We start from the raw sequence: 57,671 nt of genomic DNA, 5'->3' as shown, positions 1-57,671 counted from the left end.
CACGCTTATTCTTGGCAAAAGCACTACCGCTCTTTCCCAACTCTACATTCCATTCACCAGCGAGCGAAATGCTCTGTGCTTGCAAGCCCAGACTTACCAGTCCCAGACAAGCGATAAGAATAGTTTTCTTCATTAACTTATTACAGAATATCTTTTAGGGTTAAAATTGCGTATAAAGATACAATAAATTTGATGTTTACGGCTGCAAATATACAAAAATTGCGGTAAAAACACCGCAATTTACCAAAGAAATTGCTGTATTTTTACCGCAAAATATGATTTATGAAAAAAGCCACTATGCTTTACTTCTTCTTAGGTCTGCGACGAGCCCAACCTTCTTCCTCGAAGTTTGGCTCCTCACCCTTGAACTTCACGTTGTCGTTGTTCTGGAAGAACTGGCGCCAATCGCCTGTATCCTCCTGAGGGCGAGACTTTCTGCCGCCACGAGATTCGCCACGGCTTCCACGTCCTCCCTTTCCACGAGAGTCTCTTGCATCATCAGAAGAACCTCTGCGACCACGACCTTCCGAGCTACGACCTCCTCTTTCTGAAGAACGGGCGCCTCTGCCCTCAGAACTGCGACCGCCACGGGCTGCTCTGCCATGACCTTCCTCATCAGCATCGTTACATCTTACGGTTCTGCCCTTGTACTCAGTACCGTTCAATGCCTTCATCACGCGCTTAGCATCCTCCTCAGGCACCTCGATATAGGCAAACTTACTCAGCAGGTCGATGTGACCCACCTCCTGGCGACCCTTCACGTGCTTGTTCAGATACTGCATGATTTCGCCCGGATAGAAACCATCAGCCTTACCCAGGTTGATGAACAGGCGCTTGAAACCAGCCTCTGTCTCATGCTTTCTGCGACCATTGGAAACCTTGCCACGGCCTTCACCACGGCTTCCACGACCTTCGCCGCCACGGGAACCCTTGCCTGTTTCCGGCTTGATAATCTCAGGAGCATTCTTATAGTAATCGAGGAACTTACCGAAGGTGATGGTTACCATCTTCTTGATGATGTCCTCCTTGTCGATGTACTCAAACTGGCGGTTGATTTCAGCCATGTATGGTTCAATCTGATCCTCATCCACATCGGTCTTCATGATGTCGTCCATGGTCTTGAAGAGCTGCTTCTTGCAGATTTCCTCTGGGGTTGGCAAAACGCCATCCACGAAGTCCTTGCCAATCTGCTTCTCTATCTGGCGAACCTTGAACTTCTCTCTGGTATGGATGATAGAGATGGATGTTCCCTTCTTTCCGGCACGACCCGTACGACCACTTCGGTGGGTGTAACTTGCCACATCATCAGGCAAACCATAGTTGATAACGTGAGTCAGATCATCTACGTCCAAACCACGGGCAGCCACATCGGTAGCCACCAGGAACTGAACGGTATGGTTGCGGAACTTCTGCATGGTGAGGTCACGCTGCTGCTGACTCAAGTCGCCGTGCAGCGCCTCTGCATTATAACCATCCTTGATGAGCTTATCCGCAATATCCTGAGTCTCCAGCTTGGTGCGGCAGAAGATAATCGCAAAGATGCGTGGATAGAAATCCACCACGCGCTTCAGGGCGAGATACTTATCCTTGGCATTTACCAGATAGTAGATGTGGTTTACATGCTCAGCACCCTCATTGCGCGAACCCACCACGATTTCCTTGTGGTCGTGCAGATAGTTGAGGGCAATCTTCTCGATGTCCTTGCTCATGGTAGCCGAGAAGAGCAGAGTGTTTCTATCTTCCGGAACGTTCTCGAAGATGGCATTGATGCTCTCAGAGAAGCCCATGTTCAGCATCTCGTCAGCCTCATCAAGTACCACGTTGTTCACGTTCTCCAACTGAGCCACGCCACGATTAATCAAATCGAGCAGACGGCCAGGGGTAGCCACGATAATCTGCACACCATGCTTCAGGGTGCGAATCTGGCTTCCGATGTCGGTACCGCCATAAACAGCGGCAATATGCAAACCGTCGATGTACTTGGCAAAACTGTTCAAATCGTCTGCTATCTGGAGACAGAGCTCACGTGTAGGACTGAGGATGATAGCCTGTGTCTGCTTGCTGCTAGCATCAGTCTTCTGGATTACCGGAATACCGTAAGATGCAGTCTTACCCGTACCGGTCTGCGCCAACGCAATCACGTCGTTCTTATTACCAAGCAAATATGGGATTACTTCTTCCTGAACTGGCATTGGATTCTCAAATCCAAGCTCTTCGATGGCACGGCGAATCTCCTCGCTCACGCCCAATTCTTCAAATGTCTTCAAATCTTTTTAACCTTAATTCATTATAATCAAAATGGAAGGCCGAATTCACCCTCCCAGCCATGAATTAGGGTGCAAAATCCTTCCGAAACGCTTGCGGCAATCGTACGCATTTATTAAGATTGCCTAAATTCGGGTGCAAAGATACGAAAAAACTGCGAATTTCTTGCATTTTTTGCGCAGAATTCATTATCTTTGCATTATCTTTACAGATAATTCGGACAATATTGCTCCGAACTGGCTAACAAGAATCATAAACATCAACCGAGAAGAACGAATATCGCGTCACAACGACATCGCTTAACCTCGAATAACAAAGAATCGAAAAAAATGAAAAAGGTAATTTTCACCCAGGATTGGATGGCAATGCATCCATACGAGAAACCAAACGAAGTAGATCAGTACTATACAGAACTGGCTAACGAAATATACCACGCCCTCGACGAGGCGTGCTTCACCCATCAGTTTAAGAATGTGGAGGATGCCAAGCAGCTTGCACTCAGCATTGCGGGCTACTTTGAGGATGTGATTTCCGGCGCAGGAATCTGGAAGACGTTTACTGCGGAATGCAAGAAGCGCTACGGTTCCTACCTTCCTTTCTATGAGAACGAGGACGATTTCGTTCCGAATACCCTGAACGAAGATGTTCCAGCCTACGATCCGGAAGAAATCAACTTCGCCGACATCAAGTTCCTGTGCTGGCACCATTACCAGCAGAGCACCTACATTCAGGAAGCCGTTCCTTTCCTCTTCAGTACGATGACGCTGGCTGCCAAGCTTGCCTATAATCTGCTCGACAAGGAATATGAGACTGCGCCTGAGAATGAGCGTCTGATTACCTATCTGAGCGAAATGCCTGTACTGGAGAATCAGAATGAAGAAGAAGAGAAGCAGCTCGACGAAATCCACCGCCGCGACACGTTGGCTTGGTTCCACTATGGCTGCTACTTCAATGTGGGCAATCGCCAGCGCCTGCAGTTCGCTCTCCAGCAGATGGCAAATTCTCCTCAGGGACTTACAGAGCCTATGGCCTACTCCGTACAGATGGAGATGACCATTGCCAGCAGAAGCAATCTTCTGGCGCTTACTTCCTTAGAGTGGCTTGAGAAGATTACGGCAGAAATGCTACCCACAAGCTTTGGGAGGACAAGGAATTCAAGGAGAAGATTGAGAAGATGGAGGCGAGCGTAGATCGCGAGAAGGCTATCCACGATTACAACCTGCTGAAGGCAAAGGATTATGGCGACAAGTTCATCTTCCTGGAGGATGTGAAGACCCTGAAGGAGTTCCTCAATGAGATAGAATTCGAATTGCCTAAGGATATCCGATTCCCACAGAAATACGAAAAAGGCATCATCGTGAGCGCAAGTCCTTATACGGGTATCAATATCAGTTTCGGCCTCGCCCACTGCATCGCTTCGCCTGAGAATCCTTACTACAACGCTGAGCGCGCTGAGGATGACAGCTTCGGAATCATCAGCGGCAATGGCCGCCCATTCCCATACGAGATTGTGTGCAAGCTGATAGAGAATAATATGTTGCCTGACGCCAATATCTTCACCAGCCGATACATCAGGGAGGCAGGCTTGAAGATTACCCAGGCAAACCTTCAGTTCCTTGCCGATTACTATCTGATGGGCAGAAAAGACAAGGATCTGTCGCCAGCAGAATTGTGGTAAAATCATACAGAATATTCAAAAGTTTAGAGAAGAAAGAGCGGAAAAACAACTGTTAACTGTTAACTCTGTTAACCCCCAGTTGTTCTTCCGCTCTTTTTTATTTTTAGTAATTTCTCAGTTAGTTATTCCAAAATCACTAATTTAAAATTTGCTTGCACTTGATTAACCAAGCCACATAATCGGGAGTAAATGGAATGAAGATACAAGCAAAACACTTCTGCCTTACATATCCTGCATAGACAAGCCTATCAGCTGCACTTCGTTATACTTTCCGAAATTACTACGAATCGATTCAAATTTCTCCTGTAAGAGTTTAGGATTATATCGGTCGGCATTACGCTTCACTTCTGCCACCAATGCCGTCTTGTCAATATCGTTGAGTGCGATAAGGTCTATCTCGTTCATTCCTTTCCTATCCCAATAATTTCCGACCAAGGTAACACGCTCTTCCTCAGCAATCTTTTGGCGAAAATATTGTTCCAGTACTAGCCCCGTATAGTCATTGTAATCTCGCTCCACGATTTCCAAGAGCAAGTCGTTGCGCTCCGTTTCTATCAAAGTTTGATTAGGCAAGACGAAACGGAACCAGAAGCGCAGGAAGCAATCTTCAACACTCCACCTGAGATTTCTACTGCCAGGCTTGCTAAACATCGGTGTCAACTTGCTCACATAGTTATAGTCTTCCTCCAGTCGCTTCAGATAGGTACCCGTATTCTTGCCGATGATATTATCTATCTGGTTCTGAACTGTCATTCCCCCAGCCACCAGCTGCAAGATACTGAGATAATTGGCATAATCCTTGCCAAACTCCGACAACACAATTTCCTTACCCTCTGTGATAAAAGGACTTTCCGAGCTTGTTGCCCAGCGGAGCATACTCTCTTTATCGGTCGCTCCTGCATCCATCAGCAAGGCGATGTATTTAGCTACACCACCAGTCAACATATACAGGCAAAGCAAATCTTCAGAAGTATAGTTGGGGTTATAGTCATGCAAGATTTCCTTGATAATGCTTATCCTAAATGGCTTGAGCCTTATCTCGCAATCCTTCCTGCCATATAGAGGCTCGTCATCGTTATCGAAGATTTTGTGCATCATGCTATAGATGCTGCCACAAGCCACGAGATTGACCATTGTTGATTCGTGGTATCTATCCCAAATGTCCTGAATATGGCTTGGGATGGCTGGATTTACCTTCAAAAAGTTTTGGAACTCATCGAAGACGATGGTAAAATGATGTTCCTTTCCATACTTCATGATTTGCTCGAAGAACTGTGCAAAAGTCTCCATTCTACCATATACATGAAGTCCCAGCACTTCCTCTGCTGCCTTTTGGAATTTCTCCACCAACACACGTTCATTGTCCTTCGACACATATAGATACAGCATCTTCTGCTCTTGCTCAGTCTTGAGCAAGAGAAGCGTCTTTCCGATACGCCTTCTGCCTATCATTACAGTGAAAAGGGAATGCTCAGCCGATTTTTCCCAGTTCCTGCGCAGTATCTCTATCTCCTTTTTCCGATCATAAAACTTCATAATGTAACAGCCGTTAAATTAATGTGCGTTAAATAAACAGTGCAAAGATACAATATTTTGTCGTCAAAATCCCCAAATCTCGAAAAAAAACATACTTTTGGGGAAATAAAAGACAAAAAGTTAAGATATAAGACAGATTAGAAATCAAAAAGGGCACGATTACTCGTGCCCAAAAGAATTCTTTACCTACTGATCTGATAAGAGGGAGTTAGCAGGCTTCACTCCCAATGATGATTGATTTAATAATTCTTTCCTCTTCGAGTGTTCTAGAATATCCAAAGAGGGAAAAGCAAACTTTCGCTTAAAGATTGACGTTGATGTGCACGCGTACACAGCAAATCAAAATTAACAAAAACATGGTATTCCACATACTTGCTAAAAATTTTAATTAACTTACTCATCTACAAAATTACTTGAATCTATCATTATATTGCGTTCGTTAGCCGAAACTATTGAACAGCAACTTTCTTCACACTACCATCGCTATACTTCACGATGTTCAAGCCCTTGGCTGGAGCAGACAATTGCTGACCATTTACAGAATAGCGAGAGAGTTCCTTGGCATCGGTAGAGGTTGTTACCCTGTCGATTCCTGTAGGATCATATTCTACAATATTTCCAAAATCGCCCCAAACATCAGCAAGCCAATAGTCTTGTTCTGTTCCTTGTGGTACATATAATGTACACTTACTTATACCTACACCTGAAAATGCAGAGCCAGCAGAGATTGGAGTTGGCCAGCTAATATAAACAGAGGTCAAATCTCTACAATTCTGAAAGGCATATTTTCCCATCTCTGTAATAGTTGAAGGTATTACTACTGATGTTATTTTCTTATCATTCAGATAATACTCAATTCCACAATTTACGCCTATATAAGGATGACCTTTCGACAAATAAGTCTCAAATTCATCATCTATTATATAATATAGATTTGTCAAGCTACTGCAACCACTAAAAGCTGATTCACCTATCGAAGTAACACTGGAAGAGATGGTCAAGCTAGCCAAACCACTGCAATCACTAAAAGCATTCCATCCTATCGAAGTAACACTGGAAGGGATGGTTAAGTTAGTCAAACCATTGCAACCTTCAAAAGCGTACGAGCCTATCGAAGTAACACTGGAAGGGATAGTCAAGTTAGTCAAAACACAGCAACCACTAAAAGCATACATGCCTATCGAAGTAACACTGGAAGGGATGGTCAAGCTAGTCAAACCACTGCAATATCTAAAAGCATAATGCCGTATCTTAGTAACACTGGAAGGGATGGTCAAACTAGTCAAACTACGGCAATATTCAAAAGCTGATTCACCTATCGAAGTAACACTGGAAGGGATAGTCAAGCTAGTCAAACCACGGCAATATCTAAAAGCTGATTCACCTATCGAAGTAACACTGGAAGGGATAGTCAAGTTAGTCAAAACACCGCAATCATAAAAAGCATAATTGCCCAACTTATCATTAGAGGTATAATAAGAATCGCCATCAATATTAATATACGAATTTCCACCACCTACAATTTTAGCATCAGACAAATCTAATGTAGATAGCTTTCCTTTGGTACGGCCGTAATCATCCTCAGAAGCCATATCACGAATCAAACGCCAATCCGTACCATTTATTTCACCTACAATCTTCAGATTCGTAATCTTATACTTCTTACTACTTCCAATCTTGTCTGGTAATGTACCAGCCTTATCCAGTTTGATTGTAACTTGCCGAGTTATCAAATCATCAGCAGCATGGCTTGTAGCGTTGCACAAAAGAAACACTAAACACAAAAATAATCCTTTCAATTTCATTGTTTTCATAAGCCTAATCTTTATTAATTTCTACTTCTGATACTTCAGAAACATTATTACCCTGTACTATCATTCTTCCCGTAATTGATAGAACTCCTCTTTTATCATCACGAATTGTTAAGAGCCCCTCAAAAGAGAACACGTCTCCTCCAACAGAAACCACATCACTATTTGTAAAAACAAATCTATCAGAAGAAGAAATCATTCTTGCTAACCCATCAACTTTAGTACCTTGTATTTTTCTGAATAGTTTATCTTGCAACCCACTTTCTTGAAAGAATTTTTCCAAGCCAGTGTCGTTTACAGCACCATTCCAAATTAATAACTTTTCTGTTGGGGACACAATCTGAAACACGGCACCTTTCATCGCCTTGTTTCCATCAAGTTCTCCGATAAATTTAAACTTCGCTTCAGAAGCTTCGCCTAAAGCTATCACCTCACCCTGGTTTGTACCTTGATAAGGACTGATTTGCAATCTAAACATTTATATTCCTTTCCTTACCAACCCATCATCCCAAGGTTAGCGAATAAAATAAACGGAAAGCGTGGGATCTCCTCGTTACTCGTCCCACTGATTGAGGCCTTCGCATTGCCCAGGATTGTTGAACGAGCAACGTCGAAGCCCACGCCGATATGTGTACACTTTCCCCTATACGGATATAAGACTTATCACTTGTCGCAATAAGCCATACCAGTAAAGGGATGTGGCTAAAACACATCCCGAGGGCATCTACCGTTGCATTGCTCATGACAATCCTTGAAGTTTGCGAAGTTTCAATCAGTCTAGAACAAAGCGCCAAGTAAACGCTCTATATTATGTCACGACACCTCTACCCTCCCAAGTCCTCGTCTCAACCATCTCTCTATAAAAAAGGAAGAAAAGCATCAACTCGGCGTGAGCGAACGGGTATCTGCGTGCAAAGGTAATGAAAATAATCGGATAGTCGTATCATTTCCGATTATTTTTTTCAAGAAACATAAAGATTCTGTTGTGTGAGGGCACACAACAGCCACAAAAGCCCTTTATCTATTCTACTTTGAACAAATCATCCAGCACCACCTCGTTCTGAATGTTTTGCCAACCGGCATTATGCTCCACACCATACGAAGTTATCATCGTTAGATGGAGAGTCTTCTTCGTTCCTGTTGCCTGCTTGAACAACTCCCTGCGCTTGATTAACCAAGCCACATAATCGGGAGTGATGGAATAAGTACACAAGTAAACTTTTGATATTTAAGAGGAGAAGGTACAGAAAAACAGCTGTTAACTGTTAACCCCTATTTCAGATTCTTATCCAGAAACTCCAGCATTTTCTCCTGCGCCTTCAAACCGCAGGAATGAGGAATGTCCCAAAGTTCCGTATCCAGCAGATTATCAGCTCCCTGACTCTTCCAAACCTTGTGCATTTCTGCGAAAGCATCCTTTACGCCAGGTACCGGAAAGAGCTTGTCTTTTGTGCCATTGATGAAGAGCATCGGTTTCGGACAGGCGAGGGAGCGATGTGAGGTTTGTCGATAAGAAATCTATCTTCCTGTTTATAAGATTAGTTATTGTTTGCAAAATTAAGAAATTATCCGCAAAAAGAGCCCAATAATCTCGATTTTTTTGCGTACCTTTGCCTAAACATCAATAAACAACAGATAAGACATCATCAAATAGAAAATAAAGATATGAAAATAGCAGTTTTTTGTTCAGCAAATAAGAATATCGACCCCGACTTCTTCACGATGACAGAAGAGATGGGAAAGTGGATGGCTGAGAACGGGCACGACCTGGTTTTCGGCGGCTGCAACTCCGGACTGATGGATTGCATCGGCAAGGCTGTAAAGGCGAATGGCGGCAGAACCATCGGTGTGGTTCCTACGCTTGTAGAGCGAGGCGGCAGAACCTTCCCTGACCTCGACATCGAGATCCCGTGTGATAATCTCAGCGACCGCAAGGACCTGATGCTTGCCCAGAGCGACATCTTCGTAGCCCTTCCTGGCGGCATCGGCACCCTGGATGAAATCTTCACCATCGCCGCCGCCCACACCATCGGCTACCATCACAAGATGGTGATTCTCTACAACATGAAAGGCTTCTGGAACTCCACCATCGCCCTGCTGGATGACATGGCTGATAAGGGGGTAATTCGTGGCAATTGGCGGGATGTAATTGAAGTGGCGGATAACCTGGAAGAACTGGCAAAAATGTGCATTTAAGGAGAAAGAGCGGAAAAACAACTGTTAACTGTTAACTCTGTTAACCCCAGTTGTTCTTCCGCTCTTGATATTTTCTTCAAGACCATCTATCCCTTATTTTCTTTCCCCAAAAGGAAATCGGAGAGGCTCATCATCAGAATGCCTTCTTCATTATAACCCGAACGATACCTATCCCCTACGATTATCAGTTTGCGGAAGCCATCGTTTACATTCAAAAGAGAAGCCTGCTCCTGATCTACCTTCTCCTTATCAGGCAAGGCATAAGCCGACTGGATATAGAGGCGTTCATCATGACGGTTCACCACGAAATCTATCTCAAGATTCCTACGCTGCAGCTTGCCATTCTCATCCCGCTTGAAGCTTGCCACCGATCCCACATCCACAGTATAACCCTGCTTCCGCAATTCGTTATAAACCACGTTCTCCATAATATGAGTGTATTCTATCTGCCGGAAATCTACCACGGCATTTCTGATACCGATGTCCTCGAAGTAATACTTGGTACCAGTACCAATATATTTGCGTCCTTTCACATCATAGCGCAAAGCCTCGCTGATGATGAAGGAATCCTGCAGGTTCTCCAGATACCTGCCAATAGTTTTAGTACCGATTTCCACTCCTCCAACAGATTTGAACGTATTAGAAATTCTCTGCACATTCGTACAAGAACCAATCGTAGAAGCCAGAAGGCGCACCAACTCGCGCATCCCATCAGAATTCTTCAGGCGATTACGCTCCAAAACATCCTTCAGATAAACCGTCTCATAAATCTCTCGAAGATAGTTCTGTTTCGCTTCCGGAGTTTCCATCTGCGCCACAGCAGGCAATCCACCATAAAGATAATAGGTTTCCAGGGCTTGACGCTCCTCTCCTCCTACCACCTCGTAGTATTCGGCAAAACTCAGTGGATGGATTCGGATTTCCCAACCTCTACCACGAAATTCAGTTATCACATCCTTCGATAAAAATCGGGCATTGGAACCAGTAACATACACTTCGGCATTTTCCACATGGAGATAAGAGTTGAGCACATCCTCAAACTCCTTCACCATCTGAACCTCATCCAAGAGAATATAATACCTATCCTTATCTTTCATCAAAGCATCGATATGTTCCAGCAAAGCATCAGGATCACGGAGTTTCTTGTTTCTACGGTCTTCAAGATTTACTTGTATGATATGATCTTCCGCAACACCTCTTTCAAGCAAATGCTTGCGGAAGATGTTGAACAAAAGGAAGGATTTACCACAACGGCGAATGCCGGTGATAATCTTTATCATCCCATTGCCTTCTGCCGAGATGAGTTCTTTCAAGTATGCTTTACGTTCAAAATACATAGTTTTATGACGTTTTTTTGTGTCAAGACACGGTTTTCTGTCGCAAATATACGCTTTTTACACAACTTCACCAAGTTTTATCGTAATTTACACGAAATATTTAAAGGTATTTAAACAAAGAAAGAGCGGAAAAACAACTGTTAACTGTTAACTCTGTTAACCCCCAGTTGTTCTTCCGCCCTTAAACTTTTATTCCGCCAGCAGCTTCTCAGCCATCGCCTTACCCAGCGCCTCGCACTGCTCCTTCACCTCTGGAGTAATCGCCTGCTTCATATCCACCGGCTCGCCCACTGGCTCGTAGTGGAGCTTGGTTTCGTTCCACTCCTGAATCTTAGCCACAGCCTTGCTTGCCCAGCAATGAGAACCGTACCAGCCAAGAAGGTGGTTCTTGACGTCCTTATTGGCAAGCTCGGAGAGGAGAACCTCCATCTCGTGATAAAGACCGGCATTGTAGGTTGGAGCACCCACGATGAGACCCTTGTAGCGGAAGATGTCGCGCAGGATATAGCTGTGGTGAGTCTTCGAGATATTATACATCACGATGTTCTTCACGCCTGCCTTGCTTGCTGCACGGGCGATGATTTCTGCCATACGCTCGGTGTTGCCATACATGGTGCCGTAGCAGATAACGAGGCCCGGCTCCGTCTCGTACTTCGACATCTTATCATACATGCCGATAACCTTCTCAATATGCTCGTGCCAAACCGGACCATGGGTTGAGCAGATGTAATCCAGCTCCACGCCTGCCAACTTCTTCAACGCATTCTGAACAGGGATTCCATACTTACCCACAATGTTTGAATAGTAGCGAACCATCTCCAGCCAGAAAGTCTCGCAGTTGATTTCCGTATCGATGATTCCGCCATTCAGCGCTCCGAAGCAGCCGAACGCATCGCCCGAGAAGAGCACCTTGTTCTTCGCATCCAGGGTAACCATCGTCTCTGGCCAGTGAACCATAGGGATGAGAACAAAGCTCAGCTCGTGGTTGCCCAGAGAGAGGGTTTCGCCATTCTTCACCTCTACCACATCGTCGGTAACGCCATAGAAGCCTTCCAGCATTCCCAGGGTCTTCTTGTTGCCCACAATCTTGATATTAGGGTAATATTTCTTGATGAGGGCGATGGAGCCGCTGTGGTCAGGTTCCATGTGGTTGATGATGAGGTAATCGATTTCGCGGTCGCCAATCACCTCGTGAATGTTCTCGAGGAACTGGGTGAAGAAATCTACCTCTACAGTATCTACCAGCGCTACCTTCTCATCGTCAATGATATAAGAGTTGTAGCTCACTCCGTTAGGCAAAGGCCAGAGGCCCTCAAAACGATGCTTGTTGCGGTCGTTAACGCCTACGTAATAAATCTTGTTTGTAATTTCTGTCATATCCTTATATTTTTATAATTCCTTCTTCTTTTCTTCTCCAAATTCCTTGGAAACATAATTGTATATGTCCTTGCAGCATTCGGTGGAGAACTCCTGGGCGCTCTTCAGGAGGCTGTCCCATTGCGCCTCAGATAATCCACGGTCGATATCCTCGCGGGTGATTCCATCCTTGATCAGTCCGAATACGAAACCGGCATTGAAGTTATCGCCGGCTCCGATGGTGCTCACCGGCTTCATCTTCTCCGAAGGATAACTCTTGGCAAAGCCGTTCTCGGCTCTCACCTCTACAGGCTCAGCGCCCTGGGTGCAGATAAACTTCTTGCAGTAGAAACTGATTTCAGCATTATACACCTTGTCAGCCTCCGGTTTCTTATAGAGGATTCCGAAGTCTTCGTGGCTTCCACGCACGAAATCGGCAAACTCCAGGTTCTCTATCAGATTAGGCGTAATCTTCATGATTTCGTTCTGATGAGAAGCACGGAAGTTGATGTCGTAATAGAGGATGGCGCCGTGATTCTTGGCGTACTCCAGGAAACCTGCCACCTGAGGGCGAACCACAGGATTCAGGGCGAAGAACGAACCGAAGAGCACGATGTCGCCAGGATTGATTTCCGGAGTGGCAAACTCCAGCTGGTCGTGGGGATGGTCCTTGTAGAAGATGTAGTCGGCATTGTTGTTCTCGTCGAGGAACGCCAGCGAGAGCGGCGACTTTGATTCCGGGAAGATGCTCACGTTGTCGGCATTCACCCCATTATCTCTCAGAAACTGAATCACATACTCACCAATACGGTCGTTGCCCGCCTCGCTGATAAACGAAGCGTTCACGCCCGAACGTCCCAACGAGATGACTGCATTGAACGATGAGCCACCCGGTACAGCCTCTATCGGCTTGCCGTTCTTGAAGATGATATCAAGCACGGTCTCTCCTATTCCTATAACCTTACGCATTGTTTTATGTCTCTATTTATATTTTTTGGGGGCAAAGATAATTCTTTTTGGCGATAATGCAAAATAAATGCCCATTTTTTTGGATTCATTACATTTTCAATGTAACTTTGCACCTTGAAATGAAATACAATACTTATACATTAGATAATGGACTCCGCATCATCCACCTGCCTCGGATAGCAAGGTGGTGTATTGCGGCTATCAGATAAACGCCGGCACCCGCAATGAGGAGCCGGGCGAAGAAGGCTTGGCGCACTTCTGCGAGCACGTCACCTTCAAGGGCACTGAGCGCCGCAAGGCGTGGCACATTCTCAACTGTCTGGAGAGCGTGGGCGGCGACCTGAATGCCTATACCAACAAGGAGGGCACGGTGTATTACTCCGCCATCCTGAAGGAGCACATTGCAAGGGCCGTGGATCTGCTTTCCGACATAGTCTTCCACTCGGTTTATCCGCAGGCGGAAATAGATAAGGAGGTAGAGGTAATCTGCGATGAGATAGAGAGCTATAATGATTCGCCTGCCGAACTGATTTACGATGAATTAGAGAATATCCTGTTCAAGGGTTCGCCGCTGGGGCACAATATTCTGGCACTGCCGAGCAGGTTCGCCGCTTTACCACCGAGGATGCGCTGCGCTTCACGCAGAAACTTTATCGGCCGGATAATGCAATATTCTTCGCTTATGGGGATATTGATTTTAAGAAGCTGGTGAAGCTTATCGGGAGGGCGCTCGCAGATTCTGTGGGAAATAAAAAATCTGTGTCATCTGTGAAATCTGTGGGACTTGAAAATTATCCATCTGTGGGAGAAGAGATTGCCGGGCAGACGATTGTGGTGCAGAAGAATACGCATCAGGCTCATGTGATGATTGGAACCCGGGCTTACGATGTGAACGACGACCGACGAATGCCGCTCTATCTGCTCAACAATATGCTGGGCGGACCGGGCATGAACGCCAAGCTGAACCTCGCCCTCAGAGAGCACAATGGCTTGGTTTACACCGTAGAAAGCACGATGGTTTCCTATGGCGACACGGGCACCTGGAGCATCTATTTCGGCTGCGATGAGCACGATGTGAAGCGCTGCCTCCGCCTGGTTCGCAAGGAGCTGGATAAGTTTATGCAGAAGCCTTTGAGCAATGCGCAGCTCAAGGCTGCCAAGAAGCAGATAAAGGGTCAGATAGGCGTGGCTTGCGACAACCGCGAGAACTTCGCCCTCGACTTCGGCAAGAGCTTCCTGCATTATGGCTGGGAGAAGAACGTTGACCGCCTCTACGAGCAGGTGGATGAGATTACCGCCGCCCAGATTCAAGCTGTAGCTCAGGATCTGTTCGACAAAGACAGGCTCACCACCCTGATTTTCAAGTAACAATCCAAGATTCACAAGTGAGGGAATTGATTGAAGTTAAAGAAGTTATCACTCCCTACGGTCGTTCGGGAAGTGAAGAGACAATAGTCTTCTTCCGTAAACGCAGGACATTTGTCCTCTAACTACCCTAACTTCTCTTAACTTCCCCACATGCGAAAGTTCTGTAGAAATATAACTAACTTAATATAAAAATTATGATGAAAAAAATCATGTTATCAATCTGCCTCCTCTGTGCCTGCACTACCTTACAGGCGCAGGGACGCAAGCACACTACATTTTATGACCAGAGAGCTACGCTCTTTGAAGTTCTCCCAACCAGCAAGAAGGACATCATCTTCCTGGGCAACAGCATCACCAACGGAGGTGAATGGGCGGAATTAATTGGTAACCCACACGTGAAGAACCGTGGAATCAGCGGCGATAGAACCGATGGCATTCTCGACCGACTCCACGTCATCACCAAAGGCAAGCCAGCCAAAATCTTCCTCTTAATCGGCATTAACGACCTCTCCGGCGGCCGCAGCATCGAGGAAATCGCCAAGAACATTGATGAGATTGCTGAGCGAATCAAGAACGAATCTCCTTCTACCCGTCTCTATCTGCAGAGCGTTCTGCCGCTGAACCCAAAGTTCAACATGTTTGTTACCCACATGAGCCGTAAGAAGGATGTTCCTGCCCTCAATGCCCTGATCAAGGACATCGCCAACCGTCGTGGCTTGACCTACATCGACCTCTTCTCTGAATTCGTGACCCCTGGAACCCAGGAAATGAACCCGGATTACACCAACGACGGATTGCATCTGCTCGGAAAAGGCTACCAGAACTGGATTAGAATCCTGAAGCCTTATCTTGGAAAATAAAGAGAAACAAAGAGAACAAAGAAGAATAAAGAGAAATAAAGAAGAATAAAGAGAGACAAAGAAAATCGGGCTGTTAACTGTTAACCTGTTAACTGCCCGATTTCTTTTTTCCTTTAAAAACACTCAATAAGAACAAAACCTACGCTGCCATTCCAGGCGTTCCATAATGACCATACTTGCCGATGAACTTGGCCGTCTTCGAGAAGGTACCGTCCTCGTTCTTCACGATGAAGCCACGCTTCTTCCAGGTGCATAGAAGGACGGCAAGCTTCGTCTTGGTGCCATGAACCATGCAGACTTCCTGGATTTCAGCCTTATCAAAAGTATCATGAACGAAGAGCAGAAGATTGCTCACACCGGATGCATGATAGATAGAACGGGTGTCTGCATCTATCGCCTCCTGCATCTGATTGCCGAAGAAACGCATCTTGCACCACAAATCATACTTCACGCTCCATACGATGAAATCCTCTATCGCCTTCTCCCACTTCTCGCCATTCGCCAGATAAAGCACCATCGCTCTGCGGAAACCATTCGCCAGACTGCGCTTGGCAAACTCGGCGTAAGGCTTGTTATAAGCCAGCTGAGCCAATTCCATAAGCTCACTGCCCAGGCGCTCGATAAGCTGGCGCACCTTCCTGCACTCCTTGGAACCGCTGGCGGCATTCAACTGATGGATGTAAGGAGCCAGCTGCGACTTGAACTGCGCATCATAATTCCCCACAACCGGACAAGGAGCGAACTCGGGAAGGAAGATAGTGGCAAGCGACAATCGGCTCACGGCTCCATCAGCTACTTCACGAACCGAGAAGAACTTCTGCGTGACGGCGATGGTACTGGAAGCATTCCAGTTGAAACGGGTCTTTACACGGGCGGTTACGCTCTTGGTGCCCACACGCTCCTGACCATCCTCTGAATTATCCCAGCAGAGACGGATCAGCTGGCTAGGGTCGTTGAACTTCTTGAGCATGTCCACCTCGTCCATCTTGCAGTAGAGATAAGCATCGCCAGCCTTCTGCGCATCGTCCAGACGCTGGATGTAGGCAGCACGGGTAAGGTCGGGCGAAACGATGCGGATGCAGATGTCTTCCGGGCGCACCGGCTTCTTCTTGTTGTCGCCCATGGTGTTCACCTCGTCCTTCCATTCCTGCTCCTTCTGACGGTTCACCTTATCCATCTCCACCAGGTCTTCGATGATGCTGTCGATAGGTCCGTTTACTGCCGATTTACCAGACGACATCGGCGCTACGAGCAGATTCATCATCGCCGCCTCATGCACCTGATTGTCGATGTAGCGGAAGTTGACGCCCTTGAGATGAGCAGCCAGCGGAGGGAAGACCGCCATCGCCACAGGCGCCTTGAAATCGGCTGGCACCTTGCTGGTGAGCAGTTTGATGAGCTTAGGCAGCTTGGCAGGCATCTGTGGGGGAACATCGGCATAGATACCCGCCTTCTCGGTAGCTTGCTTGGCGAGATAATTCTTGCGGGCGAGTTCTATCGCCACCTTCACCTTTTCGGGCATTACGGCAGACTGAGCCACCTTGCAGGCGCTATCTACAGCAGCAAAAGCCTTCTGCTCGTCCTCGCCATAAGTCAGGATTACCTGCTTGATCCATTCGGGGTCGTTGTTGCAGATGTAACGCAGATAGAGCGCCTCTCTGTAGATGAAGTTGTTGCGGTTGCCATGAGCCGGATCAGGACCAATCTGCGCCGCCAGCTCCTTCACAATCTCCTCGTAAGGAATGCCCTCGTAGGTCTGCTCATACGCTGCGGCATTGGCAGCCTTTCTCGCCTTCTCCTCCTCGCTCTCTATAGGCTGGAAATCTACGGTTGGAGCAGAAGATGATGAGGAAGAATCTACATCCAGCTGACGGCCATCGATGTCCAGTCCTCTCTTTCTGTAAGCCTCACGATATTCTGCCACGGCTTCCTCATCCAGTCGCTTGTACCAGTCGTCGGCAGTGTAGATCTGGCTCACGGCATCGGTGATGAAGATGATGCGCTCAGGCGTAACGCAGCTAGGGTCTTCGGTGGCATGGATGAGCTTGCAGAAAGCGCTCTGAGCCTCAGCGATGGTCATTCCTACAGGGATGCGGATGTCGATGTGCGCCTTGTTGCGGGCCGAACGTTCTACGTGAAGCACTTTCCCCTTCCAAAGCTCGATGTCATCGGCAGAGAAAATCTTCTCTCTGAAAAGTTTCTCCTCTGCATCATCAAACATTCCGTTCAGCAGCAGGGCATTCTTCACCGCCGTCTCCACCTCCTCCGGGTTGTCGATGTCCACGGTGGTCTGGAAGGTGAAAGCCTCTGGGTCGATGGTCTTCTGGGCACGGTGGTCATCCAGGAAGTGGAAGTAGTGAGGAGAGCGGAACGGCAGCTGCTTCTTGAGGACGGAAATCTGCTTGTCAAGCTGCTTGAAGGTCTCGCCCGCCTTCACCTCCTCCTGCTTCTTGATGATGGCAAAGGCAAGGTCATCCTCGTTAGCATACTGAGATGCATCTACCGCATCAGTCACCTGCTGCAGCATCTGGTTCTGCTTGGCGGTGAGGTCGCGAATCTGACCTACGAGGGTGCTGAGCCAAGGCTGCTTGGTAAGCTCGGTGTAGTAATCGAGAAGATAAGTAGAAATCTTACCCATGTTCGCATTGCGGTTAGGGTTCATGGCGATGAGACGGCTGCTCATCTGCTTGCACTCATCAAAAGAAAGATTGTTTTTTACCATTTGAATAATTTTTATGTTATACAATGACTGGATTACTGAAAACCAGCCACTTCTCTTCCGAAAAGCGATGCAAAGATAAACAAAAAAATAGCCGCTTACAAGTTTTTCCTGAAATAAAAAAGCAGGGGTATAAGAGGGGTATAAAACAAGGTATAAAGAATCATCAAAGGGTATAGGAGGGGTATAAGCGAGGTATTAATATACCCCGCTAGCTACCATCTTCCGCCGTCATCTCGTCATCATTCTTGGTGTCCGAGTCTGGCACTTCCTTATCCACCTGTTTCGGCAAGATTTCCTTCAAGTTCACATTCTCCGAATAGGCTGTTTCGCCCAAAATCTTCTTGAAAGCATTCACAATATCGCAATAATGATTGAATCTTTCTATGCTTACCGAGCCCAACTTATCTGAATCAAGTTTCCACCATTCCAGAGCCGCATATTCGAATGGGTCAGATTTCACCTGCGCAAGATCCTTCCATTTGCAGAGCGGAGCACGCCCCGTATTCTCCGGAGGTATTTTTTCATACAGGTGGGCCAGATGTTTGCAGAAGGCCGTAGGAGTTCCCATATTGAATAGCCCCCACCCGTTTAAGAGGCGGAACACAGGAAACCAGTCGGATTGACTTTTCACCAGCACTTCAGAACTGCCTTTTTTCTTATAAACCGCTATCTTCGGAATTACCAAATCAACCAGTTCCATGAATTTCTCTTTCTTCACTTCGTTTGAAGGCTTGGCACCCACCGCCTTCATCGCCTTCATCGCCTCCAGCGATGCTGCATCACCGTGTTTTCCCCACTGCTTCACATCATTCACCCTGCCATTCATAATCATCAGCACGATGCCCGAAAGCAGCTGGAGCATCTTCTTGCGGGGCACACGCTTATAGAACACCTGACGGAGGAAATCTACCGGGTCCGCCTTAAAAGTCTGGTAGAGCGAGAAAGGGAAGGCCTTGAGCTGGCGTTCTATCTCGTCCAGCTGGTCGGCGTAATCGTAGGTGCCCGTCTGCTTCTGCTTGAGGGCAACAGGCGCATCTATGAAGAACGACTGGGCAGCGCGCTCACGATAACTGGAACTGGTAATGAATCCCAGTTCGGTAGTCAGGACTTCGCCCATGCGATGGATTTCCTCATCATCTATCAGATAGAGCTTGTTGAGAATCCGGTTTCTCGTCTGGGTCATTTCGCGGGAATAATCGCTCCGCTGAATCTCCAGGAAGCAGGCGAGGCGCTCCCTAGCCTCTTCCAGGTTGTCGCGCAGCTCAGCCTCCAGTTCTGCCCTGGAATCAGTCTCCAGTGAGAGTTGCTCCTGAATCAGGATAATGTCATCGATGACGCCTTCCAGCATCATGGTGCAATCGCTGAAACGGGTCAGCTTGTCGATGGGCAGGATGGGACCGGTATAGTGCCAGTCGTCATAGATACTGTCTTCATAGAGCCCCTTGCGCGCCAGCTCTATCTCCTGATCAGGGACATCTACCCGTGCCTCAACAATCAGCTGGAGCCCCGACTTCTCATCGCCTCCCTCCTTGCTGTTGCTTCCCAAGCATCGGGTTCGCAGGTTTCTGTCTTTTCTGGCGATGATGAGTGCTCTCACGTCCTCGCCCTCCAGGGCTGAGACATAGCCGATGAAAAGCTGCTTGTCGTAAGCCTTCACTGCCAGCATATCAAAGGGATTGGCGTCATCGGGCACAAGACAGATGGTTCTGCCCTCTGCCTCCTTGGCATATTCCACCTCATGACCTTTCACGTCGTTGTGGGTAAGACCTACTATATGGAATTTCAGATTCTTCATTGTCGTTTTTATGTTTGATATTGTTTGTTGTCAGCCGCAAAAGTACGGTTTTCTAATGAAACCACCAAGCATACATGTTTAAATTTCCTAAAAGAGCATCTGGGAGCAGCAGGGGTTAACAGGGTTAACAGTTAACAGCTGTTTTTTCCTACCTCCCCCTTGCGTACCTTATTATATTAAATATATATATACTTATTTTTATATATGTGTGGGAGGGGGAGTATGCATTTTTGGGGTGTTAACTGTTAACCTGTTAACTTCTGATGCGGATAATGAGGGTTGAGGGGGATGAGGACAAGGGGATGAAAATGATGAGAAAGAGGGGGATGAGAGGGCATCTATGAAGACCGAGCCTAGGCATCATTGATGACAACGGGAGGGCTTAATAGAAGACAGAAAAAGATGAAAAACAATGAGTTACGAGGCAAAAAGCTATGAGTTTTGGGGTAGAAAGCTATGACTTAGTTTTTTTAACTAAAGGCTGCGAGAAGGCAGTGAGAAGGCTGTTAAAGGCTGCAAAAAACTGCGAGGCGATACTCTACCTTATTATTTATAGGTAGAATATCGCCTCGTTGCCTTCATTGAAAAGGAGGTCCAGGATGCTCATATTCGGCTGGAAACCGTGCTTCTGTTCATAGACCTGATAATAGCGCTGGGGAGCGAATTCAGCATCAGGAAGCGGCTTCTTAGGGCGAATAGCATCGCGGAAATCAACTATACTTTGAACTTTGAGATTTGAGATTTGAACTTTATGATCAGCAATGCTATCGAATTCTTCACTCTTCACTCTTCGTTCTTCACTTAAAATATACTCGTCGGTAATCGAAATCTTCGGACGGATGTCGAGAAGTTCTATCATCTTCTCGGTAGTTTCCATGTTGAAATCGAAGAGGAATTCGTATTTCTTCTCGAAAAAGGGGCGGATGTCGTCCTGGTAATATTCAAAGAAAGGGCTCTCGCCGTAGGCGGAGAGGAGCGCATTCCAGTGGACGTGGCGCCAGTTGGCGTGGTCGGAGATGCGGATATCCTTCATCGCCAGCGATGTGTTGTGGTTCGTTGGGATGGTGAGCGAGAGGGGGCCGTTGGTGGTCGGGATGATCATACGGTTGCGATAGGTTTGCTTGATAAAGCTCTCGTGGCGCTCTATCAAGCATTCATCGTAGCGGTTCAGCTTCTGATACCACTGGATGGGACCGAAATATGTGGAAGATAATAATGCTTTCAAATTCTTATTCTTATGTATTTATTAATTCTTACTCAAGTTTCGCATGTAAGCTCCACACGCCCTGAAAGGGCAGAAGCTCTTAGCCCAGGGCATCGCCTGGGTAATTACGGACACAAACTTGTCGCCCTGTAAGGGCAAAAGCTTTGTACATTGCCCAGTATTTTAAAGCTTTTGCCCTTACAGGGCGCCTTGCTGATTGCCATTATACCCAGGCGATGCCCTGGGCTAGGAGCTTTTGGGCCTTCAGCCCGTTCTTGAACCACATGCGAAAGTTCAGTTAATAACGTGTTTATTCTCAAAACAGCTTGTAAGCCTTGCCTATCATCTGATGCTTATGCACCACCTGCTGCCCGGTAGGCATTTTCAGCAGATAGAAGCGGCAATCCTTGCAGCCGCAGCGCTTGCAGCACACCGTAGGATGATATACTGCACCGTATCGATGCGAATCGTATCGCCCGGCTGCTTCTCTACCCTACCTATGAAATAAGCCTCAGCAACTATCTTGCGGCGCTGGTTGCGGCGCTGATACGTGACGGAATCGGTGAAGACAACCACATCACCGCGATTGAAAAAATCGCAGTCAATCCTATTCACTATCACCCGGTTGCCAGCTTTCAGTTGCGGAGGAAGACCTCCCGCAGGCACCGTGAAGACAGTGAAGGCATAGGTTCGCACCGCCCACACCAGGAGCAGCGACAAACCTAAAGCTATTAGGAACTTAACTGCGATTTTCAAATCTATCTTTGCTTTCTTGATTTCAAAAGCTTCTGTTACTTGATGTTATCTACGAAGTTGAACAGGCGGTTCCAGCGGATGCCTGAGAAGCCCGGATGATCAGGACTGTGGCTCCACCAGATGAAGATAGGCTTACCCACGATGTGATCCTCTGGCACGAAGCCCCAGTAGCGGCTATCGGCCGAGTTGTGGCGGTTGTCGCCCATCATCCAGTAATAGTCGAGCTTGAAGGTGTAGCTCTTCGCCAGCTTGCCGTTGATGAAGATGTTGCCCTGGCTATCTACCTTCAGGTCGTTGCCCTCGTAAACCTTGATGCAGCGCTCGTAGATAGGAAGGTTCTTCAAGTTGAGCTGGATGCTCTTGCCCTTCTTCGGAATCCATACCGGACCGTAGTTGTCTCTTGTCCAGCCGGTATAGGCATTCAGCGGATAGAGGTCGCCATAGTTTGCATCGGTGTTGATGGAGATGCTCTCTACCAGGTTTCTGTTCGCCTTCAGCGCCAAGTAAGCCTTCTTGGTGAGAGGAATCACGCCGCTCTGATTGTACATCAGGAGGTCTTCGTTGGTGATTCCCAGCTCATCGGCAAGGTCGATAGGGAACTCGCCCTTGAGCTTCATCTTATAGGTATATTGCACATTATCAGGCTCCTTGTTCGCCTTGCCGTCGAGATAAACGATGCGGTTCTTGATCTGCAGGGTCTGTCCCGGCAAGCCCACGCAGCGCTTCACGTAGTTCTCGCGGCGGTCGGTAGGACGGCTGATGATGTCGCCATATTCGCCCGGCATGCTGGCGATGTAGTTGCGTCCGGCAGCATATACCTTTTCGAAGTAGCTGCGCTGCTGCAGAGGGTTCAATACACGAACATCCTGCTGCTGTCCGTTCTGCTCCAGTATCTGGTCGCCGATGGAGTAAACCATCTGATAGTAATCATTCGCCTGATAGCGCTCCTCGTTGCAGAGGGTGTCTCCGGCAGGATAGTTGAACACCACGATGTCGTTGAGTTTCACGTTGCCCAATCCCTTCACGCGACGGTAATCCCAGTGAGGCCACTCCACGTAGCTCTTCACGTTGACCAGCGGCATGGTGTGCTGGGTGAGCGGCATAGTGAGCGGAGTTTCAGGGATGCGAGGACCATAGCTTACCTTGCTCACGAAGAGATAGTCGCCCGTGAGGAGACTTTTTTCGAGAGAAGATGATGGAATCACATAGTTCTGGAAGAAGAAGAGGTTGATGAAATATACTGCCACGAGGGCGAATACGAGCGCATCAACCCAGCTCATGATGAAGCGCACAGGGCCTTCTTCATCCTTCCACCACTGCCAGTGAATCTTCTTGGTGATGTAAACGTCGAAGATGAACGGAACCACGATGAGTCCCAGCCAGCTCTTCACCCATATCAGGAAGAGGAGGTAGAGGGCGAGAACTACTGCGAACTTCGCCCACTGCACCTTCATATTGAGGTTTTGTTTCTGCTTGTCAATCATGTCTTTTTAGAACTTAAATAAATCTGATGTGGTAAGCAAACCGGAATGGTTGGCTGTGAACTCAGCAGCGAGAACAGCTCCGAGAGCAAATCCCTTGCGTGAGTGGGCACTATGCTCGATGGTAATCATATCAGCATCGCTGTCGTACATCACGGCGTGGATTCCAGGAACCTCACCATCGCGTACGCAGTTGATAACCAGGTCCTCATCGGTGATGTTAGCATCGCCCTCATCGTGATGACCATCCTCTGTCCAATAAGTAACGCCACGCTTCCAGTCCTTCTTTCTGTCGATGTTGTCGATGATTTCCTCGGCAAGGGTGATGGCTGTACCTGATGGCGCATCGAGCTTATGAACGTGGTGGGTTTCCTGCATGCATACGGAGTACTGTGGGAAACCGTTCATGATCTTAGCCAGATAGCGGTTTACGGCAGAGAAGATGGCTACACCGATGCTGAAGTTAGACGCCCAGAAAAGGGTCTGCTTACCGTCGGCGCAGAGTTTCTCCACGTCTTCCTTATGGTCTTTCATCCAACCGGTAGAACCTGAAACCACCTTCACGTTGTGAGAGAAAGCCTTCAGATAGTTGCCGTAAGCGGCAGTAGGGTTGGTAAACTCGATAGCCACATCGGCAGAGCAGAACTCAGGACTGTCGATATCCTCAGGGTTATTCACGTCAATCTTACATACGATTTCGTGGCCACGCTGCAGGGCGATCTCCTCGATCATGTGTCCCATCTTTCCGTAGCCGATCAAAGCAATTTTCATCTTTATCTAAATTTTATTTGTTTTACTTTTTGTTCCTGTCCGGTCGTAAGAAAGGCTTTGCCATCGCGTTTTGTGAGGTCAAACTTTCCTCTTTCGAACCAAACGTTTCGGCAAAAATACAATTTTTTCTTCGAAAAACCTTGAAAAATCCTTGTTATTATAATAATAAATAGAAAATTTTGGTTATTTTTGCAGTGATTTAAGGCTTTTAGCCTCATTTAGTAACTAAAAAAGAGAAAATGATGAGCAAATACATATTCGAGACAAAGATGGAAGTGAGGGATTACGAGTGCGATATTGAGGGCATTGTAAACAATGCCAACTATCTGCACTACATGGAACATACCCGCCATCTCTTCCTGAAGGAATGCGGTCTCAGCTTTGCCGAAATGCACAATAAGGGCGTTGATGCTGTGGTGGCGAGAATGAACCTGCAGTACAAGGTTCCGCTGCAATGCGATGACGAATTTCTCTCGCGTCTGTGGCTGGAGAAGCAGGGCGTGAGATATATCTTCCATCAGGACATCTTCCGTGCCAGCGACGAGAAGCTCTGCCTCAAGGCAACCGTAGAACTCGTCTGCCTCATCAACGGCAAGCTGGGCAACAGCGAGGATTACGACAAGGCATTCGAGAAATATTTCCCATCCCAAGGTTAACAGGTTAACAGTTAACAGCTGATTTTTCAATACCCCTTCCGCACACGAGCGAAAAAACTTGCACCATCAAAGGACAAGCATCAAGCTTGCGATTTCTGCAAAAGAACAAGCATCAGAACTTGCGATCCGAAAGAGGCAATCCTATAAACCATAAAAGCCGAAACAATATGGAGCAACTACTTCACTACGTGTGGAAGCACAAACTCTTCCCACTCTCCCCTCTTTCCACCACCGACCACAGGCAGGTGGAAGTCATCGACCCCGGATTGCACAACCGCAATGCAGGGCCCGATTTCTTCAACGCCAAAATCAAGATTGCCGGAACTCTCTGGGTGGGCAACGTGGAGATTCACGACAAGGCGAGCGACTGGTTTCTTCACGCCCACGACAAGGATGAAAGATACGACAACGTGATTCTGCACGTCTGCGGCAACATAGATACGGAAGCCCGAAACTCCAAGGGTGCCCCGTTGACGCAGATGCAGCTCGACATCCCCGAGAATGTTTTCAAGCACTATCAGGAGCTGCTCACCATCGACCAGTATCCCCCTTGCTATCAGATAATTCCATCGCTCACCAAGCTCACTGTGCATTCGTGGATGAGTGCTCTGCAAACAGAGCGTCTCTCGCAGAAGACGGAGGCGATAGAGGAGCGCGTGCGCCGCTGCAACGGCGACTGGGAGAACGCCTATTTCGTAACTCTCGCCAGAAACTACGGCTTCGGAATCAATGGAGATGCTTTTGAGCAGTGGGCGCTGAAACTGCCTCTGAGGGCGGTGGATCATCACAGAGACGACCTCTTCCAGGTGGAAGCCATCTTCATGGGGCAGGCAGGATTGCTGGAGCTGAACACCATCCCCGAAAGATATCAGAAAGACGCTCTGAACGATGGGTATTTTGCGAGATTGAGAAACGAGTATCTTTATCTCTCGCACAAGTTCTCGCTGCAGCCGATGGATTACAAGCTGTGGCGATTCCTGCGACTCCGCCCGCAGAACTTCCCGCATATCCGCATTTCGCAGCTTGCGAATCTTTACTATAACCGCCGTGCGGGATTAAGCCAGCTGCTGGAGGCTTCTACGGTGAAGGAGGCGAAGAAGGTGCTCTCTACCAGCGTTACGGAGTATTGGGAAACCCATTACACCTTCGGCAGCACGAGCATCCGTAACGAGAAGCACCTCTCCCCGTTCTCGCTCAATCTGCTTATCATTAACACCGTGGTTCCCATCCTCTTTGCCTACGGCAGGCACCGGGGTGAGGAGAAATACTGCGACCGCGCCTTCGATTTCCTGGAGGAGCTGAAGGCAGAGAATAACCACATAGTAAGGATGTGGCAGCAGTGCGGCCTGGAGGTGGAGAACGCCGGGGATAGCCAGGCGCTTATCCAGCTGAAGAAGGAATACTGCGACAGGAAGGAATGCCTGAGGTGCAGGATTGGGTATGAATACTTGAAGAGATAACTAATTATTTTTTAAGATTATGGGTGACCAACAGGAAATATTAAATACTATACTCTTAACAAGGCTGAACTATTTCAGCCTTGCAGGAATGCTGGAGCTATACCGAAAGGTGGGCTCCGCCACGCTCATCCTGGAGCATAAGAACAACCTCAGAGACATCCTCCCCGATGCCTCGGATAAACTCGTGAACGCTATCCAAAACTGCGACGAGGCCCGAAAACGCGCCGAAGAAGAACTGGAATACGACATAAGATATGGTATCGAACCGATAACGATGAACGACGAACGTTATCCGCAACGACTCAAGGATTGCGATGATGCGCCGCTCATGCTCTTCTATAAAGGCAACGCCAACCTGAACCAGCAGCGAATCATCAACATCGTGGGAACCCGTCACTGCACTCCTTACGGCGAAGACCTTATCCGCCGCTTTATCACCGACCTGAAGCAGCTCTCCCCTCGTATCTTGATAGTGAGCGGCCTGGCTTATGGTGTGGATATCGTGGCTCATCGCCAATCCCTCGCCAGCGGCTACGAAACCGTGGGCGTACTGGCTCATGGTCTCGATGACCTCTACCCCCGTCAGCACCGGGAAACGGCAGCTAAGATGATAGAGCAAGGCGGTTTGCTCACCGAATTTCTTACCCGTACGAATGCAGATAAGATCAACTTCGTGCGCCGCAACCGCATTGTGGCAGGAATGTCGGATGCCTGCATCCTGATAGAGAGCGCTGCTCACGGCGGAGGTCTCATCACCTGCGATATTTCGCAATCCTACGGCAGGGACGTCTTCACCTTCCCGGGCAGGATAGGCGATTACTACAGCGAGGGCTGCAACAACCTGATTCGCAACAACGGCGCCACGCTCATCACCAGTGCCGAGGATTTCGTGAAGGATATGCGCTGGCAGGATGACGCCACCCTGATGCGAGCCAAGCAGCAGGGCATCGAGCGCAGCCTCTTTCCGGAGTTATCACCCGAAGAGGAGCTCATCATCAATATCCTCTCGAAGACCAATGACCTGCAGATCAACATCATCAGCGTGAAATCGAACATCGACATCGGTCGCCTCACCTCCCTCCTATTTACGCTGGAAATGAAGGGAATCATCCGCACCCTGGCAGGAGGAATGTATCATCTGCTGAAATAGACGTCTATGGCAGAAACACATGCCCTGAAAGGCAGAAATGCAAAAAGAACGCCCTGAAAGGGCAGAAGCTCCTAGCCCAGGGCAATCGCCCTGGGTTATAAACAGCAGCAGCAATGCGCCCTGTAAGGGCAAAAGCTTAAAATCATCGTTTTAAAAATTGAAAATATCTGCGTTTTATTTTGTTTTGTCTCCAAATTGCATTAACTTTGCAGCCGCAAAAAAGAAAAGAGCTTTCACCTCTTGCCAAACAAAAAGAATAAGATGAAAATAGGTAATATAGAATTTGGGCCTCAGCCCCTCTTCCTCGCTCCGATGGAAGACGTAACGGATATTGGCTTTCGCATGCTCTGCAAGCGATTCGGAGCTGCCATGGTTTATACTGAGTTCGTATCGGCAGAAGCCCTGGTGCGAAGCATCAAAAGCACCGTCAGCAAGCTTACGATAAGCGATGAGGAGCGCCCTGTGGGCATTCAGATTTACGGCAGAACCACCGAGGATATGGTGGAAGCTGCCAAGATTGTGGAACAGGCGAAGCCGGATGTGATTGACATTAACTTCGGCTGTCCGGTGAAGAAGGTTGCCGGAAAGGGTGCGGGAGCCGGAATGCTCCGGAATATTCCGCTGATGCTGGATATTACAAGAGAGGTGGTGAAGGCGGTAAACGTGCCCGTAACCGTGAAGACCCGACTGGGTTGGGATTGCGAGAACCTCATCATCACCGAGCTTGCCGAGCAGTTGCAGGATTGCGGAATCCAGGCGCTCACCATCCACGGCAGAACCCGAAGCCAGATGTACACGGGTGAAGCCGACTGGAGCCTCATAGGTGAGGTGAAAAACAATCCCCGCATCCATATTCCGATTATCGGCAACGGCGACATTACCACCCCGGAGGAAGCCAAGCTTGCTTTTGAAAGATATGGCGTAGATGCGGTAATGATTGGTAGAGCCACCTTCGGAAGGCCTTGGATCTTCAAGGAAATACGTGATTATCTGGACAATACAGGTGCAGCCCCATTAACCATAGATGAGAAAATTGACCTCCTGGAGGAGCAGCTTCGCATCAACGTGGAGCGCATCGACGAGTACAGAGGCATTCTCCACACCCGTCGCCACCTGGCCGCCTCCCCTATCTTCAAGGGTATTCCCGATTTCCGCCAGACGAGAATCGCCATGCTGAGAGCCACTACCGTGGAGGAACTGAAAGAAATATTAAAAGAATGCCGGGAAAGAATCAAGGCGATAGAATAAGAAACAAAAAGGGAGAATCCAACAGACACCTGTTAGTTTCTCCCTTTTACTTTTAAAAGATTGACTTTATATAATCCATCAAATTTTCATTCTTATAGCTTGGAGTTTGAAGTGATCTACCACCCTTAAAACCATGCTTAATCAAAACACTTTCATTCAATTGGTCTCCAGAATATTCTGCAACCAACTTTAATCTAAAAGTAATATCCGCAGGAGCTTGCTCGAGCCAATATTCTGAATCCTCACGCTTACAATTATCGGCAACAACTTGAGTTTTAAATCTAACGTTTCTAGTATTTGACATAAACAAATATACTATATCTCCTACTTCAAAATTAGCTGTATTTACCCAACTAATAAATCCACTCTTTATCAAGCTCTTTGCGTGATTACATTTTTTCTCATTTGCAAAAGCAATCCACTCTTTATTCCCCATTGTTTGAAAAATATTTGATAATATCATCTATTGTTGCCTTAAACAACCTACCATAATCAGAACTTACACTATTAGGTGCCCATATCTTAAAACATTTTTGCCCTAATGTGCTACCATAAAAGAAAGTATATGTCAGTCCCATCACTTCGAAATCAAAATGTTCACCAGACTTTGCTGTTTTTAAAGTTTCAGAAAAGTCTTTTAGATTTTTTACAGCAGTTTCCTTATCTCCCAACAACAAATTCACACCATCATGAAATTTTGAATTATTACGTAACGTTAGAGAATACACATCCCCTCTCTCCGTTGTAGACTTCATCAAACTGACGGAACCATTTGTAAACCCCTTTACCCTCTCTATTGAACCAGACTTTTTTAATTGCGCATGACTCATAATTGGGCAAACACTTAAAATTAATGAGAAAAGAAGTATAACTTTAAATCTAAACATAATCAAAAATAATTATCAAATTACTATTGTCTCATCCACAACAAGTCAAAGTACATCAATCTGGTTGTCATTTTGATTTGTTGCCCCTTCTTTCCTCCTGTATACAAGAACTCCTGCTCTTCAGAGGTAAACAGAGGTTGAAAACCGTTTTTTTGATAGAAAGAGATTACTTCGGGAGCATTGATTGCATCTACTATCACAAAGCGACAGCCAGACTTGTAGTCATGAGACATAAACCAACCCTTGATGAAATCAATGACTTCACTGCCTATTCCCTTTCCACAAAAATCCTTGTTTACGCCCAAACGACCGATAAGAATACCAGGGTATCTACGCAGAGGCTTTTCATGATGCGTAAGACTTTTCATATAATCCTTACGGCTTCTTGGCAAATCATAAATACGAATGCTATCATTAGAAACCGTAAAGGCACAAACGATTTTGGTGGGGTCATCATTCTTTCGAAAACAATATGATTTCCCCATCAAATAATAAGCATAGCGTGTGGCATCATTCTTGAAAAAATCATCCAGATCTTCATTGCCACACGAGAATGGTTGACAGGTGGATAATAAGTCATCTGTCAATTCACTAAAAAAGCATTGTGAACTCAGAAACATAAATGCCTCCTTTCTTATCTCATACCTGCCTTTTCCAAAATGCTGCGAGCCATTACACAAAAGGGATGTTCTTCGATATTTTTGAATCCCTTAAAGTTACGCTCGGCCTCTTCTGCATGGCGCAAAAACTCTTTTGCTTCTTTACCATGCAATGTTGGTATTGCTTTGATTGCTGTTGCCATAATCTTATCTCCTATCATTATGTCAACTGCCAACCTGTAACAAAGTTAACAGGTTAACAGTTAACAGTTGTTTTTTCTATACTTCTACCTGAAATCGAAGAAACCTAGCTTCCTCAAATTATAGAGAAGGGCTTTACTTCTTCAATATAGAAGCACCTTCGAGCAGGGCTAGTGCTTTGTTCTCATTCTCCTCCATGATTTCTCGCTCTCCCGGGCCCTTGTCATTGATGCCACAGAGGTGCAGGATGCCGTGGATGATAACGCGGTGAAGCTCATCATCGTAGGTCTTGCCAAACTGCTCGGCATTGGTACGCACGGTATCGAGCGAAATCACGATGTCGCCGTTAATCACATCATCCTCATCATAATCGAAGGTGATGACATCGGTATAGTAATCATGACCCAGATACTCGTTGTTCACTTCGAGAATCTTCTCGTCATCTACAAACATATAGCCTATCTCTCCCACCTTGCGGCCATGAGAGGCAGCCACCTTGCGAATCCAGGCACTGGTGTCGCGCTTCTTGATCTTTGGCATTTTCACGCCATCTACATTGTATGTTATCATACGCTTCTTCCTCCTATTTTTTATTTTATTTTTGGTAAAAATTCATCTACTTCTCTTCCGAAGAATCTCAATTCCCTAACCAGCGTTGAGCTGATGCTGCAGTATCTTGGGTCGGAAAACAGCAGGATGGTTTCTACGCCGCCCAACTGCTTGTTGATGTCAGCCTGCTCTCGCTCGTACTCGAAATCCTTGGCAGAGCGGACGCCGCGAACCAGGAACCTGGCTCCCAGGCGATGCGCCAGGTCGATGGTGAGGTCATCGTAGGCAACCACCTCCAGGCGGTAGCCCTTGGATGCATCCTCCGCATCTGCCAGTTCTGCACATTCCCTCGGAAAAACCTTTCTGATATCCTCCACACGCTTCGAGATTTCCTCCTGCGCATGTTTCAGCTTGCTCATCGCCACTGCAATCACGAGCTTGTCAAACATGGGCAGAGCACGCTCGGCAATGTTCTGATGTCCTATCGTAAATGGGTCGAATGTACCCGTAAATATTCCTATCTTCATTACTTTGAACTTTATTCAAACAGGTCTCCCTGCATAATATTGCTTGTATACGGATTCCTGCCGAGATGATCATAGGCAAGCTTGGTGGCCATTCTGCCTCGTGGCGTACGCTTGATGAAGCCTTCCATGATGAGGAATGGCTCGTAAACCTCCTCTACGGTGCCGCCATCTTCGCCGATAGCCGTGGCAATGGTGCTTACGCCCACCGGACCTCCACGGAACTTGTCGATGATGGTGGTGAGAATCTTGTTGTCTATCTCGTCCAAGCCATACTGGTCGATGTTCAGTGCCTTGAGCGCCATCTGGGCAATATCGTAAGTGATGGTTCCGTTACCCTTCACCTGAGCGAAATCCCTGACTCTTCTGAGCAGCGAGTTGGCGATACGAGGGGTTCCACGAGAACGGCGGGAGATTTCCACTGCCGCCTCATCTTCTATCGGCACCTTCAGGAGCATCGCACTTCGCTTGATAATCTTCTGAAGCGTCTCCGGGTCGTAGTATTCCAGATGCAGATTGATTCCGAAACGGGCACGGAGAGGAGCCGTGAGAAGACCGCTGCGGGTGGTGGCTCCAACGAGGGTAAACGGATTCAGATCTATCTGGATGCTTCGTGCCGAAGGACCCTTGTCTATCATGATGTCGATGCGGTAATCTTCCATCGCCGAATAGAGATACTCCTCTACCACTGGCGAAAGGCGGTGGATTTCATCGATGAAGAGCACATCGTTAGGCTCCAGGGAGGTGAGGATTCCTGCCAGGTCGCCCGGCTTATCGAGCACAGGGCCTGATGTAATCTTGAAACCCACACCCAGTTCGTTGGCGATGATGTTACTCAGGGTGGTCTTACCCAGTCCCGGAGGACCGTGCAAGAGGGTATGGTCGAGCGGTTCGCCACGATACTTGGCAGCCTCAACAAAGACTTCGAGATTATCCACCACGCCATTCTGTCCGCTGAAGTCGGAGAACTTCAACGGGCGCAGTGCTTTCTCGAATTCCTTTTCGGCAGGCGAAACCGTCTGTTGTCTTATATCAAAATCTTCGTTCATTCTATGACTATTATCGATAATATGGGTGCAAAGTTACACATTTGTTGCGGAATTAAAGAAGAAAAGCCGAATTATTTTGCCTCAGATTTTGCACAATCCAAGAAGATTCGTGCAGATTCGTAAGCTCGAACCAACAAAAATGTTATAATTTGATATTTTATTATTAAATAATTTGCTTATTCGGTAGAAAAGACGTACTTTTGCACCCAATATTGAAAGCGAGGAAAGAAGGAGGAGAGAAGAGAAAGAAGAGAGATCGTCAAAGACAATCAACCAAGAAATCGTCAAAGACAATCATCCCAGAGATTGCAAATAAGAGAGAAATATCAGGATTTTAAAAAGAAATAGAATTATGCTAAAGTTTTTTCAGGGACTCAGCAAGTTGCTGGCCAATTACACCTCTATTTTCGTAATAGGTGTAGCAGTATTCACATTCTTCTTCCCACATACCTTCGACTGGGTGCGCGGAACTACTCAAACCGTCATTCTCGGCATCATCATGCTCACCATGGGCTTGACCCTGACCACCAACGACTTCAAGATTCTGGCTCAGCGCCCGCTGGATGTCTTCATCGGCGCCTGCGCCCAGTTTATCATCATGCCGGGTGTGGCTTACACCCTGGTGCATGTGTGGCATCTTGATCCAGCCCTGGCGCTCGGAATCCTGCTAGTGGGATGCTGTCCGGGCGGAGTATCAAGCAACATCATGAGTTATCTCTGCCATGGCGATGTGGCTTTTTCTGTGGGAATGACCTGTGCCTCCACCATTCTTGCACCGGTAATGACTCCGCTGCTGATGAAGATTACGGCAGGCGAGATTATCCATGTAGATGCTGTGGGAATATTCATCAACATCCTCATCGTTACGATTATCCCTGTGGCCATCGGCTGCGCCTTGAATTACATCTATGGCAAGAAAGATTGCTTCCCTACCATTCAGAGTCTGATGCCGGGCATCAGCGTAACCTGTCTGGCGATTATCGTGGGAGGTGTAATTTCTACGGTTCACGATGATTTGGTAGCTCGTGGTTTATCGCTTTTCCTCTGGACTTTTGCCGTGGTTTTCTGCCACAACACCCTGGGTTATCTGCTGGGTTGGCTTGCCGGGAAGCTGGCGGGCTTCAATACTGCCAAGAAGCGTACCATCAGCATTGAGGTGGGAATGCAGAACGCCGGTCTTGCCACGGTTCTTGCTGGCAACTTCTTCGCCGCCCAGCCCCTCGCCGTATTGCCTTGCGCCATCAGTTGTGCCTGGCACAGTATTTCGGGTACCATCCTTGCCGGAATCTATCTGAAATGGGATCACATGCATAAGAAGAAGTAAATGAATTCAGAAAGGATTCATGAATTCGGAAAAAGATAAATACACAAAAAAGGTCGTGAAGTTCTATCAAAAACCTCACGACCTTTTCTTATCTCATTACCTCACGGGTTAACAGGTTAACAGTTAACAGCCGTTTTTTCTATAGTTACTTCCCCGTAGTCAACAGCTGCACGGCCCGCTGAACTATCTCGTTGGTCTCGTTCCAAACCTGGAAGTACTGACTCATATCCCAGATATCTCTTGCTACAAGGGCTTTCAGCTGCAGGGCGAGGTATTTCTTTGTCTGAGTCAATTCAGCCTCATCCTTCGGCTCTATCTTCTCTTTCTTGCCCTCAGCGATAATCGCATCGATGAGCGAAGAAGGAACCTCGTAGGTTGCCAGGAACTTGTTGAAATCCTTATACTGGCTCTTCAATTCCTTGCGATGCGCATCGATGAACTTCAGACTCTGGTTGATGACGATACTCTTGGCTGCCAGCTGACGATGCATCTTGGTGTACTTGGTAGTATCCAGCGGAACAAAATAATCTGGCATAATGCCGCCACCACCATAAACTATACGATGCTTGCGCAAAGTATAATACTTCAAGCTGTCAGAAAGATGGATGCTGTCCTGGTTGGTAAACTCGCCATGCTTGTAGCGGTTGTCGAGATCCATCGCATAATCCAATCTGTCTCCCTTCTTATACGGCTTCTGGATGCATCTGCCGCTAGGCGTATAATAATGTGCGATGGTGAGGCGAATCTCGCTGCCATCATCGAAGGTGAGCGGACGCTGCACCAATCCCTTGCCGAGGTTCTGCGACCTACCACTACTCCACGGTCCTGATCCTGGATGGCTCCGGAAACAATCTCTGCGGCAGAAGCTGTAAACTCATTGGTAAGCACTACTACCTTGCCCTTGCGCCATCTTCCGTTAGCCTGCGCCTTGTACTCCTGACGGGGAGCTGCACGACCACTGGTATAAACGATGAGATCTCCCTTCTGCAGGAACTCGTTGGCTATCTGAGCCGCTGCCTGAAGGTAGCCGCCGCCATTATCCTCAAGGTCGAAGATCAGGTCTTTCATTCCCACTTTCTTGAGCGAATCCATCGCCGTAGTCACCTCCTTGTAGCTGGTCAGGCCGAAGCTTCCCAATCGGATGTATCCGATTCCCGGACGAATCATATACGCCGCATCCATCGTGGTTACAGGAATCTTGTCACGCTTCACCTTGAAAGTAAGCTTGTCCTTGATGCCCCGGCGCACGATGGTAAGATTCACCATCGTGCCCTTAGGACCGCGAAGGCGTTTCATGATTTCCTCCTTGCTCATCTTCACACCCGAAATAGCCGTATCATTCACCGCAACGATGCGGTCGCCGGCTATGATTCCCACCTTCTCGGAAGGACCATTCACTACGGGCTGGATGACGAGCAAGGTATCATCTACCATGTTAAACTGCACGCCGATGCCATCGAAACTGCCATTCAGCGGTTCATTCATCGCCTTGGTTTCCTTGGCTGTGGCATAAGAGGAATGAGGGTCGAGCTTTTCGAGCATGCCTCTGATGGCATCCTCCACGAGCTTGTTCTCATCCACACTATCCACATAGAGGTTGGTAATGGCGATTTCCGCCCTACCCAACTTCTCTATCGGGCTATTCTTGCCCATCTTAATGCGCAGCTGGGCACTGGCAGAAGTTACTGCCAGGAACGCCAGGAGCGCAAATAAAATTATCTTCTTCATTTTCTAAAACTTCGTTCTTCACTCTTCACTTAATCCAGCGGTGCTGAGTCTTCCTCCGGAATATCCTCCTCAATCACCAGGTTATCGATGATGAAATTCTGACGTTCCATCGTATTCTTACCCATATAATACTCCAGGAGTTTCTGCACCTGATCGGTCTTGTGGAGCGTAACCTGCTCCAATCGCATATCCGGACCGATGAAGTGGGCAAACTCCTCTGGTGAAATCTCTCCCAAACCCTTAAATCGGGTGATTTCCGGGGCAGGACCAAGGTTTCTGATGGCTTGCTGTCGCTCCTCATCGCTGTAACAGTAATGCGTGATGAAATCGCCCTTCTTCTCCTTAGGGCCCAACTTGGCATCGGCATCAGCCACCGCCTGCTTGTTCTTGATTTTGGTTCGCTTGTTGCGTACTCGGAACAATGGAGTCTGAAGCACATACACGTGGCCCTTCTTGATGAGGTCAGGGAAGAACTGCAGGAAGAAGGTGATGATGAGCAATCGGATGTGCATTCCATCCACATCGGCATCGGTAGCCACAATCACCTTATTATATCTCAATCCATCCAATCCATCCTCTATATCGAGAGCTGCCTGAAGAAGGTTGAACTCCTCGTTCTCGTAAACCACCTTCTTGGTCAGGCCATAGCAGTTTAACGGCTTGCCTCGCAGCGAGAATACCGCCTGGGTGTTCACGTCGCGGCTCTTGGTAATGCTTCCGCTGGCAGAATCACCCTCGGTGATGAAGATGGAACTTGCCTCCTTCAGCTCGTTCTTGGCATCGCTGAAGTGGATGCGGCAATCGCGCAGCTTGCGGTTGTGGAGGTTCGCCTTCTTGGCACGCTCACGCGCCAGTTTGGTAACGCCCGCCATCGCCTTGCGCTCACGCTCGCTCTCCTTGATTTTATTCTCCAGAATCTCAGCCACGTCCTTGTGGATATGCAGATAGTTATCCACCTCCTTCTTCAGGAAATCGCCCACATACTTGTTGATGGTTTCGCCGCCATTCGGAGTCATCGTGGTGCTACCCAACTTAATCTTCGTCTGACTCTCGAACACCGGTTCCTCTACGTTCAGGGCGATGGCAGCCACCAATCCGTTTCTGATGTCGCCATACTCATACTTGCCAAAGAACTCCTTGATGGTCTTGGCTATATGCTCCTTGAAGGCACTCTGATGGGTTCCGCCCTGGGTGGTGTGCTGACCATTTACGAAGGAATAGTATTCCTCGCCATACTGGTTGGTATGGGTAAAGGCTATCTCGATGTCTTCGCCCTTCATGTGGATAATCTCATAGAGGCCCTCGTTGGTCATATTATCCGTAAGGAGATCCTTCAAACCGTGACGGCTGAGGATGCGGCGGCCATTGTGCATGATGGTAAGACCGGTGTTCAGATAAGTATAGTTGCGGAGCATGGTTTCCACGATGTCGTCGTGGAAGGAATAGTTCTTGAAGAGGGTGTTATCAGGCTCAAAATAGATGAAAGTACCATTCTCATCTTCAGTATCCTCGGTAACATCGCTCTGCAGAATACCTTTCTCAAACTTCAGATGGCGCACCTTTCCCTCACGGAACGACTTCACCTCAAAATGAGAGCTGAGGGCGTTCACCGCCTTCACACCCACTCCGTTCAAGCCCACACTCTTCTTGAACGCCTTGCTATCATACTTACCTCCGGTGTTCAGCACGCTCACCGCCTCGACAAGCTTTCCCTGCGGAATGCCTCGGCCATAGTCGCGCACGCTGACACGCAGATGATCTTCGATATCGATCTCCAATCTGGCTCCAGCACCCATCTTGAACTCGTCGATAGAGTTATCTACCACCTCCTTCAAGAGCACGTAGATACCATCCTCCGGCAAGTTACCGTCACCCAGACGACCAATATACATACCCGGACGGGTACGTACATGCTCCATATCGCTCAAGTGTCGGATATTGTCGTCGGTATATTCCACCGGCTGCTGCTCCTGAGGGGCTTTCAATTCATTATTATCTTCTGACATAAAACCCTCCTATGTTTTTAGGTGAGATCCCTTAATTCCTTATTTAATAATCTTCTTGTAGCACTTTCTGCGCTTGTGCATCACTGGGGTCAAAGCTCCCCACTGGCCCTGCACGCCCGCATTGGTCTCCAGCTCCACCTGGGTTTCACCCCATTCAATGCCATATTTCTGGTACCATGGAATCAAATCGGCAAAAAGAAGCGCATTGGCACCCTTGGCACGATATTCCGGAAGAATACCGATGAGAAGGAGGTCAACGATGTTGGTCTTGTGCTGCTTGATGGCTCTCAGCACGTGGAACCAGCCGAAAGGCAGCAATCTGCCACGGCGGCACTTTCTCAGGGCATGAGCCAATGACGGCATGGTGATTCCTACACCGATGAGCTTATGCTCGCCCCCCGTCCAATCCTCGATACAGGTGATGAGGTTGAAGTCGAGGAACCCGAGATACGACTTGATAAGCTGGTCTATCTGCTTCTGTGAGAGTTCGGAATATCCATAGAGATCCTTGTAGGTATCATTGATGAGATCGAAGATCTTCTGTCCCATTCCACCTTGGAAAACATCCTTCTTGGTAAGCTTGCGCACATGCAGATTGTAACGCTTCTCGATCATCATCGCAATCTTGGCGTACTTCTCCGGTACGGTATCAGGTACCATGATCTTAAACTCTACGTACTTGTTGTCTACCTCAAATTCCTCCAGAGCCTCGATGTGCTCCGGATAGTAAGGGTAATTGTAAATGGTAGGCATAGTACCCAGCTGATCGAATCCCCAGGTAAGCATACCCTCAGGATCCATATCGGTAAATCCAAGCGGACCTACCATATCCTCCATACCTTTCTCTTTACCATACTTTTCTACAGCATCCAAGAGAGCCTTCGAAACCTCACGGTCGTCGATGAAATCAATCCATCCGAAGCGAACGGATTTCTTTCCCCACTTATTGTTTGCCTTATGGTTGATGATAGCAGCAACGCGACCTGCCAGCTTTCCATCCTTATAGGCTAGATAATACTCTGCCTCGCAGAAGTCGAACGCAGCGTTCTTATCCTTGCTCAGGGTATTCATTTCGTCGCTGAAAAGATTAGGCACATCGTATTCGTTGCCTTCGTAGAGGTCGTAGTGGAAGTCGATGAACGTCTTCATGTCCTTCTTGCTTTCGACCTTTTTAATTTCAATTAATGACATGATTTCAAACTAGTTTGCAAATTATAGGATGCAAAAATAGCAATATTTCGCCAAACGACCAAATATTGCTATCTTATTTTCATTTTTTTAGTTTTTTGATTCTGGGTGCAAAATTACTGCTTTTTTTCAATAAAAGCTAGGTTTGCATCGTCTTCTACAAGTTCTACAAGAAGCAGCTTCATCATATCGTTAATGTTTATCTATGTCTTGTTTGCAAAGATACATCTTTTTCTGAAAATATAGCAATAATCTTTTCTTATTAACAATATGATAACAATATTTAATTACTGCTAGTTACAGTTTTCTTGTTCAGATTGGAAGGATCATAAAATTGAAGCTTCTTCATCTCGACTTGTACTGTTGGTGGTAGAGACGGGGAACTGAATTGTCTATCAAGACGATGCGCTGCTTGGGACTCTTGACTAATTCTAAGACAAAGGAAATTGCTCCATAACCCGAAAATTTTCCTCCCAAAGGAGTGAGTTTCTCAGATTTAATTTGTATCTTTGCCATGTCATATCAGAGTTTTGCTTGTTTTCTTTTCGCAACACTAAGATAAGTGAAAATTCTGACATAGCAAAATCCGGAGTAACTCTTTGTTGCTCAGGCGCTTAAAATGTTTAATTAATAATAGTGGTGCGGAATTAATGGAATAACCAGAAATGAGATCGAAAAGACATCTACTGACAGCAGCCCTGGCACTCTTTTGCCTATCGGCAGCTAACGCTCAACTGCTAAGAACAACAGTGGAGCAAGGAGAAATTGAGGTGTGGAACATGAAGGATTCGCCCTATACAAGGGTATCCCATACGCAGAAGCACCAGTGGGCAACCTCAGATGGAAAGCCCCTGTGAGCAAGAAGCCTTGGAAGGGAGTATTCAAAGCAGACAAATGGGGAGACCGTCCACCACAGCCCATCGACCCTAACCAGAATGGTGGTGAGCTGGGCATGAGCGAGGACTGCCTTTACCTCAGTGTGGAAACACCTGCCAAGAACAAGGATGACAAACTCCCGGTATTTGTCATGATTCATGGAGGAGCCTTCCTCACAGGCTCTTATAGTGGAACCCAGGAAAGCTTTGTCAAGGAAGGCATCATCTATTGTAGCATAGAATACCGCTTGGGAGCCTTGGGATTCATGGCACATCCTGAACTTAGCAAGGAATCTGGCAAGAACATATCAGGCAACTATGGCATACTTGACCAGGTGATGGCTTTGAAATGGATTCACGACAATATCGCTGCCTTCGGTGGAGACCCTGACAAGATTACCATTGCAGGCGAATCAGCAGGTGGTATCTCGGTAAGTATGTTATGCGCCTCTCCACTTGCAAAGGGACTATTCCGTGGTGCCATCAGCGAAAGCGGCGGTTCTTTCTGGCCAGTGGGTGAAGCAAGAAACGGCAACACCGCCATGCTCACAACTAAAGCAGCAGAGGCAAGCGGACTGGCACTTCAAAAGAAACTTAAAGTAAAGAACATTAAGCAACTCAGAAAAGTTCCTTTCATGGACATCGTGAAGAATACCGCCATGGAATCCTTCTGGCCTAATGTGGATGGCTACAGCATCACAGATGACCAGTATAAGCTCTATGAAAAGGGAAACTACAATGATGTAAATGTCATCATAGGAACCAACAGCGACGAAGGAAGTATGTTTAGCCGCCCTGTCAGTATAAGTGACTATGAGAAAAGAATCCATGAGATATATGGAAGCTGGGCAGACCAGGTTCTCAGTCTCTATCCTGCCAAGACAGAGGAAGAAACCTACTTCGCCCAATCCGACATTTTCCGTGATGGCTCCTTTGCATGGGGAACGTATGCCTGGGCTAACCTGCAGAGCAAGACCGGCAAGGGCAAAGTGTATATGTATTACTTTGACCAAGACTCAGAGAACACCATCGTGAAAAGCCGCAAGGGAGGAGCCAGCCATGTGGCAGAGATGCCATTCATCTATGGCTATAAGTTTGGCTCTGGAAAGATGACCGAGACGGAGCAGCACATGGAACAAATCATGTCACGCTACTGGATCAACTTTACCAAGACTGGCAATCCAAATGGGGATAGCCTTCCTTTCTGGACTACCTACCAGGAAGGTAAACCAACGGTGATGATTATGAAGGAAGGACTGCATTTGGGGCCTGTTCAAAATCAAAAGCAAATGGACTTCTTCGAGAAGTTCTTCAAGGAAAAAAGAAAATAATACGTCAAGAGGGTGTGTCATAAGCCTATGGCGCACCCTCATATTTCGCAAACATTTCACGTCAGTTCCTGCATTGGTATCAATGCAACACCTAAATTAACCTCATTTTCTTATTCTTTAATTTCCTGAAATCCACAATAAGGATGTTTTGCTTCAACAGCTGTCAATGACTTGTCAATTGAAACAAGCTTTTTCCGTTATCACCAGAACATGGCTTTCGTTGCTCAATGTGGTGGCAAAAATATAAGTTTCACCACCATCTTTCAGCTTCAGGCGCTTGCGCAATTCTGCCACGGAAAGAGGGAAGTTGCGGGTGGCGATGTTCGCCTTGGTGATTCCAGACAGATGACGCTTCAACTCCTTCTTATTGAAAGAAGAGATGGCGATGATGCGGAAACTTCTGCCAGGGAATGCTTCGATAGGTGCCTGGCTCACGAAAAGATGGCTGTTCTTGGAAAGCATCCTTGCATCATAACGATCGGAAAGAACACCGAAACAGCCGGCTTTCATCAACGACGCATTCGGCTCATAAAGATACTGCATCTCTTCAAGAACTGGCGGAGCTATTCTAACAGGAGAAGACTCCATATCCAACTCGTCGCAGACGAAGGATTGTGCATCATTGACGCAATAAATGCGGAGATTCCCGGCATGTTTTACTTCTCCATCTGCCGAAGAAGCCTCCATATCGCCCATATTTCGCGCTGACAGCACTAAAAGAAGCTCCTTGCACTCATTGTTCACGGAGATGATATGAACCTCTCTTACGTGGCTTAATTCGCTTATGGCACGGTGCCAGTCGAGCATCGGAGAGAGTTTGATGATAACGTAATCTGCCTTCGAAAGCATCTCTTCCTGCAAAACGGTAACATCGGGCGTGCAATCCTTCAAGGATACCACCTTGTTGCCCGCATCGTCTCTACGGGCAGGATCTATGAAGATTATCTTAAGACCAAGGTTGGTCTTAAGTAATGACCGAGGTTGGTCATAAGTGATGCCTAAAGAATCATCAGCTGATGCTGCATCTTTTTTCTTTGGTTGAAAAGAATGAAGAACCTCAATTCCATCCCCATTCTTCACGATGGCGTTCTTCAAGCCCAAGCGCCCGAAGTTCTCCTTCGCCGCCTCGCAGAGATGAGCCTGACGCTCCACATACATCGACTTCACTCCCAATCGGGCTGCGATATAAGAGAAATCTACTCCGAAACCACCAGTCAGATCTACAAACCCGATTTCTTCTGAAAAATCAGAGAAAGAAGCTGATGAAGATACCGGTAAGCCGAGCAATCTCGCAGCCAATTCTGCCTTGTAAAGTGCAGTAGATTCAGAGGAGCATTGCTCCATAGAAATATGAGGAGGATAGATGATGCCTTCGAGACTTGCCCAACGAGGCAACTTGACACGAGCCATCTTTCGCCCGCGAATCTGATCAAGAGCGAAAGGCATATCTACTTCCGGATACTTGCTTGCGAGAAAAGCCAGCTGGCGGACATCATCGTCCTGATGCTGGCGAATAAAGTCTTGAGTCGCTTGGTTCATCATTTATGCTCTTTTATATCTTTATTGAATAATACTTTATTTATTACTATTTACTGAATCTAACTATGATAGTTACTGGATTCTGCAGCTCTCTCACGACATAAGGATTATTGCCTAACTATGGCAATAAATTGCCCTCCTAAAGGGCAAAAAGATGCCATCACTAGGCAATAATTAGAATGAGGCTTCATTCAAAACGGGATGTAACCTTACTGCCGAGCAATGCACTCCTAAATCTTCAGAATGCTTCCGCAGTAAAAAGCCTACTCTCGTTTTCACTCTTCACTCTTCACCATTTAGCCTGAAACTCCGATAAACACTGGGGATTTGAGAGGTGAAGAGTGGCGCTGACTCTTCACCACTCTTCACCACTCTTCACCTATCCCTATAAAAAGGTGAAGGGTGGGTGAAGAGTCATTTCAACTCTTCACCCACCCAACTATCTATCCTTCAACCGCTTACACCCAAAAGGTGAAGAGTGAAGAGTTTTTGAGAAAATTCTCTCGCATTCGTTCGAATGCGAAGAGAAAAATCCGGTGTCTTAAGAGATACGGTGGATTAGTCAGCCAACTTAGCCTTCAAGAACTCACGGTTCAAGCGGGCGATGTTAGCGATAGACTCGTTCTTAGGACAAACAGCCTCGCAAGCACGAGTGTTTGTACAGTTACCGAATCCGAGCTCATCCATGCGTGCAATCATCTTCTTAGCACGGGCAGCAGCCTCTACACGACCCTGTGGGAGAAGTGCCAACTGGCTAACCTTTGAGCTGACGAAGAGCATGGCAGAACCATTCTTACATGCTGCAACACAAGCACCGCAACCGATACATGTAGCGCAATCCATTGCCTCGTCTGCATTCTCCTTAGGAATCAGGATAGCGTTGGCATCCTGAGCCTGACCTGTACGGATGCTGGTGTAACCACCTGCCTGGATGATCTTGTCGAATGCTGAACGGTCAACCATACAGTCCTTGATGATAGGGAAACCAGCAGAACGCCAAGGCTCAACGGTGATTACGTCACCATCGTTGAAACGACGCATGTAGAGCTGACATGTTGTAGCACCACGCTCAGTCTTACCATGAGGTGTACCATTAATATAGAGAGAGCACATACCGCAGATACCCTCGCGGCAGTCGTGGTCGAAGACGAAAGGCTCCTGACCTGACTCGATGAGCTCCTCGTTCAAGATGTCGAGCATCTCGAGGAATGAGGTATCATCTGGGATGTTCTTCATCTCGTGTGTATCGAAGTGACCCTGTGCATTAGGGCCGTCCTGCTTCCAATACTTAACTGTGAAACTTATATTTCTTGCCATTGTCTTGTTCGCTTTTTAATTCTTGTAATTTCTTGTCTGTACCTTAATTGCCTCATACTCGAGAGGTTCCTTGTTGAGCACTGGAGCAGTTGTATCGTTGCCCTGATACTCCCAGCAACCTACGTAGAAGAAGTTCTCGTCATCACGCTTAGCCTCGCCTTCCTCTGTCTGGTACTCCTCACGGAAGTGACCACCACAGCTCTCGTTGCGGTGCAATGCGTCGTAAGCGATCAACTCGCCCATCAAGATGAAGTCACGCAAGTGGATAGCCTTATCCAACTCTACGTTCAAGCCTTCCTTCTTACCAGGGATGAAGAGGTTCTTGTTGAATTCCTCGCGGAGAGCCTTCATCTTCTTCAAGCCTTCCTCAAGACCTTCCTTGGTACGACCCATACCTACATGCTCCCAAAGGATGTGACCCAACTCCTTGTGGATAGAATCTACAGAGCGCTTGCCCTGGATACCCATCAGGCGGTCGATTTCCTTCTGAACACCTGCCTCTGCCTCTGCGAACTCTGGGAGATCGGTAGAGAGCTTTGGCCACAATGCCTGGTCGGCCAAGTAGTTCTGGATGGTGTATGGCAATACGAAGTAACCGTCAGCCAAACCCTGCATCAAAGCAGATGCACCCAAACGGTTAGCACCGTGGTCAGAGAAGTTACACTCACCAATAGCGAAGAGACCTGGGATAGTGGTCATCAACTCGTAGTCAACCCAGATACCACCCATTGTATAGTGGATAGCAGGGAAGATCATCATTGGGTTGTAGTACTTCACGCCGTTAATCTCGTTAGCCAACTCACCTGGGTTAACGTCGGTAATCTCCTCATACATATCGAAGAGGTTGCCATAACGCTGCAGGATAACGTCGATACCGAGACGGTTGATAGACTCAGAGAAGTCGAGGAATACGGCAAGACCTGTGTTGTTGACACCGAAGCCCTTGTCGCAACGCTCCTTAGCTGCACGAGAAGCCACGTCACGAGGAACCAGGTTACCGAATGCTGGGTAACGGCGCTCCAAGTAGTAGTCGCGGTCTTCCTCAGGAATATCAGAACCCTTCTTTGTACCTGCCTGCAATGCCTTGGCATCCTCAATCTTCTTAGGAACCCAGATACGACCATCGTTACGGAGTGACTCTGACATCAAAGTCAACTTACTCTGGTTTGTACCGTGAACAGGGATACATGTAGGGTGAATCTGAACGTAAGATGGGTTAGCGAAGTCAGCACCCTTGCGGTAGCACTGGATAGCTGCTGTACAGTTACAACCCATAGCGTTTGTAGAAAGGAAGTAAGCGTTACCATAACCACCGGTAGCGATAACTACGGCGTTGGCAGAGAAACGCTCCAACTTACCTGTGATCAAATTCTTGGCGATGATACCACGAGCGTGACCGTCAACGATCACAACATCCTCCATCTCATAACGGGTGAAGAGCTTTACCTTACCTGCCTCAACCATGCGGCTCAAAGAAGAGTAAGCACCGAGGAGGAGCTGCTGACCTGTCTGACCCTTGGCATAGAATGTACGAGATACCTGAGCACCACCGAAAGAACGGTTAGCCAACATACCACCGTACTCACGAGCGAAAGGAACGCCCTGAGCTACGCACTGGTCGATGATGTCGTTGCTCACCTCAGCCAAACGGTAAACGTTAGCCTCACGAGCACGGTAGTCACCACCCTTTACTGTATCGTAGAACAGACGGTAAACAGAGTCACCATCATTCTGATAATTCTTAGCTGCATTGATACCACCCTGTGCTGCGATAGAGTGAGCACGACGTGGAGAGTCCTGGATGCAGAAGTTCAAGATGTTGAAGCCCATCTCGCCGAGAGAAGCAGCTGCAGAAGCACCTGCCAAACCTGTACCTACAACGATAACGTCGAGCTTTAACTTATTCTTTGGGTTAACCAAACGCTGGTGAGCCTTATAGTTGGTCCACTTCTCAGCAACTGGTCCTTCAGGTATTCTAGAATTTAATGTTTTTGCCATAATCTTTTTTAATACTTAAATGATTATACGAATTATGCGCAGCACAAAGATGGAGCGCAACCGAAAGCGAATGCCAATACGACAACGATGAAGAGGAGAAGCAGGATGGTAGAGTAAATCATACCAATAGTCTTCCAACGGCAGAACCAAGTCTTACCGTTCCAACCGAGAGTCTGAATAGCACTCCAGAAACCGTGAGTGAGGTGGAACCAAAGAGCTACCAACCAGATGATGTAGAGAACTACGAACACTGGGTTAGCGAAGGTGTCCTGGATGAAAGCGAAGCCGTCTGCTGGGTGGTGACCGAAGCTAGTACCCAAAAGCTCAGCAAACATCATGTTGTACCAGAAGTTGAAGAGGTGAAGCAACAAACCGAGAACGATGATGATACCGAGCACCAACATGTTCTGGCTAGCCCACTCTACCTTCTCTGGCTTTGCGGTTACCTCGTAACGCTGATTACCACGAGCACGACGGTTCTGTGCTGTCAGGATGAAAGCGTAAACGATGTGACAAACTGCCAAAGCTGCCAAACCTAATGTTGCAACTACGGCGTACCAGTTAGCACCCAACAACTCGCAGATTGCGTTGTAAGCTTCTCCAGAGAAAAGCGCAACCACATTCATGCAACCGTGGAATGTCAAGAATAGAATAAGAGCGATACCAGTTACTGACATCACTACCTTTCTACCAATAGATGAATTGATTAACCACATAAATGATTGAATTTTAATTATTTAACTGTTTGAAACTAATTTATTATTTCCTTCATCTCGTACTTGCAATACCACTTTCAAGGCATTCTGCAATCCTCATTTATAGGTATATTTTCGCAAGTCTGCTGCAAAATTACTATATTTTAATGATTTATCAAAGTATTTTTGCTAAAATTTCAATTAAATTTCTTACTTTTGCCGAAAATTAGATAAAATATAGATTAGAAACAGAGATTATGAACTTCAATTATGACGTACTCGTTATCGGTGGAGGGCACGCCGGATGCGAGGCAGCAGCTGCCTCGGCAAACATGGGCGCCAACACCTGCTTGATAACGATGGACATGAACAAGATTGGTCAGATGAGTTGCAATCCTGCCATAGGCGGTATTGCCAAGGGACAGATTGTGCGAGAGATTGATGCACTGGGCGGACAGATGGGTATCGTCACCGACAAGACGGCTATCCAGTTCCGTATGCTTAATATAGGAAAGGGACCTGCCGTATGGAGTCCTCGTGCTCAATGCGACCGTGGCAAGTTCATCTGGGAATGGAGAACCATTCTCGACCATACCGACCATCTCGACATCTGGCAAGACCAGGCCGACGAGCTTCTCGTAGCAAACGGAGAGGCAATCGGCGTGCGCACCATCTGGGGTGCAGAATTCTATGCCAAGAGCATCATCATCACCGCCGGCACTTTCCTCAACGGACTGATGCACGTGGGAAGAAAGATGGTGGAAGGTGGAAGATGTGCAGAACCTGCCGTTCATCATTTCACGGAAAGCATCACCCGATGGGGAATCACATCGGCAAGAATGAAAACGGGAACTCCTGTCCGCATCGACAAGCGAAGCGTTCACTTCGAAGACATGGAGGAACAACCGGGCGACATCGATTTCCATCAGTTCTCGTACATGGGCAACCACAGAGTCCTGAAACAGCTTCCTTGCTGGACATGCTATACGAACAGCAAGGTGCACGAAATCCTGAAAAGCGGATTGGATGACTCACCTTTATATAATGGCCAAATCCAAAGCACAGGTCCCCGTTACTGTCCAAGCATCGAAACCAAGCTTGTCACCTTCCCCGACAAGGAACAGCACCCGCTCTTCCTGGAACCAGAAGGTGAAGACACCAATGAAATGTACCTGAACGGATTCTCATCCAGCATGCCGATGGATATCCAGCTGGATGCACTCCACGAAATCCCGGCATTGAGAGATGCGAAGATCTACCGACCAGGTTACGCCATCGAGTACGATTACTTCGACCCAACCCAGCTGAAGCATTCGCTGGAGTCGAAAATCATCAAGGGACTTTTCTTTGCCGGACAGGTAAACGGAACCACCGGTTACGAAGAAGCAGGAGGTCAGGGCACGGTTGCCGGAATCAACGCTGCGCTTCATTGTGTGGGCGACAAGACGTTCGAGATGAAGCGAGACGAGAGTTACATCGGCGTACTCATCGATGACCTCACCACAAAGGGTGTAGATGAACCATACCGTATGTTCACCTCAAGAGCTGAGTACCGCATCCTGCTCCGTCAGGACGACGCCGATGCCCGACTCACGGAAAAAGCATACGAGCTCGGCATCGCCAAGCGCGACCGTTACGACTGGTGGATGGAGAAGAAAGATGCCATCGAAAGAATCATCGACTTCTGCGCCAACTATCCTATCAAGAAAGACGAAATCAATCCGAAGCTCGAAGCACTCGGCACTACTCCACTCCGCGCCGGCTGCAAGCTCATCGACCTCGTGGCTCGTCCGCATCTCAACCTTCAGAACCTGTCGGAAATCATCCCCGACCTGAAGGCAGCGATGGAAGCACCAGACAACCGGAAAGAAGAGATTGCCGAGGCGGCAGAAATCAAGATGAAGTACAAAGGATACATCGAGCGCGAGCGTCTCATCGCCGACAAGATGCACCGACTGGAGAACATCAGAATCAAGGGTCGCTTCAACTACTCTGAGATTCTCGAAATCTCAACAGAAGGACGACAAAAGCTCGAGCGCATCGACCCTGACACGTTGGCTCAGGCAAGCCGAATTCCAGGAGTATCTCCAAGCGACATCAATGTACTGCTCGTCCTACTGGGAAGATAAGCAAAGATGCATTGCCCGTCTTACTAGGAAGGCAAGCAGAAGAATTGGCGGTTTCAGCAAGAAAAACCTGCAAAGCAAGGGATTCTCAGCAATGTTTCACGTGAAACTACTCTTACATAAAGCATTTGATATCAAAGAGCTTAGAGCCTTTTGCATCAAGTAAATTGTGGTTAAAGCAAAACTTCAGTGTTTCCGTGGAACACAGCCGATAAAAGCTGCCAAAACTCGAAGAAATAATAAAAAACATAGTATTAATTTATAGTATAAAAGACAATGAACAATCAGCTATTATTAGACAATCTGCGTTGCATTCCAGATTGGCCAATCAAGGGTGTAAACTTCCGCGATGTTAGTACCCTGTTTAAGAATCCAGAGTCTCTTAAAGAGATCTGCGATGAGATGTACGAGATCTACAAAGACAAAGGTATTACCAAGATTGTAGGCATCGAATCGCGTGGTTTCGTGATGTCTTCTGCCCTTGCAATCCGTCTCGGCGCAGGCGTAGTTTTATGCCGAAAGCCAGGTAAGCTTCCATGCAAAACCGTACAGGAAAGCTATGCGAAAGAATACGGTATGGACACCATCGAAATCCACGAAGATGCCATCAACGAGAACGACATAATCCTCCTTCACGATGACCTTCTCGCTACCGGCGGAACCATGAAGGCAGCCTGCAATCTGGTGAAGAAATTCCACCCAAAGAAGGTGTATGCGAACTTTATCATCGAGCTCGTAAACGAGAATTTCGAAGGCAGAAAGAACTTCGATGAGGATGTAGAAGTATCTACTTTATTGCAGTTGTAAAGCATGAAAAATGCTTGATTAATGCATATAATTCTGCAGCTATAAAGCATACGGGCGTTGCCGTTTCACGTGAAACAGCAACGCTCTTTTACCCTATTTTAACCCCATAAAGGTATGACGAAACAAGAAAATGAGGAAAGATTAGCACGGTTAAAAAGCATCGTTTTAAGCATGCCGGAGAAACCGGGAAGCTATCAATATTACGACGAGAATCACACGATTATATATGTAGGAAAGGCGAAAAATCTGAAGAGAAGAGTATCTTCCTACTTTCATAAAGAGGTAGATAGATACAAGACAAAGGTGCTTGTTTCTAAGATTTTCGACATCTCATACACCGTCGTGAACACCGAAGAAGATGCACTTTTGCTGGAAAACAGCCTTATTAAAAAGTATAATCCAAGGTATAATGTTTTGCTGAAAGACGGCAAAACCTACCCCTCTATATGCGTTACAAACGAGTATTTTCCCCGCATTTTCAAGACGCGCCATATCAATAAAAAGGTGGGAACTTTCTTCGGTCCTTACCCTCATTTGGGCAGTATGTATGCCGTCCTGGAGGTCATCAAGAAGCTATATAAACCCCGTACTTGCAGGTTTCCTATCACTAAAGAAGGCGTGGCGGAAGGCAAATATAAGCCCTGCCTAGAATACCATATTCACAACTGTGGTGCCCCTTGCATCAACAGACAGAGCTATGAGGAGTACCAGGAAAACATGCGCCAGGCGCGTGAAATTCTGAAGGGAAACACCCGGGAAGTAAGCAAATATCTCTATGATCTGATGATGAAAAATGCCGAACTTCTCCGCTTTGAAATAGCCGAAGAATACAAGAAGAAGTATCAATTACTGGATGAATTTGAGGCAAAAAGCGAGGTGGTAAGCCATACGATTACCGATGTGGATGTCTTCACCATCGTGAATGATGAAGCCAACAAGAACGCCTTCATCAACTATATTCACGTGAAAAACGGCACCATCAACCAGAGCTTTACCTACGAGTACAAGCGCAAGTTGGAGGAGAGCGACGAGGAACTTCTGATTACCGCCATACCGGAAATCAGGGAGCGTTTCCACTCCACTTCGAAGGAGATCATCGTACCTTTCGAGATGGAATGGAAACTGAAAGACGCCACCTTCTTCGTGCCGCAGAGGGGCGACAAAAAGCACCTTCTGGAGCTATCGGAAATGAACTGCAAGCAATATAAATTCGACCGCTTGAAGCAGGCAGAAAAGCTCAATCCTGAACAGAAGCAAACCCGATTGATGAAGGAATTGCAATCGAAACTGAAGCTTCCAAAGATGCCTTATCAGATAGAATGCTTCGATAATTCCAATATATCGGGCACGGATGCCGTGGCTGGATGTATCGTATATAAAGGTATGAAACCATCCCGAAAAGACTACCGTAAATACAACATCAAGACGGTGGAAGGACCAGATGACTATGCATCGATGCAGGAGGTGGTAAGACGCCGCTACATTCGCATGATAGAGGAAGAAACTCCCCTGCCAGACCTCATCATCACCGATGGTGGCAAGGGGCAGATGGAGGTGGTAAGAGAGGTGATTGAAGACGAACTGCACCTGGAAATCCCTATCGCTGGTCTTGCCAAGAACGACCGCCATCGCACCAACGAACTTCTCTACGGTTTCCCGCCACAAACCATCGCTCTACCACCAGAAAGCGAGCTTTTCAAGGTGTTGACGCAGATACAGGACGAGGTACATAGATACGCCATCACCTTCCATCGCGACAAGCGAAGCAAGCACGCTCTCCATTCCGAGTTAGACGACATCAAGGGCATCGGTCCTAAGGCAAAAGAAGCGCTCCTGAGCAAGTTTAAGAGCGTGAAAAAGATAAAAGAAGCATCAGAGGAACAGCTTTCAGAGGTATTAGGACCTCATAAAGCCGAGATTCTTGCGAAATATTTCACAGAAAAGAGCTAGAATATGAAATAAAAGTCGTATATTTGCAGTTGAAACTATAGTAATAATAATAAAGATTGAACAGAACCAAGGATTCCACAAAATGCTATTCATAAAGTTCAATGTTCAACATTCAAAGTTCAAAGTAGTAATATGAGAATAGTAATACAGCGTGTCGGCCATGCCTCTGTTACAATCGAAGGAGAAGTAAAATCAGCCATCAAACAAGGCTATCTTATCCTTCTTGGCATTGAGGAAAGCGACACATCTGAAGACGTAGATTGGTTGGTTAGAAAGGTTATCGGCCTTCGTGTTTTCGACGACGAAAATCACGTAATGAACCGCTCCATTATGGATGTAAACGGCGAGGTTCTGGTGATTAGCCAGTTCACCCTATTCGCCAGCTACAAGAAGGGAAATCGCCCTAGCTGGCTAAGAGCTGCCAAGCACGAAATCAGCGTTCCACTCTATGAAGAGTTCTGCAAGAAGCTTTCTGATGCACTCGGAAAACCTGTAGGAACCGGCGAATTTGGTGCCGACATGAAGGTAGAATTACTGAATGACGGTCCGGTTACCATCATGATGGATACCCATAATAAGGAATAAGAATATGACAATAAAAGAAGCACAGGAAGCAGTAGATAAGTGGATTAAGGAATATGGCGTTCGCTATTTCAGCGAACTTACCAATATGGCTTGTCTTACGGAAGAAGTAGGAGAATTGGCTCGTGTCATCGCCAGAACATACGGCGACCAGAGCTTCAAGAAGGGCGAAAATCCTAACCTAGGAGAGGAAATGGCAGACGTTCTCTGGGTTCTCATCTGTCTGGCTAACCAAACGGGTATCGATCTTACCGAAGAGCTCCAGAAAAGCATCGACAAGAAGACCCAAAGGGATGCTGAAAGACATAAGAATAACCCGAAATTGAGGACCATAATGATTCAAAATTGAAGGAGTAAACAACCCGAAATTGAAGGAGTAAACAACCCGAAATTGAAGGAAGAAGCACCCCAGAAATCGAAGGAGTAAAACCGAAATATAAAGAATAATATAGATAACTCAACTTTAATAATTAAAAAAGTAACATTAAGTATGAGCAGCATTAAAGAACAGGTTCTTGCACAGCAGCAGGGACAATACAGCGAGTCAGACGATAAGTATTTATCTGTCTTGAAACAGTATAACTGCGACCTCAACGACGAGGAAGTAGCAGCAGAAGTAAAGAAGATTCTTGACGAGAAGGTAGCAGAAAACGAGACTATGGAGGTGAAGAAATTCCTCTTCGGTAGCATCGAATTGACTTCTCTTCATACAGAAGATACAGAAGAAAGCATCCTGGCAATGATTGAGAAAGTAAATCAATTTGCCAAGGATTATCCTGAACTTCCTCACGTAGCAACCGTATGCACCTACCCTAACTTCGCTGGACTTATCAGTCAGAGTTTGGAGGTAGATGGCGTAGAAATCGCAGTAGTAAGCGGCAATTTCCCTTCATCTCAGACATTCATAGAGGTAAAGATTGCCGAGACTGCTATGGCTATCAAGGATGGCGCTACAGAGGTAGATATCGTTATGCCAGTTGGCAAATTCTTCAGCGAGGATTACGAAGGTCTCTGCGATGACATTCAGGAACTGAAGGCAACCTGCGGTGAGCACAAGATGAAGTGCATCCTGGAAACAGGCGATTTGAAGAACTGCAGCAATATTATGAAGGCTTCTATTCTTGCCATGTATGCAGGTTCTGATTACATCAAGACTTCTACAGGCAAGGAGAAGGTTTCAGCAACCCCTGAGGCTGCTTACGTGATGTGCCAGGCAATCAAGGCATATTATGAAAAGACTGGTATCCAGATTGGTTTCAAGCCAGCTGGCGGCATCAACACCGTTCACGACGCAGTGGTTTACTACACCATCGTGAAGGAAGTTTTGGGTGAAAAGTGGCTTACCAACGAGTGGTTGCGCCTTGGAACCTCACGTCTTACCAACCTCCTCTTGAGCGAGCTTGTAGGAAAGGAAATCAAGTACTTCTAAAAGGAGATTGCACAAGCCAAAACTTTATAAAGGTGATAGGTAAAACACGATACAAGAAGCAAGAAATACAGTAATAGATAAACAGATAAAGGGCTGATTCTCAACGAGAGAACCAACCCTTTTTTAATGTATATCAAGTTTTAATAAATCAAAGTTGCGTGATTAAATGATATTACGCCTTTCGTTCAATCACAAAATCCAAATAAGCCTTCAGCGCATTATAGATGCTCTTATCATCCACATAGGTATCAAGGAAAGTCATCGCCTCGGCATGGAAATCCCACATACACTTATCAGCGTATTCGATACCACCGTTTTCCTTGGTAAACGCAACAAGCTGAGCAATCTCCTCTCGGGATACCGTACGAGCCTTTACCTTTCGTGCAAGCTTCAGCATCTCCTCGTCGCCAGTAGATTTCAAGGCATAGATAACTGGAAGCGTAAGCTTACCCTCGGTCATATCATTTCCGGTAGGTTTACCTATCTCCTTGGAGTCGTAATAATCAAAGATGTCATCACGAATCTGGAAGATAATACCCAGGTTCTGACCGAATCGCTTCGCCTCTTCTATCTCTATGGCAGAAGCATGGGTTGACATTGCACCAATACCTGCACAAGCCTCAAAGAGAGCGGCTGTTTTCTGTTTGATTACCTGATAATATATCTCATCTGAGATTTCATCATTACTAATACTGTTGAGCTGAAGTATCTCACCATTCGACAATATACGACCCAATTCTGCCAGATAGCGAACGATATCCTCGGAGTGCGAATAGGAAACATTTAGCAAAGCGGTAGAAAGAATATAGTCACCAACAAGCACGGCTACCTTATTATTATAAGTAGCATTCACACTTGCCTGACCACGACGCTCGCCGCTTTCATCTACCACATCATCATGCACAAGAGAGGCGGTATGGAGCAATTCCAAACCGACTGCCGAATGCTGGGTAACCTCTGAAACCTTGCCGAAATTTCGTGCCATCAGCAGGATGAGCATAGGGCGCATTCGTTTACCAGCGCGCTGACGGATATGGTCGAGCACCTGGGAAAGGAGGCCATCGCTATGCATCAAAGATTTGTTGAACAAATCAACAAAATCTGCCAATTCTGCCTCAATAGGCTGCTTAATAAGTGATAAATAGTCCATTAATTCTGAAATTTGATACAAAATTACACAATTATTCTTGAAATATCGCATTTTTTTAGTAATTTTACACCATAAAAATGAATATTATGGATAAATTGTTCCTTTTAGACGCATATGCGCTCATTTATAGGTCGTATTATGCCTTTATGAAAGCCCCTCGAATCAATTCGAAGGGACTTAATACTTCGTGTGTAATGGGCTTCTGCAATACCCTCAACGAGATACTCACCAAGGAGAAGCCAACCCATATTGCGGTGGCTTTCGACCATGGCAAAACCTTCCGCCACGAGGCTTTTCCTGCGTATAAGGCACAGCGAGAAGAGACACCGGAAGACATCAAGCTCTCGGTACCTATCATCAAGAATATCCTGGAGGCTTATCATATTCCGATTCTTCAGGTGGATGGTTTCGAGGCGGATGATATCATTGGTACCGTTGCATTGAAGGCAGGCAAGATGGGTATCGAAACCTATATGCTCACACCAGATAAGGATTATGCCCAGCTGGTAAGAGACAACGTATTCATGTTCCGCCCCCGACATGGCGGTGGTTACGAGAAGTTGGGCGTTGCCGAGATTGAAGAGAAATACAGCATCTCTTCCCCACTCCAGGTAATCGATCTTCTGGCATTGATGGGTGACTCTGCCGACAACTTCCCTGGATGTCCGGGTGTTGGAGAGAAGACAGCCATCAAACTCATCAACCAGTTTGGAAGCGTAGAGGGATTGATAGAAAATAGCGCCGAGGTGAAAGGCAAGCTTCGCGAGAAAGTGGAGGGTGCCATAGAGGACATCAAGATTTCGAAGTTCCTGGCAACCATTAGAACCGACGTACCGGTAGAACTCAAGATGGAAGATCTGAAACTGGAAGAACCAGACAATGCCAAATTGGATGAAATCTTCACCGATCTGGAGTTTAAGTCGTTCGCCAAGCGTGTTCTTAAAAAACCTCAAAAAGTGCAAACAAAGGCTACAGGAGAGCTTGATCTCTTTGCCGCACAGCAAGACGATGGGCAAGAAGAGGAAGAAAACACGAGTTTTGAAACCATTAAAACGGTTGTTCACGCATACAAACTCATTGAAACAGAAGAAGATGCACAAAATCTTTTTGATTATTTGATTACAAAACAGATTCTCAGTTTAGACACAGAGACCACCTCCACCTCCGCAGTAGATGCAGAATTAGTGGGATTGAGCTTTGCAGTAAAGGAGAAAGAGGCTTTCTACGTAGCAATTCCTGCAAAACGTGAAGAAGCCTTAAAATTCGTAAACATCTTTAAACCGCTCTACGAGAACCCGGAAATCCTGAAAGTGGGACAAAACATCAAGTACGATTACGAAGTGCTGATGAACTACGGAGTGGAGATACAGGGAAAGATGTTCGATACGATGATTGCTCATTATCTCATCCAGCCGGAACTTTATCACAACATGGATTACCTCGCCGAGGTATATCTCAAATACCAGACGGTTCACATAGAAGAGTTGATAGGTCCTAAGGGAAAGAACCAGAAATCAATGCGCGACCTGTCTCCGACAGAAGTTTACGAGTATGCAGCAGAAGATGCCGACATCACCCTGCGCCTGAAGAATGTACTCGAACCAAAGCTCAAGGAGATAGAGTGCGAGGATTTATTCTGGAATGTGGAGATGCCGTTGGTGCCTGTTCTTGCCCACATGGAGATGAATGGCGTATGCATAGACACAGAAACTTTGAAAGATACGTCTAATAATTTAACCAACCGACTCAATGAGATAGAACATCATATCTATGAGTTGGCAGGCGAGTCATTCAATATCGGTTCTCCACGTCAGGTAGGCGAGATTCTCTTCGGCAAGATGAAGATTGTGGAAAAGCCAAAGAAGACAAAGACCGGACAGTACGTAACGAGCGAGGAAGTATTACAGCAATTGCGCAGCAAGAGTCCAATCATCGATGAGATTCTGAACTACAGAGGATTAAAGAAACTGTTGGGAACCTACATAGATGCCCTCCCCAAGCTCATCAATCCTCGCACAGGTCATATTCATGCTTCTTTCAACCAAACCATCACCGCTACGGGTCGCCTGTCATCCAGCGATCCGAACCTGCAGAATATCCCTGTGCGCGATGATGACGGAAAGGAGATAAGAAGATGCTTTATCCCAGAGCCGGGATGTCTGTTCTTTTCAGCAGATTACTCCCAGATAGAACTCCGCATCATGGCACACCTGAGCGAGGATCCTAATATGGTAGAGGCATTCCTGGAAGGATCAGACATCCACGCAGCTACTGCAGCCAAGATCTGGCATGAAGACATCAAGGACGTAACCGATGCCCAGCGCAAGAAAGCAAAGACGGCCAACTTCGGTATCATCTACGGCATTACCACCTTCGGCCTTGCTCAGCGCATGAACATCGAGAACCGAGAGGCGAAGCAAATCATAGAAGACTACTTCCGCACCTTCCCGGGCGTACATGCCTATATGGAGAAGTCGAAAGAGATAGCAAGGGAGAAAGGCTATGCCGAAACCCTCTTCCACCGTCGTCGCTACCTGCCAGATATCAACAGCAAGAACGGCACAGTAAGAGGCTTCGCAGAGCGCAATGCCATCAATGCCCCTATCCAGGGATCAGAAGCCGACATCATCAAGGTTGCTATGGTGAAGATCTTCAACCGATTCAAGGCAGAGGGCATCAAGAGTAAGATGATCATCCAGGTACACGATGAACTCAACTTCTCTGTTTATCCAGAGGAAAAAGAGAAGGTAGAGAAAATCGTGATAGAGGAAATGGAGAATGCCTATAACTCAAGGTTCCTTTGATTGCTGATGCCGGCTGGGGAAAGAACTGGCTGGAAGCGCATTAAAAAGAGCATCAACTCTTTAGGAAAAGACTTAAAAAGAAAGAAGAAAGACTTCAAAGAGCAACAAGAAAGACTTCAAAGAACAAGAAGAAGAAGCCTTTTCTAGCGTTCAAATAAACAAAAAATAGCTGCAAATGGTAAAAAACGAGCCATTTGCGGCTTTTTTTATAGGTTTATGAGATTCTTTTAACCCGTTGGCGGAATTAATTTAGCGCATACTTAACCCTGCCAATCGGTCTGTTGTTTACATAATTAATATATTGCAAGACTGTAAATGCGCTGATTTTCCCGATGATTCGGGTAAACAGTCCTGGTGTTTGCTTAGCATAGTTTCGGAAGAGCATGAAGTGATC

46 protein-coding genes and 4 pseudogenes (1 of these 50 running past the window's edge) are annotated in these 57,671 nt (G+C 46.9%); 18 read left to right on the top strand and 32 right to left on the bottom strand.

All coding sequences use genetic code 11. The features are described from left to right. Both DW830_RS16215 and DW830_RS01610 read right to left on the bottom strand, forming a co-directional pair. On the bottom strand, positions 1-133 hold the 5' portion of the coding sequence (locus tag DW830_RS16215; RefSeq protein WP_233544330.1) for a hypothetical protein. Its footprint begins 1,367 nt before the window's first position; 133 of the gene's 1,500 nt are visible here — the first part of the coding sequence; it begins with the start codon at positions 131-133; its stop codon lies off the left edge, out of view. Between the two features lie 169 nt (positions 134-302). Next, a complete protein-coding gene (locus DW830_RS01610; protein ID WP_119248625.1) occupies positions 303-2,267 on the bottom strand; it encodes a DEAD/DEAH box helicase in 1,965 nt (654 codons plus the stop codon). Positions 2,268-2,594: 327 nt separating this feature from the next. Between DW830_RS01610 and DW830_RS17235 the strand changes: the two are divergent. Next, positions 2,595-3,943, top strand: a pseudogene (locus DW830_RS17235) (DUF3843 family protein). A gap of 222 nt (positions 3,944-4,165) precedes the next feature. On the opposite strand, the gene DW830_RS01595 reads toward DW830_RS17235, so the two are convergent. The 5 genes from DW830_RS01595 to DW830_RS01575 all read right to left on the bottom strand — a co-directional run bounded on the left by DW830_RS01595 (position 4,166) and on the right by DW830_RS01575 (position 8,760). Beyond that, positions 4,166-5,479, bottom strand: a complete 1,314-nt coding sequence (locus tag DW830_RS01595; RefSeq protein ID WP_119248622.1) for an ATP-binding protein — start codon at positions 5,477-5,479, stop codon at positions 4,166-4,168. A 449-nt stretch (positions 5,480-5,928) separates the two neighbouring features. Beyond that, positions 5,929-7,293, bottom strand: coding sequence for a leucine-rich repeat domain-containing protein (locus DW830_RS01590; RefSeq protein WP_119248621.1), 1,365 nt, complete (start codon positions 7,291-7,293; stop codon positions 5,929-5,931). A 4-nt stretch (positions 7,294-7,297) separates the two neighbouring features. Further along, entirely contained in the window at positions 7,298-7,768 is a 471-nt protein-coding gene (locus tag DW830_RS01585) for a hypothetical protein (RefSeq protein WP_119248620.1), read from the bottom strand. A 543-nt stretch (positions 7,769-8,311) separates the two neighbouring features. Further along, positions 8,312-8,473, bottom strand: coding sequence for a hypothetical protein (locus DW830_RS15695; protein WP_158573408.1), 162 nt, complete (start codon positions 8,471-8,473; stop codon positions 8,312-8,314). Positions 8,474-8,562: 89 nt separating this feature from the next. Beyond that, on the bottom strand, positions 8,563-8,760 hold the full coding sequence (locus tag DW830_RS01575) for a hypothetical protein (RefSeq protein ID WP_369973472.1): 198 nt from the start codon (positions 8,758-8,760) through the stop codon (positions 8,563-8,565). Positions 8,761-8,955: 195 nt separating this feature from the next. Between DW830_RS01575 and DW830_RS01570 the strand changes: the two genes are divergently transcribed. Further along, the gene (locus tag DW830_RS01570) at positions 8,956-9,486 is read left to right on the top strand and encodes a TIGR00730 family Rossman fold protein (protein WP_119248618.1); all 531 of its coding nucleotides are present in this window, start codon (positions 8,956-8,958) and stop codon (positions 9,484-9,486) included. Between the two features lie 86 nt (positions 9,487-9,572). On the opposite strand, the gene DW830_RS01565 is transcribed toward DW830_RS01570, so the two are convergent. From DW830_RS01565 to DW830_RS01555, 3 genes are all read right to left on the bottom strand, one after another. Beyond that, complete coding sequence (locus DW830_RS01565) at positions 9,573-10,823, bottom strand: ATP-binding protein (RefSeq protein ID WP_119248617.1); 1,251 nt, start codon at positions 10,821-10,823, stop codon at positions 9,573-9,575. Between the two features lie 189 nt (positions 10,824-11,012). After that, positions 11,013-12,200, bottom strand: coding sequence for an FprA family A-type flavoprotein (locus tag DW830_RS01560; protein WP_119248616.1), 1,188 nt, complete (start codon positions 12,198-12,200; stop codon positions 11,013-11,015). A 12-nt stretch (positions 12,201-12,212) separates the two neighbouring features. Next, positions 12,213-13,148, bottom strand: a complete 936-nt coding sequence (locus DW830_RS01555) for a carbohydrate kinase family protein (RefSeq protein ID WP_119248615.1) — start codon at positions 13,146-13,148, stop codon at positions 12,213-12,215. A 184-nt stretch (positions 13,149-13,332) separates the two neighbouring features. Between DW830_RS01555 and DW830_RS17230 the strand changes: the two genes are divergently transcribed. The 3 genes from DW830_RS17230 (at position 13,333) to DW830_RS01545 (ending at position 15,376) form a co-directional block, all read left to right on the top strand. After that, on the top strand, positions 13,333-13,860 hold the full coding sequence (locus DW830_RS17230; protein ID WP_410524475.1) for a M16 family metallopeptidase: 528 nt from the start codon (positions 13,333-13,335) through the stop codon (positions 13,858-13,860). Next, complete coding sequence (locus DW830_RS17225; protein WP_410524477.1) at positions 13,779-14,516, top strand: M16 family metallopeptidase; 738 nt, start codon at positions 13,779-13,781, stop codon at positions 14,514-14,516. The genes DW830_RS17230 and DW830_RS17225 overlap by 82 nt, the downstream gene beginning before the upstream one ends. 197 nt (positions 14,517-14,713) lie before the next feature. Then, positions 14,714-15,376 carry a GDSL-type esterase/lipase family protein gene (locus DW830_RS01545; protein ID WP_119248666.1) on the top strand — a complete coding sequence of 221 codons (663 nt, stop codon included), beginning with the start codon at positions 14,714-14,716 and terminating at the stop codon, positions 15,374-15,376. 139 nt (positions 15,377-15,515) lie between these two features. Here the strand turns inward: DW830_RS01545 and DW830_RS01540 are convergent, their stop codons facing one another. The 6 genes from DW830_RS01540 to dapB all read right to left on the bottom strand — a co-directional run bounded on the left by DW830_RS01540 (position 15,516) and on the right by dapB (position 24,105). Next, positions 15,516-18,098 carry a hypothetical protein gene (locus DW830_RS01540; RefSeq protein WP_119248614.1) on the bottom strand — a complete coding sequence of 861 codons (2,583 nt, stop codon included), beginning with the start codon at positions 18,096-18,098 and terminating at the stop codon, positions 15,516-15,518. A gap of 208 nt (positions 18,099-18,306) precedes the next feature. Continuing rightward, entirely contained in the window at positions 18,307-19,893 is a 1,587-nt protein-coding gene (locus tag DW830_RS01535) for a hypothetical protein (RefSeq protein WP_119248613.1), read from the bottom strand. Positions 19,894-20,443: 550 nt separating this feature from the next. After that, a complete protein-coding gene (locus tag DW830_RS01530) occupies positions 20,444-21,118 on the bottom strand; it encodes a WbqC family protein (protein ID WP_119248612.1) in 675 nt (224 codons plus the stop codon). 363 nt (positions 21,119-21,481) lie between these two features. Further along, positions 21,482-21,853 carry a S26 family signal peptidase gene (locus tag DW830_RS01525; protein ID WP_147487176.1) on the bottom strand — a complete coding sequence of 124 codons (372 nt, stop codon included), beginning with the start codon at positions 21,851-21,853 and terminating at the stop codon, positions 21,482-21,484. Between the two features lie 35 nt (positions 21,854-21,888). Beyond that, positions 21,889-23,337: a signal peptidase I gene (gene lepB / locus DW830_RS01520; protein ID WP_119248610.1), complete on the bottom strand. Its 1,449-nt coding sequence runs from the start codon at positions 23,335-23,337 to the stop codon at positions 21,889-21,891. A 6-nt stretch (positions 23,338-23,343) separates the two neighbouring features. Next, positions 23,344-24,105: a 4-hydroxy-tetrahydrodipicolinate reductase gene (gene dapB, locus DW830_RS01515; protein WP_119248609.1), complete on the bottom strand. Its 762-nt coding sequence runs from the start codon at positions 24,103-24,105 to the stop codon at positions 23,344-23,346. A gap of 242 nt (positions 24,106-24,347) precedes the next feature. Between dapB and DW830_RS01505 the strand changes: the two genes are divergently transcribed. The 4 genes from DW830_RS01505 (at position 24,348) to dusB (ending at position 28,619) form a co-directional block, all read left to right on the top strand. Beyond that, positions 24,348-24,761, top strand: coding sequence for an acyl-CoA thioesterase (locus DW830_RS01505; RefSeq protein ID WP_119248665.1), 414 nt, complete (start codon positions 24,348-24,350; stop codon positions 24,759-24,761). A gap of 167 nt (positions 24,762-24,928) precedes the next feature. Further along, the gene (locus DW830_RS01500; RefSeq protein WP_119248664.1) at positions 24,929-26,221 is read left to right on the top strand and encodes a DUF2851 family protein; all 1,293 of its coding nucleotides are present in this window, start codon (positions 24,929-24,931) and stop codon (positions 26,219-26,221) included. A gap of 19 nt (positions 26,222-26,240) precedes the next feature. Beyond that, a complete protein-coding gene (gene dprA / locus DW830_RS01495) occupies positions 26,241-27,371 on the top strand; it encodes a DNA-processing protein DprA (protein WP_119248607.1) in 1,131 nt (376 codons plus the stop codon). A gap of 261 nt (positions 27,372-27,632) precedes the next feature. Continuing rightward, on the top strand, positions 27,633-28,619 hold the full coding sequence (gene dusB / locus DW830_RS01490; protein ID WP_119248663.1) for a tRNA dihydrouridine synthase DusB: 987 nt from the start codon (positions 27,633-27,635) through the stop codon (positions 28,617-28,619). A 52-nt stretch (positions 28,620-28,671) separates the two neighbouring features. On the opposite strand, the gene DW830_RS01485 is transcribed toward dusB, so the two are convergent. From DW830_RS01485 to ruvB, 7 genes are all read right to left on the bottom strand, one after another. Then, complete coding sequence (locus DW830_RS01485; protein WP_118200237.1) at positions 28,672-29,055, bottom strand: hypothetical protein; 384 nt, start codon at positions 29,053-29,055, stop codon at positions 28,672-28,674. Next, entirely contained in the window at positions 29,045-29,506 is a 462-nt protein-coding gene (locus tag DW830_RS01480; protein WP_147487175.1) for a hypothetical protein, read from the bottom strand. The genes DW830_RS01485 and DW830_RS01480 overlap by 11 nt, the downstream gene beginning before the upstream one ends. A 23-nt stretch (positions 29,507-29,529) precedes the next feature. Next, entirely contained in the window at positions 29,530-30,126 is a 597-nt protein-coding gene (locus tag DW830_RS01475; RefSeq protein WP_119248605.1) for a GNAT family N-acetyltransferase, read from the bottom strand. Positions 30,127-30,140: 14 nt separating this feature from the next. Then, positions 30,141-30,308, bottom strand: a complete 168-nt coding sequence (locus tag DW830_RS16045; protein WP_006848934.1) for a hypothetical protein — start codon at positions 30,306-30,308, stop codon at positions 30,141-30,143. Positions 30,309-30,441: 133 nt separating this feature from the next. Continuing rightward, positions 30,442-30,876, bottom strand: coding sequence for an rRNA maturation RNase YbeY (gene ybeY / locus DW830_RS01465; protein WP_006848933.1), 435 nt, complete (start codon positions 30,874-30,876; stop codon positions 30,442-30,444). A gap of 20 nt (positions 30,877-30,896) precedes the next feature. Next, positions 30,897-31,382, bottom strand: a complete 486-nt coding sequence (gene coaD / locus DW830_RS01460; RefSeq protein ID WP_119248604.1) for a pantetheine-phosphate adenylyltransferase — start codon at positions 31,380-31,382, stop codon at positions 30,897-30,899. An 11-nt stretch (positions 31,383-31,393) separates the two neighbouring features. Next, the gene (gene ruvB / locus DW830_RS01455; protein ID WP_119248603.1) at positions 31,394-32,428 is read right to left on the bottom strand and encodes a Holliday junction branch migration DNA helicase RuvB; all 1,035 of its coding nucleotides are present in this window, start codon (positions 32,426-32,428) and stop codon (positions 31,394-31,396) included. Between the two features lie 352 nt (positions 32,429-32,780). Between ruvB and DW830_RS01450 the strand changes: the two genes are divergently transcribed. Continuing rightward, positions 32,781-33,752, top strand: coding sequence for a bile acid:sodium symporter family protein (locus DW830_RS01450; RefSeq protein WP_119248602.1), 972 nt, complete (start codon positions 32,781-32,783; stop codon positions 33,750-33,752). Between the two features lie 145 nt (positions 33,753-33,897). Here the strand turns inward: DW830_RS01450 and DW830_RS01445 are convergent. The 3 genes and pseudogenes from DW830_RS01445 to DW830_RS01435 form a co-directional block, all read right to left on the bottom strand. After that, positions 33,898-35,480, bottom strand: a pseudogene (locus DW830_RS01445) (S41 family peptidase). 29 nt (positions 35,481-35,509) lie between these two features. Then, on the bottom strand, positions 35,510-37,486 hold the full coding sequence (locus DW830_RS01440; protein ID WP_119248601.1) for a DNA topoisomerase IV subunit B: 1,977 nt from the start codon (positions 37,484-37,486) through the stop codon (positions 35,510-35,512). Positions 37,487-37,525: 39 nt separating this feature from the next. Then, positions 37,526-38,677, bottom strand: a complete 1,152-nt coding sequence (locus DW830_RS01435; RefSeq protein ID WP_119248600.1) for an N-acetyltransferase — start codon at positions 38,675-38,677, stop codon at positions 37,526-37,528. Between the two features lie 769 nt (positions 38,678-39,446). Here DW830_RS01435 and DW830_RS01430 point away from each other — a divergent pair. Continuing rightward, positions 39,447-40,880 carry a carboxylesterase/lipase family protein gene (locus tag DW830_RS01430; protein WP_233544328.1) on the top strand — a complete coding sequence of 478 codons (1,434 nt, stop codon included), beginning with the start codon at positions 39,447-39,449 and terminating at the stop codon, positions 40,878-40,880. A 174-nt stretch (positions 40,881-41,054) separates the two neighbouring features. Here DW830_RS01430 and DW830_RS01425 read toward each other — a convergent pair whose 3' ends face one another. From DW830_RS01425 to DW830_RS01410, 4 genes are all read right to left on the bottom strand, one after another. Then, positions 41,055-42,422 (bottom strand): THUMP-like domain-containing protein, encoded by a 1,368-nt coding sequence (locus DW830_RS01425; protein ID WP_119248599.1) that lies wholly within the window; start codon positions 42,420-42,422, stop codon positions 41,055-41,057. A 555-nt stretch (positions 42,423-42,977) separates the two neighbouring features. Further along, the gene (locus DW830_RS01420; protein ID WP_118117872.1) at positions 42,978-43,736 is read right to left on the bottom strand and encodes a succinate dehydrogenase/fumarate reductase iron-sulfur subunit; all 759 of its coding nucleotides are present in this window, start codon (positions 43,734-43,736) and stop codon (positions 42,978-42,980) included. A gap of 15 nt (positions 43,737-43,751) precedes the next feature. Further along, positions 43,752-45,734 carry a fumarate reductase/succinate dehydrogenase flavoprotein subunit gene (locus DW830_RS01415; RefSeq protein WP_117663575.1) on the bottom strand — a complete coding sequence of 661 codons (1,983 nt, stop codon included), beginning with the start codon at positions 45,732-45,734 and terminating at the stop codon, positions 43,752-43,754. Positions 45,735-45,766: 32 nt separating this feature from the next. Beyond that, on the bottom strand, positions 45,767-46,450 hold the full coding sequence (locus DW830_RS01410) for a succinate dehydrogenase/fumarate reductase cytochrome b subunit (RefSeq protein WP_119248598.1): 684 nt from the start codon (positions 46,448-46,450) through the stop codon (positions 45,767-45,769). A gap of 236 nt (positions 46,451-46,686) precedes the next feature. On the opposite strand from DW830_RS01410, the gene mnmG reads away from it, so the two are divergent. The 6 genes from mnmG (at position 46,687) to deoC (ending at position 53,323) form a co-directional block, all read left to right on the top strand. Next, positions 46,687-48,558, top strand: coding sequence for a tRNA uridine-5-carboxymethylaminomethyl(34) synthesis enzyme MnmG (gene mnmG, locus DW830_RS01405; RefSeq protein ID WP_119248597.1), 1,872 nt, complete (start codon positions 46,687-46,689; stop codon positions 48,556-48,558). A 273-nt stretch (positions 48,559-48,831) separates the two neighbouring features. Beyond that, entirely contained in the window at positions 48,832-49,362 is a 531-nt protein-coding gene (locus DW830_RS01400; protein WP_089543078.1) for an adenine phosphoribosyltransferase, read from the top strand. 114 nt (positions 49,363-49,476) lie between these two features. Further along, positions 49,477-51,312, top strand: coding sequence for an excinuclease ABC subunit UvrC (gene uvrC / locus DW830_RS01395; RefSeq protein ID WP_119248596.1), 1,836 nt, complete (start codon positions 49,477-49,479; stop codon positions 51,310-51,312). Positions 51,313-51,444: 132 nt separating this feature from the next. Then, positions 51,445-51,897, top strand: a complete 453-nt coding sequence (gene dtd, locus DW830_RS01390; RefSeq protein ID WP_118312423.1) for a D-aminoacyl-tRNA deacylase — start codon at positions 51,445-51,447, stop codon at positions 51,895-51,897. Positions 51,898-51,901: 4 nt separating this feature from the next. Then, a complete protein-coding gene (locus tag DW830_RS01385; RefSeq protein WP_119248595.1) occupies positions 51,902-52,243 on the top strand; it encodes a nucleotide pyrophosphohydrolase in 342 nt (113 codons plus the stop codon). Between the two features lie 141 nt (positions 52,244-52,384). Further along, positions 52,385-53,323: a deoxyribose-phosphate aldolase gene (deoC, locus tag DW830_RS01380; protein WP_089543074.1), complete on the top strand. Its 939-nt coding sequence runs from the start codon at positions 52,385-52,387 to the stop codon at positions 53,321-53,323. Between the two features lie 172 nt (positions 53,324-53,495). On the opposite strand, the gene DW830_RS01375 is transcribed toward deoC, so the two are convergent. Further along, positions 53,496-54,473 (bottom strand): polyprenyl synthetase family protein, encoded by a 978-nt coding sequence (locus tag DW830_RS01375; protein ID WP_119248594.1) that lies wholly within the window; start codon positions 54,471-54,473, stop codon positions 53,496-53,498. An 86-nt stretch (positions 54,474-54,559) separates the two neighbouring features. On the opposite strand from DW830_RS01375, the pseudogene polA reads away from it, so the two are divergent. Then, positions 54,560-57,321, top strand: a pseudogene (gene polA / locus DW830_RS01370) (DNA polymerase I). A gap of 200 nt (positions 57,322-57,521) precedes the next feature. Here the strand turns inward: polA and DW830_RS01365 are convergent. After that, positions 57,522-57,671, bottom strand: a pseudogene (locus DW830_RS01365) (IS982 family transposase); the annotation flags it as partial.

Origin of the sequence: Prevotella sp. AM34-19LB (assembly GCF_003468525.1) — a bacterium.
Taxonomy (GTDB): Bacteria; Bacteroidota; Bacteroidia; order Bacteroidales; family Bacteroidaceae; genus Prevotella.
The sequence above is the reverse complement of the archived record's forward strand: the minus strand, read 5'-3'. Positions and strand labels throughout refer to the sequence as shown.

Coding starts and splice junctions, on each gene's coding strand:
- DW830_RS01565 (WP_119248617.1), bottom strand. CDS start 10,823: ATGTATTTTGAACGTAAAGCATACTTGAAAGAACTCATCTCGGCAGAA.
- DW830_RS01385 (WP_119248595.1), top strand. CDS start 51,902: ATGACAATAAAAGAAGCACAGGAAGCAGTAGATAAGTGGATTAAGGAA.
- DW830_RS01505 (WP_119248665.1), top strand. CDS start 24,348: ATGAGCAAATACATATTCGAGACAAAGATGGAAGTGAGGGATTACGAG.
- DW830_RS01595 (WP_119248622.1), bottom strand. CDS start 5,479: ATGAAGTTTTATGATCGGAAAAAGGAGATAGAGATACTGCGCAGGAAC.
- lepB (WP_119248610.1), bottom strand. CDS start 23,337: ATGATTGACAAGCAGAAACAAAACCTCAATATGAAGGTGCAGTGGGCG.
- DW830_RS01410 (WP_119248598.1), bottom strand. CDS start 46,450: ATGTGGTTAATCAATTCATCTATTGGTAGAAAGGTAGTGATGTCAGTA.
- DW830_RS01545 (WP_119248666.1), top strand. CDS start 14,714: ATGAAAAAAATCATGTTATCAATCTGCCTCCTCTGTGCCTGCACTACC.
- dprA (WP_119248607.1), top strand. CDS start 26,241: ATGGGTGACCAACAGGAAATATTAAATACTATACTCTTAACAAGGCTG.
- dtd (WP_118312423.1), top strand. CDS start 51,445: ATGAGAATAGTAATACAGCGTGTCGGCCATGCCTCTGTTACAATCGAA.
- DW830_RS01560 (WP_119248616.1), bottom strand. CDS start 12,200: ATGACAGAAATTACAAACAAGATTTATTACGTAGGCGTTAACGACCGC.
- DW830_RS01435 (WP_119248600.1), bottom strand. CDS start 38,677: ATGTCATTAATTGAAATTAAAAAGGTCGAAAGCAAGAAGGACATGAAG.
- ruvB (WP_119248603.1), bottom strand. CDS start 32,428: ATGAACGAAGATTTTGATATAAGACAACAGACGGTTTCGCCTGCCGAA.
- DW830_RS01590 (WP_119248621.1), bottom strand. CDS start 7,293: ATGAAAACAATGAAATTGAAAGGATTATTTTTGTGTTTAGTGTTTCTT.
- mnmG (WP_119248597.1), top strand. CDS start 46,687: ATGAACTTCAATTATGACGTACTCGTTATCGGTGGAGGGCACGCCGGA.
- DW830_RS01375 (WP_119248594.1), bottom strand. CDS start 54,473: ATGGACTATTTATCACTTATTAAGCAGCCTATTGAGGCAGAATTGGCA.
- dusB (WP_119248663.1), top strand. CDS start 27,633: ATGAAAATAGGTAATATAGAATTTGGGCCTCAGCCCCTCTTCCTCGCT.
- dapB (WP_119248609.1), bottom strand. CDS start 24,105: ATGAAAATTGCTTTGATCGGCTACGGAAAGATGGGACACATGATCGAG.
- DW830_RS01575 (WP_369973472.1), bottom strand. CDS start 8,760: ATGCTCTTCATCAATGGCACAAAAGACAAGCTCTTTCCGGTACCTGGC.
- DW830_RS16045 (WP_006848934.1), bottom strand. CDS start 30,308: ATGGCAACAGCAATCAAAGCAATACCAACATTGCATGGTAAAGAAGCA.
- uvrC (WP_119248596.1), top strand. CDS start 49,477: ATGACGAAACAAGAAAATGAGGAAAGATTAGCACGGTTAAAAAGCATC.
- ybeY (WP_006848933.1), bottom strand. CDS start 30,876: ATGATAACATACAATGTAGATGGCGTGAAAATGCCAAAGATCAAGAAG.
- DW830_RS01450 (WP_119248602.1), top strand. CDS start 32,781: ATGCTAAAGTTTTTTCAGGGACTCAGCAAGTTGCTGGCCAATTACACC.
- DW830_RS01570 (WP_119248618.1), top strand. CDS start 8,956: ATGAAAATAGCAGTTTTTTGTTCAGCAAATAAGAATATCGACCCCGAC.
- DW830_RS01425 (WP_119248599.1), bottom strand. CDS start 42,422: ATGATGAACCAAGCGACTCAAGACTTTATTCGCCAGCATCAGGACGAT.
- DW830_RS01415 (WP_117663575.1), bottom strand. CDS start 45,734: ATGGCAAAAACATTAAATTCTAGAATACCTGAAGGACCAGTTGCTGAG.
- DW830_RS01485 (WP_118200237.1), bottom strand. CDS start 29,055: ATGGGGAATAAAGAGTGGATTGCTTTTGCAAATGAGAAAAAATGTAAT.
- DW830_RS01540 (WP_119248614.1), bottom strand. CDS start 18,098: ATGGTAAAAAACAATCTTTCTTTTGATGAGTGCAAGCAGATGAGCAGC.
- DW830_RS01440 (WP_119248601.1), bottom strand. CDS start 37,486: ATGTCAGAAGATAATAATGAATTGAAAGCCCCTCAGGAGCAGCAGCCG.
- DW830_RS01475 (WP_119248605.1), bottom strand. CDS start 30,126: ATGTTTCTGAGTTCACAATGCTTTTTTAGTGAATTGACAGATGACTTA.
- deoC (WP_089543074.1), top strand. CDS start 52,385: ATGAGCAGCATTAAAGAACAGGTTCTTGCACAGCAGCAGGGACAATAC.
- DW830_RS01555 (WP_119248615.1), bottom strand. CDS start 13,148: ATGCGTAAGGTTATAGGAATAGGAGAGACCGTGCTTGATATCATCTTC.
- DW830_RS01585 (WP_119248620.1), bottom strand. CDS start 7,768: ATGTTTAGATTGCAAATCAGTCCTTATCAAGGTACAAACCAGGGTGAG.
- DW830_RS01480 (WP_147487175.1), bottom strand. CDS start 29,506: ATGTTTAGATTTAAAGTTATACTTCTTTTCTCATTAATTTTAAGTGTT.
- DW830_RS01535 (WP_119248613.1), bottom strand. CDS start 19,893: ATGAAGAATCTGAAATTCCATATAGTAGGTCTTACCCACAACGACGTG.
- coaD (WP_119248604.1), bottom strand. CDS start 31,382: ATGAAGATAGGAATATTTACGGGTACATTCGACCCATTTACGATAGGA.
- DW830_RS01500 (WP_119248664.1), top strand. CDS start 24,929: ATGGAGCAACTACTTCACTACGTGTGGAAGCACAAACTCTTCCCACTC.
- DW830_RS01420 (WP_118117872.1), bottom strand. CDS start 43,736: ATGGCAAGAAATATAAGTTTCACAGTTAAGTATTGGAAGCAGGACGGC.
- DW830_RS01400 (WP_089543078.1), top strand. CDS start 48,832: ATGAACAATCAGCTATTATTAGACAATCTGCGTTGCATTCCAGATTGG.